The sequence below is a fragment of the Parapedobacter sp. GCM10030251 genome (assembly GCF_042666505.1).
Taxonomy (GTDB): domain Bacteria; phylum Bacteroidota; class Bacteroidia; order Sphingobacteriales; family Sphingobacteriaceae; genus Parapedobacter.
In genome coordinates this window covers 59,716-117,386 of the sequence record NZ_JBHTDN010000006.1, presented here as the reverse complement: position 1 = coordinate 117,386, position 57,671 = coordinate 59,716, and the positions used below count along the sequence as shown (strand labels likewise).

General features: G+C 45.0%; 48 protein-coding genes and 2 tRNA genes (2 of these 50 only partly in view). 28 read left to right on the top strand and 22 right to left on the bottom strand.

All coding sequences use genetic code 11. From position 1 onward, the window contains the following. The 4 genes from ACFQRK_RS16775 to ACFQRK_RS16760 all read left to right on the top strand — a co-directional run. Positions 1-1,317: the 3' portion of a capsule assembly Wzi family protein gene (locus ACFQRK_RS16775; protein ID WP_379008779.1), read on the top strand. It extends 417 nt beyond the left edge of the window; 1,317 of the gene's 1,734 nt are visible here — the last part of the coding sequence; its start codon lies off the left edge, out of view; its stop codon occupies positions 1,315-1,317. A 38-nt stretch (positions 1,318-1,355) separates the two neighbouring features. Then, the gene (locus tag ACFQRK_RS16770; RefSeq protein ID WP_379008778.1) at positions 1,356-3,035 is read left to right on the top strand and encodes a capsule assembly Wzi family protein; all 1,680 of its coding nucleotides are present in this window, start codon (positions 1,356-1,358) and stop codon (positions 3,033-3,035) included. Positions 3,036-3,168: 133 nt separating this feature from the next. Next, the gene (locus ACFQRK_RS16765) at positions 3,169-5,673 is read left to right on the top strand and encodes an SLBB domain-containing protein (RefSeq protein ID WP_379008777.1); all 2,505 of its coding nucleotides are present in this window, start codon (positions 3,169-3,171) and stop codon (positions 5,671-5,673) included. A gap of 55 nt (positions 5,674-5,728) precedes the next feature. Further along, positions 5,729-6,835, top strand: coding sequence for a lipopolysaccharide biosynthesis protein (locus ACFQRK_RS16760; protein ID WP_379008776.1), 1,107 nt, complete (start codon positions 5,729-5,731; stop codon positions 6,833-6,835). Here the strand turns inward: ACFQRK_RS16760 and ACFQRK_RS16755 are convergent. The 3 genes from ACFQRK_RS16755 to ACFQRK_RS16745 are packed head-to-tail and all read right to left on the bottom strand — an operon-like array spanning position 6,813 to position 10,007. Continuing rightward, complete coding sequence (locus ACFQRK_RS16755) at positions 6,813-8,033, bottom strand: bifunctional 3,4-dihydroxy-2-butanone-4-phosphate synthase/GTP cyclohydrolase II (RefSeq protein WP_379008775.1); 1,221 nt, start codon at positions 8,031-8,033, stop codon at positions 6,813-6,815. The genes ACFQRK_RS16760 and ACFQRK_RS16755 overlap by 23 nt on opposite strands. 34 nt (positions 8,034-8,067) lie before the next feature. Continuing rightward, positions 8,068-9,588 (bottom strand): LptF/LptG family permease, encoded by a 1,521-nt coding sequence (locus ACFQRK_RS16750; protein WP_379008773.1) that lies wholly within the window; start codon positions 9,586-9,588, stop codon positions 8,068-8,070. A 41-nt stretch (positions 9,589-9,629) separates the two neighbouring features. Next, positions 9,630-10,007: an START-like domain-containing protein gene (locus ACFQRK_RS16745; RefSeq protein ID WP_379008771.1), complete on the bottom strand. Its 378-nt coding sequence runs from the start codon at positions 10,005-10,007 to the stop codon at positions 9,630-9,632. Positions 10,008-10,107: 100 nt separating this feature from the next. Between ACFQRK_RS16745 and ACFQRK_RS16740 the strand changes: the two genes are divergently transcribed. The 5 genes from ACFQRK_RS16740 (at position 10,108) to ACFQRK_RS16720 (ending at position 16,787) form a co-directional block, all read left to right on the top strand. Further along, positions 10,108-10,181 (top strand) — tRNA-Met (locus tag ACFQRK_RS16740). Between the two features lie 328 nt (positions 10,182-10,509). Next, positions 10,510-12,834 (top strand): Rv1355c family protein, encoded by a 2,325-nt coding sequence (locus tag ACFQRK_RS16735; protein WP_379008769.1) that lies wholly within the window; start codon positions 10,510-10,512, stop codon positions 12,832-12,834. Between the two features lie 104 nt (positions 12,835-12,938). Further along, complete coding sequence (locus ACFQRK_RS16730) at positions 12,939-13,514, top strand: hypothetical protein (RefSeq protein ID WP_379008768.1); 576 nt, start codon at positions 12,939-12,941, stop codon at positions 13,512-13,514. Next, the gene (locus ACFQRK_RS16725) at positions 13,511-15,625 is read left to right on the top strand and encodes a 7TM diverse intracellular signaling domain-containing protein (RefSeq protein ID WP_379008766.1); all 2,115 of its coding nucleotides are present in this window, start codon (positions 13,511-13,513) and stop codon (positions 15,623-15,625) included. Before ACFQRK_RS16730 ends, ACFQRK_RS16725 begins: the two co-directional genes overlap by 4 nt. Positions 15,626-15,701: 76 nt before the next feature. Continuing rightward, positions 15,702-16,787, top strand: a complete 1,086-nt coding sequence (locus ACFQRK_RS16720; protein ID WP_379008764.1) for a hybrid sensor histidine kinase/response regulator — start codon at positions 15,702-15,704, stop codon at positions 16,785-16,787. A 22-nt stretch (positions 16,788-16,809) separates the two neighbouring features. On the opposite strand, the gene ACFQRK_RS16715 is transcribed toward ACFQRK_RS16720, so the two are convergent. From ACFQRK_RS16715 to rplM, 5 genes are all read right to left on the bottom strand, one after another. Then, positions 16,810-17,271: a response regulator gene (locus ACFQRK_RS16715; RefSeq protein WP_379008762.1), complete on the bottom strand. Its 462-nt coding sequence runs from the start codon at positions 17,269-17,271 to the stop codon at positions 16,810-16,812. 344 nt (positions 17,272-17,615) lie between these two features. Beyond that, on the bottom strand, positions 17,616-18,455 hold the full coding sequence (gene tsf / locus ACFQRK_RS16710; RefSeq protein WP_379008760.1) for a translation elongation factor Ts: 840 nt from the start codon (positions 18,453-18,455) through the stop codon (positions 17,616-17,618). A 138-nt stretch (positions 18,456-18,593) separates the two neighbouring features. Continuing rightward, a complete protein-coding gene (gene rpsB / locus ACFQRK_RS16705; protein ID WP_379008759.1) occupies positions 18,594-19,469 on the bottom strand; it encodes a 30S ribosomal protein S2 in 876 nt (291 codons plus the stop codon). A gap of 18 nt (positions 19,470-19,487) precedes the next feature. After that, positions 19,488-19,874: a 30S ribosomal protein S9 gene (gene rpsI, locus ACFQRK_RS16700; RefSeq protein ID WP_379008758.1), complete on the bottom strand. Its 387-nt coding sequence runs from the start codon at positions 19,872-19,874 to the stop codon at positions 19,488-19,490. Positions 19,875-19,885: 11 nt separating this feature from the next. Further along, the gene (gene rplM, locus ACFQRK_RS16695) at positions 19,886-20,329 is read right to left on the bottom strand and encodes a 50S ribosomal protein L13 (protein ID WP_379008756.1); all 444 of its coding nucleotides are present in this window, start codon (positions 20,327-20,329) and stop codon (positions 19,886-19,888) included. Positions 20,330-20,419: 90 nt separating this feature from the next. On the opposite strand from rplM, the gene ACFQRK_RS16690 reads away from it, so the two are divergent. From ACFQRK_RS16690 to ACFQRK_RS16670, 5 genes are all read left to right on the top strand, one after another. Then, on the top strand, positions 20,420-22,177 hold the full coding sequence (locus ACFQRK_RS16690) for a tetratricopeptide repeat protein (protein ID WP_379008754.1): 1,758 nt from the start codon (positions 20,420-20,422) through the stop codon (positions 22,175-22,177). Next, entirely contained in the window at positions 22,119-22,943 is an 825-nt protein-coding gene (locus ACFQRK_RS16685; protein WP_379008753.1) for a DUF4292 domain-containing protein, read from the top strand. Before ACFQRK_RS16690 ends, ACFQRK_RS16685 begins: the two co-directional genes overlap by 59 nt. A gap of 89 nt (positions 22,944-23,032) precedes the next feature. After that, positions 23,033-24,319, top strand: coding sequence for a murein hydrolase activator EnvC family protein (locus ACFQRK_RS16680; protein WP_379008751.1), 1,287 nt, complete (start codon positions 23,033-23,035; stop codon positions 24,317-24,319). Positions 24,320-24,403: 84 nt separating this feature from the next. Then, a complete protein-coding gene (gene tatA / locus ACFQRK_RS16675) occupies positions 24,404-24,589 on the top strand; it encodes a twin-arginine translocase TatA/TatE family subunit (protein ID WP_090627988.1) in 186 nt (61 codons plus the stop codon). 220 nt (positions 24,590-24,809) lie between these two features. Beyond that, complete coding sequence (locus ACFQRK_RS16670) at positions 24,810-26,258, top strand: LysM peptidoglycan-binding domain-containing protein (protein WP_379008749.1); 1,449 nt, start codon at positions 24,810-24,812, stop codon at positions 26,256-26,258. A gap of 35 nt (positions 26,259-26,293) precedes the next feature. Here ACFQRK_RS16670 and ACFQRK_RS16665 read toward each other — a convergent pair whose 3' ends face one another. Beyond that, positions 26,294-26,806: a phosphoribosyltransferase family protein gene (locus ACFQRK_RS16665; RefSeq protein ID WP_379008747.1), complete on the bottom strand. Its 513-nt coding sequence runs from the start codon at positions 26,804-26,806 to the stop codon at positions 26,294-26,296. Positions 26,807-26,940: 134 nt separating this feature from the next. Continuing rightward, a complete protein-coding gene (locus tag ACFQRK_RS16660) occupies positions 26,941-27,516 on the bottom strand; it encodes a C40 family peptidase (protein ID WP_379008745.1) in 576 nt (191 codons plus the stop codon). Positions 27,517-27,897: 381 nt separating this feature from the next. Here ACFQRK_RS16660 and thrA point away from each other — a divergent pair, with 381 nt between their 5' ends. From thrA to thrC, 3 genes are all read left to right on the top strand, one after another. After that, entirely contained in the window at positions 27,898-30,345 is a 2,448-nt protein-coding gene (thrA, locus tag ACFQRK_RS16655; protein WP_379008744.1) for a bifunctional aspartate kinase/homoserine dehydrogenase I, read from the top strand. Positions 30,346-30,454: 109 nt separating this feature from the next. After that, a complete protein-coding gene (locus ACFQRK_RS16650) occupies positions 30,455-31,414 on the top strand; it encodes a homoserine kinase (RefSeq protein ID WP_379008742.1) in 960 nt (319 codons plus the stop codon). Positions 31,415-31,422: 8 nt separating this feature from the next. Next, positions 31,423-32,730 (top strand): threonine synthase, encoded by a 1,308-nt coding sequence (gene thrC / locus ACFQRK_RS16645; protein WP_379008740.1) that lies wholly within the window; start codon positions 31,423-31,425, stop codon positions 32,728-32,730. A gap of 2 nt (positions 32,731-32,732) precedes the next feature. Here thrC and ACFQRK_RS16640 read toward each other — a convergent pair whose 3' ends face one another. Next, complete coding sequence (locus ACFQRK_RS16640) at positions 32,733-33,368, bottom strand: ABC transporter substrate-binding protein (RefSeq protein ID WP_379008739.1); 636 nt, start codon at positions 33,366-33,368, stop codon at positions 32,733-32,735. 27 nt (positions 33,369-33,395) lie between these two features. Beyond that, positions 33,396-33,575 (bottom strand): hypothetical protein, encoded by a 180-nt coding sequence (locus ACFQRK_RS16635; protein WP_379008737.1) that lies wholly within the window; start codon positions 33,573-33,575, stop codon positions 33,396-33,398. Between the two features lie 224 nt (positions 33,576-33,799). On the opposite strand from ACFQRK_RS16635, the gene ACFQRK_RS16630 reads away from it, so the two are divergent. The 3 genes from ACFQRK_RS16630 to ACFQRK_RS16620 all read left to right on the top strand — a co-directional run bounded on the left by ACFQRK_RS16630 (position 33,800) and on the right by ACFQRK_RS16620 (position 35,706). Further along, positions 33,800-34,816 carry a sensor histidine kinase gene (locus tag ACFQRK_RS16630; protein WP_379008735.1) on the top strand — a complete coding sequence of 339 codons (1,017 nt, stop codon included), beginning with the start codon at positions 33,800-33,802 and terminating at the stop codon, positions 34,814-34,816. 18 nt (positions 34,817-34,834) lie between these two features. Next, complete coding sequence (locus ACFQRK_RS16625) at positions 34,835-35,548, top strand: LytR/AlgR family response regulator transcription factor (RefSeq protein WP_379008733.1); 714 nt, start codon at positions 34,835-34,837, stop codon at positions 35,546-35,548. Between the two features lie 84 nt (positions 35,549-35,632). Next, positions 35,633-35,706 (top strand) — tRNA-Pro (locus ACFQRK_RS16620). A gap of 134 nt (positions 35,707-35,840) precedes the next feature. Here the strand turns inward: ACFQRK_RS16620 and ACFQRK_RS16615 are convergent. Both ACFQRK_RS16615 and ACFQRK_RS16610 read right to left on the bottom strand, forming a co-directional pair. Next, positions 35,841-36,416, bottom strand: coding sequence for a pentapeptide repeat-containing protein (locus ACFQRK_RS16615; RefSeq protein ID WP_379008731.1), 576 nt, complete (start codon positions 36,414-36,416; stop codon positions 35,841-35,843). A 406-nt stretch (positions 36,417-36,822) separates the two neighbouring features. Further along, positions 36,823-37,563, bottom strand: a complete 741-nt coding sequence (locus ACFQRK_RS16610; protein WP_379008729.1) for a GNAT family N-acetyltransferase — start codon at positions 37,561-37,563, stop codon at positions 36,823-36,825. Positions 37,564-37,700: 137 nt separating this feature from the next. On the opposite strand from ACFQRK_RS16610, the gene ACFQRK_RS16605 reads away from it, so the two are divergent. The 3 genes from ACFQRK_RS16605 (at position 37,701) to ACFQRK_RS16595 (ending at position 40,749) form a co-directional block, all read left to right on the top strand. Next, positions 37,701-38,138 (top strand): hypothetical protein, encoded by a 438-nt coding sequence (locus ACFQRK_RS16605; RefSeq protein WP_379008728.1) that lies wholly within the window; start codon positions 37,701-37,703, stop codon positions 38,136-38,138. Between the two features lie 123 nt (positions 38,139-38,261). Continuing rightward, positions 38,262-38,936 (top strand): GDSL-type esterase/lipase family protein, encoded by a 675-nt coding sequence (locus ACFQRK_RS16600; protein ID WP_379008726.1) that lies wholly within the window; start codon positions 38,262-38,264, stop codon positions 38,934-38,936. A 277-nt stretch (positions 38,937-39,213) separates the two neighbouring features. Next, complete coding sequence (locus ACFQRK_RS16595; protein ID WP_379008724.1) at positions 39,214-40,749, top strand: SulP family inorganic anion transporter; 1,536 nt, start codon at positions 39,214-39,216, stop codon at positions 40,747-40,749. Between the two features lies 1 nt (position 40,750). Here ACFQRK_RS16595 and ACFQRK_RS16590 read toward each other — a convergent pair whose 3' ends face one another. The 5 genes from ACFQRK_RS16590 to ACFQRK_RS16570 form a co-directional block, all read right to left on the bottom strand. Continuing rightward, positions 40,751-41,161, bottom strand: coding sequence for a YciI family protein (locus ACFQRK_RS16590; RefSeq protein WP_379008723.1), 411 nt, complete (start codon positions 41,159-41,161; stop codon positions 40,751-40,753). A gap of 30 nt (positions 41,162-41,191) precedes the next feature. Next, positions 41,192-41,917 carry a dihydrofolate reductase family protein gene (locus tag ACFQRK_RS16585; RefSeq protein ID WP_379008721.1) on the bottom strand — a complete coding sequence of 242 codons (726 nt, stop codon included), beginning with the start codon at positions 41,915-41,917 and terminating at the stop codon, positions 41,192-41,194. 86 nt (positions 41,918-42,003) lie between these two features. After that, positions 42,004-43,263, bottom strand: a complete 1,260-nt coding sequence (locus ACFQRK_RS16580) for an RNA polymerase sigma factor (protein WP_379008720.1) — start codon at positions 43,261-43,263, stop codon at positions 42,004-42,006. A 126-nt stretch (positions 43,264-43,389) separates the two neighbouring features. Then, positions 43,390-43,656: a SemiSWEET transporter gene (locus ACFQRK_RS16575; RefSeq protein WP_379008718.1), complete on the bottom strand. Its 267-nt coding sequence runs from the start codon at positions 43,654-43,656 to the stop codon at positions 43,390-43,392. Between the two features lie 37 nt (positions 43,657-43,693). After that, a complete protein-coding gene (locus ACFQRK_RS16570; RefSeq protein ID WP_379008716.1) occupies positions 43,694-44,242 on the bottom strand; it encodes an ankyrin repeat domain-containing protein in 549 nt (182 codons plus the stop codon). A gap of 186 nt (positions 44,243-44,428) precedes the next feature. On the opposite strand from ACFQRK_RS16570, the gene ACFQRK_RS16565 reads away from it, so the two are divergent. From ACFQRK_RS16565 to ACFQRK_RS16555, 3 genes are all read left to right on the top strand, one after another. Beyond that, entirely contained in the window at positions 44,429-44,974 is a 546-nt protein-coding gene (locus ACFQRK_RS16565) for a ferritin-like domain-containing protein (protein WP_379008715.1), read from the top strand. Positions 44,975-45,006: 32 nt separating this feature from the next. Beyond that, positions 45,007-47,226, top strand: coding sequence for a catalase (locus ACFQRK_RS16560; RefSeq protein WP_379008713.1), 2,220 nt, complete (start codon positions 45,007-45,009; stop codon positions 47,224-47,226). A 66-nt stretch (positions 47,227-47,292) separates the two neighbouring features. After that, positions 47,293-48,315: an LLM class flavin-dependent oxidoreductase gene (locus ACFQRK_RS16555; RefSeq protein ID WP_379008711.1), complete on the top strand. Its 1,023-nt coding sequence runs from the start codon at positions 47,293-47,295 to the stop codon at positions 48,313-48,315. A gap of 35 nt (positions 48,316-48,350) precedes the next feature. Here ACFQRK_RS16555 and ACFQRK_RS16550 read toward each other — a convergent pair whose 3' ends face one another. From ACFQRK_RS16550 to ACFQRK_RS16540, 3 genes are all read right to left on the bottom strand, one after another. Then, positions 48,351-48,965: a GrpB family protein gene (locus ACFQRK_RS16550; protein WP_379008710.1), complete on the bottom strand. Its 615-nt coding sequence runs from the start codon at positions 48,963-48,965 to the stop codon at positions 48,351-48,353. 457 nt (positions 48,966-49,422) lie between these two features. Beyond that, positions 49,423-50,703 (bottom strand): sugar MFS transporter, encoded by a 1,281-nt coding sequence (locus ACFQRK_RS16545; RefSeq protein WP_379008708.1) that lies wholly within the window; start codon positions 50,701-50,703, stop codon positions 49,423-49,425. A gap of 125 nt (positions 50,704-50,828) precedes the next feature. Beyond that, positions 50,829-53,939 carry a PVC-type heme-binding CxxCH protein gene (locus ACFQRK_RS16540; RefSeq protein ID WP_379008706.1) on the bottom strand — a complete coding sequence of 1,037 codons (3,111 nt, stop codon included), beginning with the start codon at positions 53,937-53,939 and terminating at the stop codon, positions 50,829-50,831. Between the two features lie 555 nt (positions 53,940-54,494). On the opposite strand from ACFQRK_RS16540, the gene ACFQRK_RS16535 reads away from it, so the two are divergent. Together ACFQRK_RS16535 and ACFQRK_RS16530 are read left to right on the top strand one after the other, a co-directional pair. Further along, positions 54,495-57,623: a SusC/RagA family TonB-linked outer membrane protein gene (locus ACFQRK_RS16535; RefSeq protein WP_379008704.1), complete on the top strand. Its 3,129-nt coding sequence runs from the start codon at positions 54,495-54,497 to the stop codon at positions 57,621-57,623. A gap of 2 nt (positions 57,624-57,625) precedes the next feature. Beyond that, positions 57,626-57,671, top strand: partial view of a RagB/SusD family nutrient uptake outer membrane protein gene (locus ACFQRK_RS16530; protein ID WP_379008702.1) — the 5' portion only. It continues 1,928 nt past the right edge of the window; only the first 46 of its 1,974 coding nucleotides appear in the window; the start codon lies at positions 57,626-57,628; the stop codon falls past the right edge of the window.

Genomic DNA, 57,671 nt, shown 5'->3' with positions numbered 1-57,671 from the left:
TACAAATTTTTGACCGTGCAATTTCAACCGGAAGTTGTAATGGCGGGTAATGGTAGATACGATGGGCCAGCAAATTTGCCGGGATATGGCCATCATTGGTACATTGCTGTAGGTAATCGTATAGACATGCCCGAATATTTTGGGCGAAGTACTTATAATAAGGCATTTTTAGGGCAAAGCAGCATCCGGTTGAATTTTGACCCGATTTCTTTTGGGATATCCACGGAAAATCTTTGGTGGGGTCCTGGAATCAGGAATTCGTTGTTAATGAGCAACACGGCTCCAGGCTTTTTTCATTTTACACTTAACACCACGAGACCCATCCAGACACCGATTGGCTCTTTTGAAGGTCAATTGGTGGGAGGGCGCCTGACCAACTCAGGTTATCCGCCATCGATCACAGACGAGAGCCTCCACAATGAGCTGTACTTCGTTCATAAACCGACAACGGACCGCTATTTCTCAGGCTTTGTTGCAACTTATCAGCCGAAATGGGTGCGTGGTTTGTCCTTAGGCATTATCCGATCTTTTGTGGTTAATGGTATCCACTTAGGAAATAGTGTGCAAGACTATTTACCTTTCTTTAACTCTACTGTCAAGGAAGCAGTTTATTTGGATAGCCGAACCGGCGTGCCAATGTCATCGAATGAGGTGCGGGACGCGTACCGGTCTGCTTTTTTTCGCTGGGTCATGCCTGCGGGAAAACTGGAGGTCTACGGTGAATACGGTCGGAAAATCAAACCGGAGAATGGGAGGGATTGGATGGTGAGGAGTAACTACTCAAGGGCCTTCGTGTTGGGTTTCCGTAAGCTTACACCATTTCCTTATTTTGGGGGCGCCGATGATTTGATTCAAGTTGATGCGGAAGTAACAGAATTGGCTTATAATCCCACTAATTTTGTGCGAGAAAGCCCCACATGGTATACGCATCACGTCGTTAGAGATGGATATACGTACCAGGGGCAGGTGTTGGGAGCAGGAATTGGTCCTGGAAGCAATGTACAATCGATTGATGTGAGTTGGGTACGAAATATGAGGCAAATCGGCATCGGCTTTGAACGCTTCGTACATAATGAAGATTTCATGTACCGCGAAGGTTTTATCAATGACTTGAGAAGGGGGTGGGTTGATTTGGGGATGAAAGCCTATGCCGTATGGGATTTTAAGAATATATTGACATTTGCACGACTCCAATACATGCATTCGTATAATTACCGATTCGATATTTATTATCCGCCAGAACATACTTTTTGGGAAGTCGGCCATCGCGATAAAAGCAACTTACACTTGCAACTGGGGCTTTCATATCTTTTCTAATGAGCAGCAGCAAATTAAGTGGACCTGGAACGATAACTATGAAATCGATAAAATATAACGTACACTGCGTAGCATTTGGCCTGCTCGTGGGGGCTATTGCGACACAAGTGAATGCACAAACGATACCGGTAGGCACTCCCTTTTTAGAGGATTACTATCGAAGGGGGCAATTGCTCGGCAGACTGGATTCATCTATTTCCTTTAATGTTAGGCCGATCAACGCCGCTGCGCTAAATGTCGAAGATATTTATCGGCTGGATGATCAAGGGAGTTCAACATCGATACTATGGCAAGAGTACAGAAATAGGGTTCAGTTAATGCCCGCTTCGCTTAGATATCAGTATAACTCGACGTATCCCTATGGTTGGAATGATGGCGCGATGATTCCCGGACGTGGGCATCAGGTTATGGTAAGTGCGGGCATTTTTGCTAGTTTTCGATTTTTAAGTGTACAATTCAATCCTGAATTGGTATGGGCTGAGAATCGAAGGTATGAGGGGTATCGAGGAACAGAGGGGCCTGATCGCACTTGGTATTCACAATTGGGTAACCGTATCGATATGCCGGAGTTATTTGGCAATGGGGGATATAGCCGTGTTCTTCCGGGACAAAGCAGCGTCAGGCTTACCCTCGATCCTGTGTCGTTGGGTGTGTCAACTGAAAATCTTTGGTGGGGACCAGGCAGACTGAATTCAATTTTAATGAGTAATACCGCCGCGGGGTTTCCCCACATCACGTTAAATACAACCCGCCCTATACGGACGTATATAGGTTCATTTGAGGGGCAGGTTGTGAGTGGAAGGGTGGAGCATTCGGGTTACCCGCCCTCACTTTTGGGTGATACGAGCGTTCATATGGGATATCTGCGGAATAAACCCGATACATGGCGGTATTTTTCTGGCATCGTGCTCAGTTACCAACCTAGGTGGGTACAAGGATTCAGCGTAGGGCTGGCCCGATCCTTTCTTACCGCCGGAAAGCCGACGTTTAATTCACTACGAGATTATTTGCCCATTTTGCTGCCGGCATCCAAAAAAGGAATATCGGATGATTCTGAGTCATCCGATGCCTATGATCAACAAATTTCGGTGTTCTTCCGTTGGGTCGTTCCAAGTGTCCATGCCGAAATCTATGGCGAATATGCACGCAATGACCACGCTTGGGATTACCGTGATCTTACCGTACAGTTGGATCACACCCGCGCGTATACCGTGGGGTTACGGAAATTGGTGCCACTCACTTCTACTGATGGCAGTCTCTTACAATTGAGCGGTGAAGTTACGCAGCTAGCTGTCACCAATACTCGACGGATACGGCAAGCCGGCTCTTGGTATCTCCACGGCGATTACGGGTATACGCATCGGGGTCAGTTACTAGGCGCCGGGATAGGTCCGGGGAGCAACCTGCAGACAGTAGACGTCAGCTGGCTGCGGGGAATCAATCAAGTGGGGCTTCGATTTGAGCGATTGGTTCATAACGAAGATTTTGCGAACGGCACGTACAACGAATATCGTAACAATTGGGTCGATGCCGGTTTTGACGCTTATGTAAAATGGCGTTTCAACCGGATTCTCGCTTCCGCAAACCTGCAGTATATCCATGCGTATAATTATCAGTATAATTTTGACGCTCCCCCAAACGAAGCGGATTACTGGGATTTCGATGCGCAGGATAAAGATAACCTTCGGATACGGTTAGGCTTCATGTATATGTTCTGAAAATTTGGGCGACTGACTCCCGATTGTTTTTTTACTAGGTATTCGTGAATACAGTGCATTTTAGCTAAGTTTGGTGTCGTTAAATGAAAATTAAGCAACGAACTTGTTGAATAGCTAAAACAAAAGACATTGGATGCGGAGATTGTATTATTTTATAGGCCTATTAATACTTGTTACTTGGATTGGCAACGTCGCTAATGCACAGGAAATCGATCCAAATAATCTGTCCAACGTCCGTGTTGACGAGTTGACGGATCAACAGATCCGTGCGTATATGAAACAAGCTGAAGCATCGGGTATAACCGAGGAGCAATTTGTACAACTGGCTTTGCAGCGGGGTATGCCGGCAACCGAAATTGAAAAATTGCGCGAGCGCATTAAAAAGCTTGAAGGAGACGATGTTGATTCAGTTGTGACGCTTGAACGACCTGTTTTGCCCCGCACAGTAAATGACTCTTTGGCGAAAGGCCGCAGACAGGACGAGACGGCAGGTGTACCGAAAGACATGGCTCATAAAAGACGGGAATTGCCGATTTTCGGGAGTACGTTATTTCAGAATGAAACTTCAACTTTTGAACCCAATTTACGTTTGGCTACGCCGAAAGATTATATAATCGGCCCGGACGACCAACTGCTGATTGATATATATGGTCAATCGGAAGTATTCTATAATCCCACGGTAACACCTGAAGGAATAATCAATGTGCCCAGCGTCGGGGTAATTTCGGTGGGTGGACTGCGTTTTGATGAAGCAGAAGAGCGAATAAAAAACGCCTTATCTAATGTTTATACCGCTATTCGATCGGGCGCTACTAAAGTCAGTATTTCGCTCGGGAATATCCGAAGTATCAAAGTGACCATAACAGGCGAAGTCAATAAACCTGGGACTTATACGTTGCCTTCGCTCGCCTCTGTGCTTAATGCACTTTACTATTCGGGCGGCCCCAACAGGAATGGGTCGTTTAGAAATATCAGTTTAGTAAGGGAGGGGAAAACGGTGGCAGTGCTGGATATTTACGAAGTGCTGATGGAGGGGGCGTTCCGCAATAATGTTAGCTTACGGGATCAAGACGTACTGATGGTTCCTCCCTATTTGAGGGTTGTCGAATTGGAGGGTGAGGTGAAACGCCCGGCTCGATTTGAGTTAAAGGAAGGCGAGACGTTTACTGACCTGTTGCGTTATGCAGGTGGATTTACTGAAAATGCTTACCAGCAGCGAATTCAGGTTATCAAAAAAACACCAACTGAACAACGGATAGAAGACTTGCTGGCGACTCAATTTAGTCAGTATTTGCCAAATTCAGGCGATCGATTTACAGTTGATCGGCTTCTTGAACGGTTTGAGAACCGCGTTACCATATCCGGCGCGGTTTTTCGGCCCGGTGAATACGAGCTAAGTCCGGGATTGACGCTATCCATGTTGTTAAAAAAAGCTGAAGGTGTAAAGGAAGATGCGTTTTTGAAGCGTGGTTCCATCAGCCGTTTAACGGACGATTTGCAACTAGAACAAGTGTCTTTTAACGTGGCAGATGTCATAGCGGGCTTAGGGGGAGACATTGAATTGAAACGGGAAGACGTCGTGCATATCGCCTCCATTTTTGAACTGAAGGAAGAACTCACCGTTTCGATTGCAGGCGAAGTTCGAAACCCCGGCGAATTTGAGTACGCTGAATCGATGACATTGGAAGATTTGATTATGAAAGCCGGAGGCTATCGGGAAAGCGCGATGCCTGCGCGTATTGAGGTCTCGCGACGTGTGCGTGACGCCAATGCTCTATCTGCGTCGGCGTCAATCGCTGAGGTGTTCCAGGTGAGTTCGGAATGGGGGCTTGACCTATCGGACGCAAATTTTAAGCTCCAGCCATTCGATTTGGTGGTCGTTCGAACGGAGTCGGGATATGAAACCCAGAAGACGGTAAGAATCGAAGGCGAAGTTTTATATCCCGGTATCTATACCATCCTTCGCAAGGATGAAAGAATATCCAATATTATCAAACGTGCCGGCGGATTTACTCCCTATGCATATGTTGACGGCGCCTCATTAAAACGTGGACGAGCGTTAGAGGGGCAGACCGCGGAAACAATGGCGGAAAAAATGACCAAGCAGTCTAAACAGGATGACGAATACGAGCGTTTGCTGGCCTTGCAACACTTGCAACAGGACGTCGGTGGTCGGGTAAACCAAGCTTATGTGGACCGAAATTTAAATAACAGCCTGGTCGGCATAAACCTAGCCCGTATCGTCGAAAATCCGGGAGGCATAGGAGATCTGATTCTGGAGGATGGCGACGTCATCCGAGTACCTAAAGAACTTCAAACCGTAAAGATTTCGGGGGAAGTGCTAGCTCCTTCAACAGCCATTTACTCACGGAATAAGGGTTTTAAGCAATACATTTCACAAGCAGGTGGATTTTCCCAGCGAGCGTTACGTAAAGGTACCTATATTATTTATGCTAACGGTTCGGTAAAGAGTACAAATAAGTTCTTGTTCTTCAATAATTATCCGCCGATTGAGCCAGGAGCGGAGATTTTTGTGCCGCGGGCACCTGAGCGAATTAAGCTTGGACCTCAACAATGGATGGGGGTCACAACGGGTCTTGCATCGCTACTAGCCGTTATCGTGACGCTCGTGAGGTGATGATACCTGATATGAGGAACAATTACGAGAAATATGAATCAGTTCCCTGAGGAAGATGACAGACAATAATAAAAATAAGGTACGGTTAAGGGAAAATAATGAGGGAATTAGCCTAAAGGAACTTATTTTACAGTCGATATCACTATTCGCTTACCTTTTTCGCAACTGGGTTATTATATTAAGTTTTGCCATAGTTGGTGGCGGATTGATGGTGGTTTATTCATTTGTTAAGCAGATCCAATATAAAGGCACGGTAAGTTTTATCGTTGATGAATCCGTGGGACAACCGGGAGGCACCCTCGGTGCTGCGGCTGGAATTGCCTCTCAGTTTGGGATTAATTTAGGAGGCTTGGGACAGTCGGGTGGATTTTTTGAGGGTGATAATATCGTCAAATTCCTGCTATCGCGTTCGATGATTGAAAAGACGTTGCTTTCCGATGCGCAGTTAGATGGGCAATCGGTATTGCTCGTGGATCGGTACGTCGAATTTACGGGGTTGAGACAACGTTGGGCCAAAGAAAACGAACGGCTACACAATTTCAAGTTTCAAGATACCACGGGTATGTATTTGCAGGATAGTCTGATCGGATCGTTTTATAAGACTATCCTGAAGAACTATCTCGTTGTAAAAAAACCGGATCGAAAGTTAAACATCATTGAAGTAACCTTTGAGTGCCCTGACGAATGGTTCTCAAAAACATTTGTTACTACGTTGATTGATAATGCATCCGACTTTTATATCCAGACCAGGACACAGCGCGCGCAGGAAAATCTCGATGTGTTGACCCGTCAGGTGGATTCGGTATATCGGGAGCTACATGCCGCTATTCGTGGAGTGGCGAGTGCGAATGATGCCAACCCCAATCCGAATCGGGCGTTTCAAAGCCTTCGCGTGCCATCACAGCTTCGCACGGTGGATGTACAGGCAAATACAGAAATTTTGAAGGAATTGGTGGCCAATCAAGAAATGGCAAAAATTTCGCTTAGAAATGCGAAACCAATTATTCAGATTCTGGACCACCCGATAATTCCTCTAGAGAATAATCGGCTAGGATGGAAGCTTGCCTTTGTACTCGGCTGTTTGCTCGGTGGCTTTTTGATTAGTCTGGTTTTGCTGGGTAAAAAATTCTACCGCCACATCATGGAAGCGGATCCTTCATGATGGTATGCCCCATCCGATCTCGTTTGGTCCGTAAATATTGTTCATTGTAGGGATTGGATACAATTTCTATAGGCACATTTTCGACAATTTCCAGTCCATATCCGATAAGACCGGCGCGTTTCGTCGGATTGTTACTCATTAAGCGCATTTTTGTAACACCCAGATCACGCAATATCTGTGCGCCGATGCCGTAGTCGCGATGGTCAGGTTTAAAGCCCAGTTTTAGATTTGCGTCGACGGTATCCAATCCATTCTCTTGAAGATTGTATGCATGCAGTTTATTAATTAGCCCGATTCCACGGCCTTCCTGGTTCATATACACTACCACCCCTTTGCCTTCTTCTTCAATCATTTGCATAGCACGATGTAGCTGAGGTCCGCAGTCGCAGCGGCAGGATCCGAATATATCTCCCGTAACGCAGGAGCTGTGTACGCGCACCAGGATAGGTTCATCAGGCGCCCATTCCCCTTTATAAAGCGCAATATGCTGCTCACCGGTATTTTTTTGGGTGTAAGCCATCAAATTAAATTGCCCCCATTGAGTAGGCAAGTTAACCGACACCTCGCGTGTAATAAGCGTATCTTTCGTAAGCCGGTATTCGATCAAGTCTTTAATGGAGATGATTTTTAGTCCAAAATGACTAGCTACTTGAATCAAATCCGGTACACGGGCCATTTCACCATCTTCCTTAAGAATTTCGACCAACACGCCCGCTGGCTCAAATCCTGCGAGCCGGGCAAGATCAACAGCCGCCTCGGTATGTCCAGCACGCCGAAGTACACCACCATCTTTAGCGATCAAAGGGAAAACATGCCCAGGGCGTCCAAATTCCTCGGGCTTAATATCGGGATTAATTAGTGCTTTGATGGTTTTGGACCGGTCTGATGCAGAAATACCCGTAGTGCATCCATATCCTTGCAAATCTACGGAAACGGTGAAATTAGTTTCGTATACCGCTGTGTTGTTTCCAACCATCAAATTTAGATCGAGTGCTTTACAACGTTCTTCCGTAAGCGGTACACATACGAGTCCTCGGCCGTAAGTAGCCATGAAGTTAATAATTTCAGGCGTAGCGTTCCGCGCAGCTGTAATGAAATCGCCCTCATTTTCGCGATCTTCGTCGTCAACAACAATGACTACTTTTCCTAGTTTTATATCTTCGATCGCTTCTTCAATCGTATTTAAGGTAATGTCCATTTGCTATGCTTTACACCCTGCAAAATTACGGTTCTTAGGGAGATAATGTATAATCGTCTTGTAAAGATTTGCGGCTTTTCGACCTCATAATCTGACGACTGCGGATGCCTAATTTTCCTTTCACCCAAGACCAGAGTTTCTCAGCTTTCAATCGATATTGCTCAATATCAAATAAGGCGGAGTCCGTTGCCGCTTTATAGGCGAGGAAAATGGCCAGTGGTGATAGCACAAAAATAGCCATCCACATGCCCCAAAACGTGTCAATATTGCCTTCTTTTGCCGATTTCTCGCTTACGGTGGAAATAATATGATAAATGAGGAAAAATATGATTGCCATAACCACTGGAAGACCCAGCCCGCCTTTTCGGATAATCGCTCCCAAAGGCGCACCGATACAGAATAGCAAAAGACAAGATACGGCTAAAGTGAATTTACGTTGAAATTCGATGTTATAGCGGATGTCTTTATCGCGGTAAAACGTGTCTTCACTTGCTTTGATATTAAGCACATCCTTAATATATCGCATTTGGTTCATGGCATTGCTAATAGCCATGGTCCGCTTATCAGTTGGGATGATTTCCGTGAAATTATCCTTGTATCCCACGGTAGTGGAAGTTGGAAGCTGCGTACTGTCTTTAGCTTTATAATAGTCGTTAAAATAATAGTAATACGATTTTATCTCACGAAGTACGGTATTGCGGAGACTGTCCATCTGTAGGGCATTCGAATCGGTATAATGTCTAAGCTGTTTCAGATTGAGCATCATGTGATGGCTCTTAAAAAGATTTTCGTCAGTACGCTTCCATTCGAATGCGGACATATCAAATTTCTGCTCCGTTTCATCGAAGTAGAACCGCGTGAATTGCTGGCGTGGATTGTATACCTTAGCATTTTTCGCTCTGCTGTCCTCATATCGTACACCATCCTTAAGCTTAAGGATCATCGTATTGTTATCGGGGGAATTGTAGATGTATCCTTCTTTTGCCAGTAGCACGTTGCTGGCGGTACTGCTCGACTTATGATCATAAATCATCAAATCATACAAAATTTTTCCATCTTTGCTTTTCCCCTTTGCACGAATGGAATATCCTGGGATCGTGTTGTTGAAAACACCAGGCTTAACGAGGAAGTCCGTCTGTTTGATCCGTACATCATACAACAAAGCGCCCATTTTGAGGTTGACGACGGGAAGAATATAATCACTAAATAAAAAGGCACCCCCACTAAACAAACCGACTAAGATAAACAGTGGAGTCATGGCTTTCCTTAAGGAAATTCCTGCGGCTTTTATCGCTACCAATTCATAACTTTCACCCAGATTGCCAAACGTCATAATAGACGAAAGCAGCATGGAAAGCGGCATTGCCATGGATATTTGCACGGCAGATTGATAGCCCAATAATTGTAAGATAACATACCATTCGAATCCCTTTCCAATCAAATCATCAATGTATTTGAAAAGGAATAACATAAGCAAGACAAACATCACGATTAGAAACGTGACGATGAACGGCCTGATGAATGACTTAAGGATAAGAAGATGGATTTTTTTCATCAGTAATCACCACAAAAACCAATATACAAAGATAAGGTTTTTTAGGCACCGATTACACTTTGCAGGTATTCTATTTGGTTATTCCAGATCAATTTGCGATCATCGAGATTGTCTTCCCAGGCAAAATCGGTGATAGCCAAAGCCACATCGTTGGTCAGCTCGTCTTGCACAATTTCCATTTCGAAATAATACGGTTCATCATCCAACCATTTGTATTTTACCAATTTATTCTCCTTAACGCTAATCAGCTTGGCATGATGCTGTTCATCGTCCCAGCTAAATTCATACATACCGTCCTTATAAACCACATCATCGGCAAACCATTGTGCCAATGCATTGGGTTCATGCAGGAAGGAAAATAGGATTTTCGGTGACGACTTGATTTCGTATTCCAAATGGAATTTGATTTTTTCTGCCATGCTAATCGTGATAATATGCGTGTAATCCGTCTTTTATGTACTTTGTTAACTTTTTTTCTAAAGAAAAGTAAAATAAACTATATTTGCAAACTAAATTTTTGGCGGGGTAGCTCAGATGGTTAGAGCGTAGGATTCATAACCCTAAGGTCGGCAGTTCGATCCTGCTCCCCGCTACGAGTAAAAAGAAGGCGTATCCGGTATTAATTCTGGTACGCCTCTTTTTTTATGAGAAGTTCTTAAATAACCGATTTATAAATCATATAATTGAAGGCGAAATAGGCATTAGTCAGAAAATAAAGCAAACGGTTGGTTGAAGTGGTAAATGTATTGTGGAAGCATAGGCGTCCGTTGGTTTTAGTTATGCTTGAATTTGCTGTGAAAGATTTGAACTAAAAGGTTATTTATTTAACTTTATGCACTCAATGGGTTAGAATCCCATTGTTTTTATGGAGATTATGGAAAGAAAATTTTGCAAACCTATTATCATCCTAATTGAACATGTATGACAGCAAATGATTCAACGCTTGACCTTGTGAATCGGTTGTCGGCTGGGCAGCCGTCTGATAGCGATGTTGTGACGCCCCTATTCTTCAGGCTGGGTAATATCGATGACAGTCAAGGGCTTATCAGGCTGTTAGACCGAAAACCTTACATCCGAATATTTGATTCCATCGATCAACAATTAACGGAATTAATAAAGTCTTATCATCCTAAATTTACGCTAAGTGACGATGAAATTCGTTCATTAACGGCTAAGCACCTAGCTGGAATCCCGAAGAAAGAATACGGCGTTTGGGTTTACTATCCCTGGAGCGAGACCTTGGTCCATCTATTGGATGAAGATGAATTTATTCATATGAGGACGAGCCGTAATCGCTATAAGATTACGCAGGATGAGCAAGCGTTGTTAATGACAAAGCGGATTGGGGTTATAGGGTTGTCCGTGGGGCAATCAGTTTCACTGACACTCTGTATGGAAAGGGGATTTGGAGAGCTCAGAATCGCGGATTTTGATGAGCTGGAGATCACGAATTTAAATAGACTAAGAAGCGGGCTGCATAATATGGGATTAAAGAAAACGGTAATTGTGGCGAGAGAGATTGCCGAAATTGACCCATTTTTGAAAGTTACCTGTTATCACGAAGGCATTACTGACCGGAATTTAGAGGATTTTCTTTTACAAGACGGCAAATTAGATTTATTAATAGACGAATGCGACGGTGTCGACGTCAAAATTAACTGTCGATTGGCTGCGAAAAAATATGGCATCCCAGTATTGATGGAAGCCAGTGATCGCGGGACGGTCGATATCGAACGTTTCGATTTGGAACCGGAACGCCCTATCTTGCATGGGTTTGTGGAACATTTGGATTTGTCAAATGTACAGCGGGCAAAAACCATGGAAGAAAAGCTTCCCTACATATTGCCTATCGTGGGAATCGAAACCATGTCTCCCCGATTAAAAGCATCTGCTATTGAGATTGGTCAAACCATTTCTACCTGGCCGCAGCTTGCCAGTGCTGTTGCTTTTGGCGGCGGAATGGCGGCTGATGTATGTAGGCGTGTGTTATTAGGTCAGTTCAACCAGTCAGGAAGGTATTTTATCGATTTGGATGAATTAATTGGTGATCAGGTAAAACCAAATTTAACATTTAAATACACGGAAAGGTCTCTTTCTTTGGACGAGATGGCAGCAGCGGCCTCACGTGTTCCTCCCATAGTTGAACATGCTGACATCATTACGGATGACGAAATAAGGGAGCTTGTTTCAGCGGTAGGGGCGGCGCCATCACCGGGGAATAATCAACCGTGGAAATGGTATCATGATGGAAAAAGGTTTTACCTTTTTCATGATATTGAGCGGTCGGAGTCGTTTGGTGACTTTCAAAATATGGCCTCTTACATAACATTTGGGACCGCAATAGAGAATTTACAATTAAAGGCCAATGAACTGGGAATCCGTGTGGTGGAAAGTTTGTTTCCGTTAGATGATTGCTCTAGGTTAATCGCTGTATTTTCCTTCATATATTCACCGGTCGAAAAAGATGAACTTTCTCATTTTCTTAACATTCGCTGTACAAGCCGACGAAAAGGAAATGGGGATAAATTATCCGGCGATATAATAGGAAATCTCCAACATGCGGTTAGACATTTCGATAATATAAGATTGAAAATTGTTACCGGAAATGAACAGATACAACATCTTGCTGCAATTGCGGGTGAAGCCGAAAAATTGCGTCTTTTTATTCCTCAGGGGCACTATGAGTTATTCGAAAAAGAACTTAGATGGACGCAGCGCGAAGCTTTAGAAACGAAGGACGGGCTTGATATCCAGACCCTGGAGTTAAGCCCCAAAGACGCGATAGGTTTTCGAGTGGCGAGGGACCCTATTGCGGTAAAGTTAGTTGCGGAATGGGGATTGGGCCGCGCTTTGGAAAATATGACGGGAGATTTAATGAAAACTGCATCGGCGATTGGACTTGTTGTAATTCCAAAATTTGATCGGGCCATTCTGATTGAAGCGGGGAAAGCGGTGGAACGGATTTGGCTAAGTGCGACAAAAAATAGGTTATCGATGCAACCGGTATTGGCGTCTGTATTGCATTTCGCAAGAGTGATACATGGAAAGGACGCGGTGGATATGCCAGATTGGATTCAAAAGCGATTTGGGGAATTGAAAAGTGAATTTGATGGCATTTTTCAAAATACGAATTCTGACGAATCGGTTTTTCTTTTTCGGCTGTTTTACGGAGATCCTCCCGAAATTAAGTCACTTAGATTGGATACTGATCAATTTTTTTATTCTTCTAAATCGCACGGTAGTTGATGAATTCTTTGTCTTTTAGGTCACTGCAAGCTGTTGAAGAACCAGAAACATGCAGAAAGTTCATCGAGGGGCATCGCAAGGTGTTAGAGGTATACGGTATAACGATGATAACATCCAATAACGCGATATGGACGGAACATAAGAACACGTATGTGATTGTTGCCGAATCTCCTTACGATAGGACTGTTTTGGGTGGTGTGCGGTTGCAAATAGCGGACACTGATTTCAATTTGCCGATCGTCGACGCGGTGGGAAAGGTGGACGCCCGGATAGTAGATATTGTAAATAATCAACACGGCCGGATAGCGGAAGCTTGCGGTTTATGGAATTCTCGTGAAATTGCCGGAATGGGCGTGAGTTTTTTTTTACTGAGAGCTGCTATAGCTTTAGCCCATCGTTTACAGGTTAACGTATTATATGCTTTAGCCGCACCCGTAACGGTGGAAATGTGCGAAAACGCCGGATTTGAGATTGAACGGAATCTCGGGAAAAACGGTTTTTTCAATTACCCAAAATTAGGACTGGTGGCTACGGCTATGAAAATCGATGATTTAACGAATTTGCCCAATGCTACCGAGGTGGATCGAAATCACATTTTTAATGTTCGTGAAACTCCACAACAAACGACTGAAATCATGGGGCCAAAAGGCCGGCTATCCGTTAAATATTTTTTGAAATGAAGGCTTTTTTGCTCTTGGCTATCGTGCTTATTTTGTCTGGTTTGCGAGCCGAGGGCCAAGGCTTATCTAATGAACCGAAATTTAGATTATCGTATTTAGTTGACTCAAGCGGACGGCTTACGATCGATGAAATTACGAACCAAAAGTTTGAATCCGTTTCTGGTAGAAGATTGAACCTGGGTTTAAGTAGCGCGGTTTACTGGATTAAAATCGAGTTGTCCAAGTCTGTTCATCCGTCTGATATATTGAAGATATTCAACGGAACGCTCACGAAGGTAATTCTATATAGTAAAGAGGGCGATAGTTACGGCTCACAGCGGTTTAGCATAGAAAAAGTGGGTGAGTTTTCGTCTTACAAAACCCAATATCCGATATTTGATTTACCGGTTTTGACCCAAAGCAGCGTGGTTTATTTACAGGTTTGGAGCCACAATGTACTGGATTTGCCATTTTACGTGAATGACCGAAGTCATATAATGAAATCGGTCAGTTTCGATTTCTTATATTTCGGCATTTACGCAGGTATTATCTTGGTAATGTTCTTTTATAATTCTTTTCTGTATTTTTCCGTTAAGGACAAGAATTACCTATATTATGTGATTTATATTTTAATGGTGGGGCTCGCCCAAGCGTGCTTGAAAGGATATTCCACCCTTTTCCTATGGCCTAACAATGAATGGTTAATACGGCAATCGGTAAATTTATCAATTGCGATGTCGGGTATATTCGCTATACCTTTTGTCGTAAACTTTCTGAACATACGTCAGAATGCACCCAAGTTTTTATATGTGCTATTGGCCCTTGTAGTTATATATCTAATTGGGATCTTCATAAGCGTCAGTGGAAATTACATTCTCGCGCAGCAGGTATTACAAATCAATGCCTCATTAGTATCCATTACTATTTTAGTATGCGGCGGCTATATTTTCAGCCAAGGATACCGGCCGGCCTTATTTTTGATTGTTTCCTGGTTCTTTTTTTTAAGTGGTGTGATGATTTATATATTGAAGGATGTGGGTGTTCTATCTTTTAATATTTTCACCAATAATTCAATCTTAATCGGTTCAGGATTAGAAGCCGCATTACTTTCATTTGCCCTTGCAGATAAGATCAATACCTATAAAAAAGAAAAGGAAGAGTCTCAAACACAGGCGCTGTTGATCTCTAAGGAGAATGAGAAGCTGATTCGGGAGCAGAACATGGTACTTGAGCAACGCGTGGAAGAGCGAACCCATGCATTAAAAGAATCCAATGAGTCACTCCAAATGACATTGGACCATTTGAAAGAGACACAAGCTCAATTGATCGAAGCGGAAAAAATGGCATCGTTAGGACAACTTACTGCGGGTGTTGCTCACGAAATCAATAACCCGATTAATTTTGTCACTTCTAACGTTGGGCCTTTGAAGCGGGATATCCGCATTGTTTGGGATGCCATGGACGCTATTCAACGCGTAGCCCTATCGGATCTGCCAGTCGAGGAAAAGGAACACCAAATAAACAGGTATAGGGAAGAGCAAGATATTGAATATCTGAAAACAGAAATTGACTTTTTGCTCAGAGGGATGCATGAGGGGGCTAACAGAACTGCGGAAATTGTAAAGAGTTTACGTATTTTTTCAAGAGTTGACGAGGATTCGCTGAAATTTGCCGACATCAATGAAGGATTGGACTCCACGTTGGTGATTCTCAATAGTGTCATACGTGACGGAATACACGTGAATAAGCAATATGCCGAGGTGCCATTGGTAGAATGTTATCCCGGTAAATTAAATCAGGTATTTCTGAATATCATTACCAACGCGATCTACGCAATCAATAAAAAGTTTGATGGAAGTACCGGAGGAATTTTGGAGATTCGTACGGCTGTAACGGGAGACACCGTTTCTATATCCATCCAAGACAATGGTATGGGAATACCCGATGATATAAAAGACAAGATATTTGAACCATTTTTTACAACCAAAGAAGTCGGGGAGGGGACAGGCTTGGGTATGTCTATCGTGTATAATACAATAAAAAAGCATAAAGGTGAAATTAAAGTTGAATCGCAAACGGGCCAGGGAACGAAGTTCGTTTTAATGATACCTCTTATGCAACAAATTGGGTAAGCGCTGTTCAGATGAATTATTTTATGTTTAATTTTGTTTTGGATTTACATTGGCCGTATAAGTTTCCTTTATTTTTATGCATAAGTCGCCGGAAATACTATATATTGATGATGAGGCCAACAACCTGATTAGCTTTAAGGCTACGTTCAGGTATCGGTATCCCATATACACCGCTATCAATACAGATGAGGCACGTAAGATATTACAATCGAATCCCAATATCCAGGTTATCTTCTGCGACCAAAGGATGCCTGGAGAAACGGGAATTGATTTTTTGAACGACATAAAGCGCCAATTTCCGAGACCGGTACGCATACTATTGACCGCATATGCTGATATGGAAACAATAGTAGATGCGGTCAACAAAGGACATATATTTCGATTTGTACGCAAACCCTGGGTGGAGGAAGAGATCATTTCGTCTATCGAAGAGGCTAACAAATTCTATATTGCCAATTCCATGTTGGATATCCGGAACGAGGAACTCCAAAAGGCGTACGATGAACTCGATAAATTTGCTTATAGCGTTAGCCACGACCTGCGTGATCCTTTGACAGGTGTATTGTCTGCCATTAAATTGGCATTGGAGTACGATTCAGCCGAACGTATTCATGAAATTTTAGCGCTTATGGAGAGTTCGGTATTGAAACTTAATTCCTATATCAATAGCCTTCACGATTACTATTTATTGAAGCGGGGTGAACTCACTTTCTCTGAAATCGACTTCGAGGGATTATTTGCGTATTTCCAGGACTTTTATAGTATTTATACCCAAAGTAACAATGTAGAGTTCCGGATCAGGAGTCATCAAAAGGAAGAGTTTAAGAGTGACGAAACAGCATTGAAACTGATTTTACACAATTTGTTATCCAATGCGTTTAAATATCAAAAGAAGGATCATGTTAGGAAATTGGTAGAATTGTCTGTTGTTGTGGAAAGAGGCAAGGCACTTATACAGGTTAGTGATACGGGGATTGGAATCGCTGCGAAGGATATTGAGGACATATTTAAGTTATTCTTTCGCGGAAGTGACCAAGCAGAGGGTACCGGTTTCGGCCTCTACAATGTCAAAAGCGCGTTGATTAAACTTAGGGGTGAAATAAAGGTGGATTCTGTTGAAGGAGAAGGAACCACATTTACAGTAGTAATACCCAATAAATAGGTGATAAGTTGATGTAACGTGTTTAGGAAAGCAGTTTCTGCCGAAGTAAAAATTCCAATTGTTCATTGGTAACCTCAAGCTGAGAAAAGGATTCCGCTATTTTTTTACGATCCGCATAGATTTCGTAAGCTCGTTGGATTGTGCTGCTTAATTCTTCTTCGCTCCAAGGTTTGCTTAAATAGTGGAATATTTTCCCTTTGTTTACTGCATCCACAACTGCACCCATATCTGCATAGCCGGTGAGTAAAATCCGCATTGGATCTGGATTGATTTTGATGACTTCCTCCAGTAATTCGACCCCCGTCATCTGGGGCATCCGTTGGTCGGTGATGATGACGTCGATCGGTTTTTCTTTAATAAGTTGCAACGCTTGATTGCCACTTAATGCAGTATAAACTGTGTATTTCAGACGGAAAGTGGCTTTAAAAGAAATTAAATTGTTTTCCTCATCGTCCACATATAAAACTGAAATCTTCGTTTCCATATCAAGCGAATTTAATCTTGGGAAATACTTTTTTTGTAAATGGCAGTAAATGTGTCATGTAAACATTTGCTATTAAGGCTGTTGAATTCCCCATTTCCAAGATTCCAAGTTACTAAACTTTATCGTTAAAAACGCAACAATAATTAATATTTAATTCAAGGGATGACTCTTGATAATCAATTGTCGTGCGATAAGACTAACTTAGAACAAACGCAGTAGCCAAGGGAAGAGAAATGGAAGTGGGGAGGGGATACCCCAAACCTTCTCAAATCTCATTTGAGAAGGTTTGGGGTTGTTTTTAGAGCTAACAGAACTTCGGAGAAAAGTAAACGAGCCGATGGTAACTAAGCCCCCAGTTGCACTCTTTTGAATACGGTAACAGTCAGTCCTTTAGAAACGCTATCTAAGAACTGAGCAATGTTTTTGGATGAATCTTTTACAAACTCTTGATTCAACAACGTAGATTCTTTGTAGAATTTATTGAGTTTGCCTTGTGCAATTTTTTCTACCATTTCTTCCGGTTTACCCTCTGCCCGAATTTGCTCCTTCGCTATTTCCAGCTCGCGTTCAATGGTGCGAGCATCCACATCGGCCTTATCAATCGCTACCGGATTCATCGCAGCAATCTGCATGGCTACGTCTTTACCTGCATCGTCGGCACCATCAACTGCTTGAGTGAGTCCTACTAGTACGCCAAGCCGATAATTGCCGTGTATGTAGGCGACGACTTTCTCTGCTTCAACGGTTTCATATTTAGATACGTCTATTTTTTCTCCAATTTTGCCGGTTTGATCAAGCAATAAATCGGCGATTTTCACCCCGTTTATCTCCAACAGCTTTAGCGCTTCAAGCGATGTAGGCGCTTGGGAAACGGCAACATCCGCTACGCTTTCGCCAAATGCGATAAAATCTGCATTTTTTGCCACAAAGTCTGTTTCGCAATTTAGCTCGATAATCACGCCTTTTTTACCATCTGAAGTTGTCTTTGCGATAACGACGCCTTCATTTGAATCTCTGTCTTGGCGGCTCGCAGCCACTTTAGCACCTTTTTTCCGTAAATAGTCGATCGCAGCTTCGAAATCGCCGTTAGCTTCAATCAACGCTTTTTTGCAATCCATCATGCCCGCACCCGTTTGTTGGCGGAGCTTGTTCACATCTGATGCTGAAATTTGTACTGTGGACATTTTATTTCCTTGTTTTGTAGTTTACCATTAAGTTTTTGAAGTATGCAATCTAGCGATAAAAAAGCCGGATGGCTATCGGTTCACGGAAAGATAATCATTCCGAAACCTCTTGTTTACCATCCGGCTTCTAAAACGTAATTATTCTCCGTCTTGATTATCGTCTGCTTCAGCCGTTACTTCGGCCTCCGTCTTGGTTTTGCGCGGGCGTTTTCCGGAAGCATCTGCATCGGCCTTTGTTTCTTCTGCCGCAGCTTCTGGCTCTTCACCGCTATCTATTCGTGCCTTTGCAGCGGCCGCTTCTCGTTCAGCTTCTTCTTCTTTGTCACGTTTGCGCTCTTCTAGCCCTTCCTGGATGGCTTTCCCGATAATCTCCGTAATAAGGCTGATGGACTTGGTCGCATCATCGTTAGATGGAATGGGAAAATCAATGTTGGTGGGATCAGAGTTAGTATCCACCATCGCGAAGGTCGGAATATTCAATTTCAGCGCTTCGCTCACCGCAATGTGCTCTTTTTTTACGTCGATGATGAATAAAGCAGCAGGTAACCGATTCAGGTCGGCAATACCGCCCAAAAGGTTTTCCAATTTAACGCGCTCACGTTGAATCATCAATTTCTCTTTTTTCGATAGAACTGAGTAGGTACCATCTTTCGTCATCTTGTCGATGTTGGCCATCTTCTTGATTGACTTACGCACCGTAGCAAAGTTCGTAAGCATGCCGCCCAGCCAACGCTCAGTTACAAAAGGCATATTTACCGCTTTGGCCTGCGCTGCCACGATGTCCTTTGCTTGTTTTTTGGTGGCTACAAATAATACTTTTCTTCCCGACTTAACCACTTGTTTGATAGCCGACGCGGCTTCTTCGAGTTTAGTAAGGGTTTTATTTAAATCGATGATGTGGATGCCGTTGCGTTCCATGAAAATGTACTTGGCCATTTTCGGATCCCACTTGCGGGTAAGGTGGCCGAAGTGTACACCTGCATCCAGCAATTCTTGATATGTTGTTCTTGCCATTTTTGTTCTCCTTAAAAATTAACGTTTACTGAATTGGAATCTTCTGCGCGCTTTACGGCGTCCGGGTTTCTTACGCTCCACCATGCGGTCGTCGCGTGTTACCAATCCTTTAGCCCTAAGTGCAGATTTTACTTCCGGATCGAGCTCTATCAGTGCTTTCGCTATCGCCAGACGAACCGCTTCAGCTTGTCCTTTGATACCTCCTCCGGCCACGTTAACTTTTACGTCGTAGTTACCTACAGCGCCAGCTACTTCTGTGCTCTGGGTTACGATGTACTGCAATGGCAATGTTGGGAAATACTCTTTATAATCTTTACCGTTTACGGTGATGTTGCCGCTACCCGCAGATAAATAGATACGGGCAACCGCGGTTTTTCTTCTTCCTGAAGTGTTAGTTGTTGACATTTCTTTGCTCCTTAGAATTTAACAGTTTTTGGATTCTGTGCTGCATGTGGATGTTCGTTGCCTGCATAGACATATAGGTTCTTGAACAATGCGCGCCCCAAACGATTCTTTGGCAACATTCCACGTACCGCTTTTTCCACGATGCGCGTCGGGTGTTTGGCCAACAACTGTTTTGGAGACTCGAAACGCTGGCCACCCGGATAGCCGGTATACCGTTGGTACACCTTTTCTTCCAGTTTATTACCAGTGAGCCTAACTTTGTCTGCATTGATCACGATCACGTTATCGCCGCAGTCTACGTGTGGGGTATACGAAGGCTTGTGTTTTCCCCGGATTACCTTGGCAATCTGAGATGACAAGCGCCCCAGGATCTCGCCCTCAGCGTCAACAACAATCCACTCCTTGCTGACGGTGCTTTTGTTGGCAGAGACAGTTTTGTAACTTAACGTATTCACTTGCTTTGTTTTGAAATAATTAATAAATATATTTATCCCCTCGTTTAAGGGACTGCAAAGGTACAATAATAAAATTGATTTTTCAAAGCTATGGGGCAAGTAATAGGAGATGTGTTTTTTTTTCGGCAGCTTATGGCGTTCATCTGGCTATTAATTATGGGACATGTTGCTGTTGCCCAACAGGTTGTAACCGCACCTAGAATTTTGACAGCTGGAGATAGTTTGTTGATTAAAGAACTGTATTTCAGTGGCATACAGCAAAAGTCTGCCGGGCAGCTTGCCGCTGCGGAAAAGACCTTTGACAAGCTAGTGTTGTTGCAACCTGATAACGACGCTGCGCACTTTGAATTAGCGCGAATCTATTTAGAAAGGGAGGATTATACCGAAGCCGAACAGGCGGCAAAGCGAGCCGTCGGTATTGATCCCGATAATGAGTGGTATTGGTCCATCCTGTTGGATATTTATAAGAAGACCGGGAATATTAAGGCGATGCCAAGCGTTTTTGATGGGTTGATACGGGTTGATCCGAAGAAGAGATCTAATTACCAGGAAAAAGCTTATGTGCTATATTTGGATAAGCAATACCAAGCTTCATTGGCTACTTATGATACGATCTCTCGGAGATTCGGAGAGACCGACGAGCAATATTTTACGAAGTCCCAGATTTATCTGGCGCAAAACGACATAAAGTCTGCGATCGGGGAGTTGGAAACGCTTGTATCGCGGAGGCCCGCGGACGCTAAAGGGTATATTCTGCTGGCTGAGCTGTACACAAAAGTTAACGAAAGTAAACGAGCCATCACGTTGTTGGATGAAGCCTCTGCATTGTATCCGGACGAGCCCCTTATTTTATTGAGTAAATCGGATACCTACTTAGCCATGAACAGGCAAAAGCAGGCGTACGATTTTCTTCGACAGGCGTTTATTCGAACCGATCTTGATATTGATGCTAAAGCCGGGATACTGTATACAGCCGTTGCCAATCGAAATCGCCCCATGGCGCCGGAGTCGTTGACCAGATTGGCGGACTTGCTTGCGGAGACTTATCCCAAAGAAGCAAAGGCACATGCAGTAAAAGGTGATGTTTACATGCAATTGCAACAGCTGGAATCGGCGAGGCAAGCCTATTTGGAAGCACTGGATATTAACCAATATATCGAGAACATTTGGCAGCAACTTTTGCAGGTAGAGCTTCAAATGGCCAAATACAACGATGTTGAGTTGCACGGAAAGGAGTCTTTGAAATTGTTCCCTAATCATCCATTGCTCCTGTTCTTTACGGGCCATGGTTTTTTAGGAAACAGGAAATATTCGGAGGCACGCGTTTATTTAGAAGGAGCCTTAAATGTTGCGAATGAAGAACATACTCCTTTACTCACGCAATTGTATAGTAATCTTGGTGACCTATACAATGCCTTGGATATGCACGCAGAATCGGACGTGGCTTATGAAGAGGCGATTGCCTTAGACAGCACGAACGCATATGCACTGAATAATTACGCATATTATCTGGCAATACGAAAGGAAAAATTGGAGCTTGCGGCGGAAATGTCTAAAAAATCAAACGAACTTATGCCAAATTATCCTTCTTATCAAGATACCTATGCCTGGGTATTCTTTCAGCAGGGGAAATACGAGGAGGCCTTAAAATGGATTCAAAAAGCCATTAAAAACTCCGACAAGGTTTCGGATACCTTGCTTGAGCATCATGGTGATATTCTCGCTAAGCTAGGTGATACAAATAACGCCGTTGCGCAATGGAAAAAGGCAAGAGCCATCTCCGAATCGGTTGGCAAGGATATTGATAAGTTATCAAAAAAGATTGATGCGAGGCAATTTATTGATTAGGACGGTTATTGTCGGAATGCTGGTCGGGTTGGTGTTTTCCTGTTCGTCTAAAAAATCAATGGTGTCTGCGGGTGCAGGCGAAAAAAAAGTATCGCGTTCAGAGCGTGAGCAAGTCATCCAGCAAGTGAAAACGCATCAGCTCCATTTTACTACGTTTAGCGGGCGGGCGAAAAGTAAAATTACGATTAACCGCGAGAATTATGATGTGACAGCCAACGTACGCATCGAGCGGGACAAGGCAATCTGGATTTCGATGACGGCGCTCATGGGAATTGAGGTGGGTCGGGTGTTAATTACGCCGGATACTATCAAACTTATCAACCGCTTGCAAGCAACATATCTTGACAAACCCTTTGCTTATCTATATCATTTTACAAACGAGAAACTCAATTTTTTTAGCTTACAGCAGTTGTTGATTGGGAATGTGATTCACGAAGCGTTTAGGAGAGATTTGGAAATTTGGGATAATGGGCAAGGATATTCGTTGCGCGGTCACCACAATGATTTACAGTATTCGACACAATTGAATAGTAGCTACCGTCCGACGTTCACCGTATTGAACGATCTAATTCGCGACCAGCGGATGGAAGCGTCCTATGAAGATTATCAGTCTCTCGCAGGACGGGCCTTTCCGAGTCAAGTGAAAATTTCCATTATTTCGGAAGTGCTTAAGTTGCAATCTGAAATGCGCTATAGCCGTGTAGTCTATGATGACACATTGGATATGCCTTTTAATATACCGGCGAAGTACAAAGAAATCCAATAACGCCTACGTGCTATGAATATCGAGGTAGTTTTATTACTTTCGCAGACAACTAAGTGGCTCATTGAGAGAGATAGATAACACATTTATTAATGAAGTTTATTAAGGTAATTTTAAGCATACTTACATGTTGTCTGGCGCTAACGATATGTCATGCCCAAAGCAGTACTGAACTCAAAAAGCAACGTGAACGCTTAAATCGAGAAATTGAATTGCTTAATCAAAGCCTTAAAAGCACTTCCAGCGACCGTAGCCTATCTCTTAAGCAGGTGAATGCCCTCAACACGCAGCTGCGCCTGCGTGAGCAGAAAATCAGCACGATTAATAAGGAAATCAGCCTAATCAACAACCAGATTGCTTCTCACAACAAGACGATTCAAAATCTTCGTGATCAGTTAGCGAAATTACGTAAAGATTACGAAAGCATGATCATGTTTGCCTTTCGCAATCGAAATGCATATAACAAAATGATGTTTATTTTTGCTTCAAAGGATTTTAATCAGGCCTTTAAGCGCGTAAAATATCTTCAACAGTTCAACGAATCGCGGAAACATCGGGCAAAAGAAATAGAAGAAACGCAGAAAGCCATTGCGCTCAAAGTAGCTCAATTAGAAGCAAGCAAAAAGGAACAGGCGACTTTACTCGCGGATCAACAGGAGGAACGGAACGCCATTGCCAAAGAACAAGGCGCGGAATCAAAAGTGCTTCAAGCCCTTACCCAACAGGAAAAGCAATTTAAGCAGGAGTTGCAGAAAAAGCAGCAGGAAGATGAGCGTTTAGCGCGGGCTATCCGGACAGCCATCCAGCGTGAGATTGAAGAGCAGCGAAGATTGGAAGAAGAAGCTCGGCAAGCAGCATTAGCCCTAGAAGCGCAGCGCACGGGAAAAACCGTGAAGGAAATTGAGGCGGAAAAGCCTGCTGTCCGTAAAAGCGATTCTGAGGTTTTGGCGAATACGCCGGCGGCAGCCAAGCTTTCGGCTGATTTTGCAGGCAACCGAGGTCGGTTACCATGGCCTGTGCAGCAAGGATTTATCACACAGGGATTTGGGAGACATACAATCGGAAGAAACGTCACTGTGCAGAATGACGGGATTAATATTAGGACGAATAACAATGCACCCGTGCTGGCCATCTTTGACGGTACAGTACACACCGTCTTAAATATGCAGGGAAATATTTCCATAATCGTGCAGCACGGCAAGTATTTTTCGGTATATACCAACCTTAGCAATCCGGTTGTCAAGCGTGGACAAACGATACAAAGAGGACAAACCTTAGGCACTGCTTTGGTAGACCCCAATGATGGGACTTCTGAAGTGCATTTAGAAATTTGGGAAGGTTCCGCTCCTATAAACCCCGAGCCTTGGTTGGCTAAATAATTGGATAAATAAAAAATATTATCCGTACATTTGTGAAATTACCTGTGATGAACAGGTGAAGGTAGTAATTTTAAAACAACGATTATGTTAGATTCAGTGTTGTTATTTCTCGGTGCGCAGGAAATTATTTTGATTGTTTTAGCGCTTCTTTTGTTGTTTGGGGGCCGTAAAATCCCCGAATTAATGCGTGGGATGGGACGCGGTATCCGGGAATTCAAAGAAGGGCAAAAAGAAACTCCCAAAGAAGAATTGGAAGAGAATAAACAATAAAGCTCGTACCCAAATTATGAAAAGCTTTATACCGAATGGCTGTTCGGTGTAAAGTTTTTTATTTATTCGATGTACTTTTATCCGTCGCTGCACAATAAAAAACCAACGTGCGCGTTTTTCCATCATAAGGATATACTTAACCAATGGCAATTTAATTGTTAGTGATAAGGCCATATAATGCCTTCGGAAGGTTTATGGCATAATACCGACTAGACGTAACATGAAGTTAAAAGGAATTTCGGCAGTGGCCGTAAGTAGTGTTTTTTGTGTACACTTGGCATTTTCGAAAACCACTTTCCCGCTCGATTCGCTATCAGCCGATAGCTCTGCAAGAAGCAGCACCAATAGTGATATTAGCACGCAACTCGATTTAATTGCGGATCACATCGATTTCGTCGATCTCGATGAACAGGAGATTTCGCAAATTTTTGAGTTCGTGCCGGCCACAATAGAAGGGCGACTGGCCTATTTACAACGGACGGTGCCCTTGACCTACAATGCGCAGGTCCAGAGTTATATTGACGTATATAGTACGGACCGCTATAAGCGGTACCTTTCAAACATGATGGGGCTTGGGCGATATTATTTTCCGATTTACGAACGTATATTTGCGGAAGCCGGGGTGCCCGAAGAAATTAAATATTTGTCAATTGTAGAGTCTGCATTAAACCCCCACGCTATTTCCCGGGTCGGGGCAACGGGTTTGTGGCAATTCATGTTTACGACTGCTCGAATGTATAACCTGACGATAGATAGTTATATCGACGAAAGGAAGGATCCCGTAGCAGCTAGTTACGCCGCAGCGGCTTACTTACTGGACGCCTATAGTGAGTTTGGGGATTGGCTATTAGCCATTGCTTCTTATAATTGTGGCAAAGGTAACGTTCTCCGAGCGATTCAGCGATCTGGCCTCAGTGAACCGGATTATTGGGCGATCAGCTCATATCTACCCCGTGAAACACGAAACTATGTTCCCGCGTTTATTGCGATGACGTATATGCTTGGATATCACGAAGAGCACGGTATCATACCTGCTGTGTCTGAAAATGCCGTGGATACGACCGAAACGGTTTGGGTGCAAAAGTATGTGCCTTTCAGTGGCGTGGCCCAAGCTCTAGGTGTCAACGAGGACCTTGTCAAGTCGTTAAACCCAGCCTATAAGCGTGCAGTCGTAAATGGTAGCCCCGAATCTCCCAAGAGACTGGTATTGCCTCAGGTACCTCCAGAAGCCTATTCGGCTTTGTACGCAGCACTCAATCATACGAATACAGATTCACCTAATATACTCCTTGCTTCCAATACCGTGGTGGAGCAAGAACATCAGGTCATTACGCACCGTGTGCGAAAGGGTGAAACGTTGGGGACTATCGCTCAGCGATATCATGTGACGGTGCAAGACCTGCGCGCATGGAATGATATTAAGCGAAATGTAATTGTGCCGGGACAAAAGCTGAGCGTCCGCTCCAGAACATTGGAATCGTCGATAGGCAATTCGGGCAAACAAGGGTCTTCGCCTTCGTATGTCACTTACCGAGTAAGAAAGGGGGATACATTATCCGAGATAGCGAAGCAGCATCGCACGGCCAATGTATCGGAGATTAAGGCGGTAAACGGATTAAAAAGTAACCAAATCAAACCGGGGATGATTTTAAAAATCGAAGTCGATTGATCAGTTTATCAGTGTGAGTGTTCAGTGATCGCGTCTTACAAAAGCCAGGCCGCATCTTCTCCTCCATCACATTCATGAAGATTTACCGTCACATGCTCCTTAAGGATGGTGGAAAGCTTCAATCCCGAGAAATCGCTGAAAATAGGGAATTTGTGATGGCTCCGGTCTATTAATACAGCTGTTCGCATCTTTTTGAGAGGGACATTGAAGAAGACGCCCATGCCATATGCCAAGGTTCGACCGCTATTTAGTACGTCATCTATAAGAATAACGACCTTGTTTGCCGCTTGTTCTATTGGAGTGTCTGTTTGGGCTTCTAAGGTGCTGCTGGTTTTGTCTAATATCACTTTGATCAGTTGAACATCGAGGGATGAAATGTTTTCAAGCACTTCTTTCAGCCGCCTCGCGAATACATAACCTCGGTCTGCAATTCCCACTAGCACAACCGATTCTTCTTCGAAGTTGTCTTCAAGTAACTGATACGCTATACGCATTGTTTTTTTTTGTATCTGTTCTTGGTTGAGGATTAAAACTTTTTTCGCGGACATAGAGCTTTCAATAAAATGGCCGGGTAAAAATATGAATTATCCACCGTGCATTCAAATAGAACTCCAGGGATAAGTCGAAAAGAAACAGATCGGATTGACAGTCTGATTTATACAATTTAGCGAGCCTTGTCAGGTTAGTTTATCGGAGGCTCGGAACCGTTTTCTTCTTCCGATTGTGTAGCCGCAGTTAGCATTCGGCCACCGTTATAGTAATAACGCTTCCAATAGGCTTCATTTAAATCACTGATCATTACACCTCGACTTGAAGATGCATGAGCGAATTTATCGTCACCAATGTATACACCTACATGTGTAATATTTCGGCTCCTGATTTTGAAAAACACCAGGTCGCCGGGTCTCAACTGATCTTTTTTTATTGGATCAACTTGCGTGTAAATATTGCGGCTGTTGTGTCCCAGCGTCGTGTTGAAAACTTTATCATAAAGTTCGTAGGCAAACTTTGAACAATCAACCCCTTTTTTGGTTTTTCCCCCTAACCGATAAGGGGTTCCGATCCATTCATAAATAAACTGGTACAGTTTGGTGTTGGATGTGGCCGAAGCCGCTACTCCCATTATTTGAGAAAAGTAATCTTTGGCTAAATTGTCCGGATCAGAAGGATTAGTGGCTGACTCTGTGGCTGGTGTTTGTGCTTGCGATACAGTAAATACACAAGCAAATAGCATAGCTACTAATGTCTTTTTTTTCATTAAACTGCCATTTTGTTCAACATGTGGACGCTGATCGTTTACCAGAACATTTATGTAATGTATCTGTTGGTTCGCAAAGCTAGATTAAAAAACTTATTAGTGCAAGGAAAAAAATACGAAAATTCAAATTGTTTTAAGATTTGCAAGAAATGAAGGAATCATAAAAAAAAGCTTTTCCCTTGTTAAATTCAAAATAAACACTTTTCTTTGTCGCGGAAATCTCAAAGAAGTGAAAAAATATACAACAATTACAACAATAATTACCACCGGGGTTAATGCGCGGAGGAAGTAATTTATGTTGTAATCGTAAACGATAAAAATCATAAAGCGCCTTCCTCGAAAACAGGAAGGCGCTTTTAGTTTCAATCCAGTCACGTTAAAATGAGGATATTAAAATTTGGTGGTACGTCTGTAGGATCTGCCGAAAGCATTCGGTCGGTACTGGGAATCGTTAAAGAATCCCATGAGTGTGGGGAAAATCCGGTGGTAGTCTTATCTGCAATGGGTGGGGTCACTAATTTATTAACGCAGCTTGCGGTGGAGGCTGCCGATGGAAAGAACTTCACTGAAGGACTTAAAGAAATCGAAGCTCGTCACTTTTCTGTAGTGAAGCAGCTGTTAGCCGTAAAATACCAAAACCCGGTATTTACCCGATTGAAGATCTATTTCAATGAATTGGAGGATCTGTTGCAGGGTATATTCAATCTACGCGAACTAAGTCTACAAAGCAAAGATTTGATTTTGAGTTACGGTGAGCGCTGTTCGGCATTTCTGGTTAGTAAAATCGCTGAACAAGAATTTCCTCAAGCTCGCTTCGTAGATGCAACCCAATTGATTCGGACCGATAGTCACTTCGGAAGTGCACACGTTAACCAGCTTCTATCGGAACAGTTGATACAAGCATTTATGGTTTCAAACCGTGATAAGTTGTTGTTTGTAACTGGGTTCATTGCCGCAAATGAACGAGGTAGGGTTACCACTTTAGGCAGGGGAGGGAGTGATTATACCGCTGCCATTATCGGCGCGGCCGTGGGTGCGGATGCGATCGAAATTTGGACCGATGTAGATGGTATGCTCACGGCCGACCCCCGCATTGTTAAAAAGGCGTTTTCATTGCCCGTTCTTTCATATACGGAAGCGATGGAGCTGTCTTATTTCGGCGCGAAGGTTATCTATCCGCCTACGATGATACCTGCGTTTCTTAAGAAGATTCCCATTGTTATCCGCAACACCTTTAATCCGTCTTTTGCAGGCACGGTCATCCAGCATGAAAGTGGTAGGACGTCGTTACCGATCAAAGGAATTTCTTCTATTTCCGATATCAGCGTGATCAATCTGACTGGAAGCGGCATGGTCGGTAAGGCTGGTTTCAGCGGGCGGTTGTTTACCCTATTGGCGCGCGAACAGATCAATGTAGTGCTAATCACTCAATCCTCTTCAGAGCATAGTATTACGTTTGCCGTGCATCCCGCAGAAGCGGTGCGGGCAAAAACGTTGATTGAGAACGAATTCGAGCTGGAACTTCAAGCCAATAAATTGCTGGAACCCGAAATCGAAGATCATTTATCCATTGTAGCAATTGTGGGTGAGAACATGAAACAAACACCCGGTATGTCGGGTCGGTTATTCCATGCCTTGGGGAGGAATGGTATTAATGTGCGTGCAATAGCGCAGGGATCATCGGAATACAATATTTCTGTTATCATTGCAAAATCCGATTTATCCAAAGCGCTGAACGCTGTGCACGATGCTTTTTTTGCTCAATTGAATAAAACCTTGCACGTTTTCAACGTGGGAACCGGAAATATAGGGTCAACCTTGTTTCAACAGATACAGGACCAATACGGATTTCTTTTGGATCACAACGACATTGAGATAAAAGTAGTGGGAATCAGCAATTCACGCAAAATGCTGCTTGACGCCGGAGGTATTGCATTACAAGACTGGAAAGAACAGTTGCAGCAGCACGGTGAGCAAGCAGACCTGGAAACCTTCGTAGGCCGGATGAAAAGGATGAATCTTCCTAATTGTGTGTTTATCGACAATACAGCCAGTAGTCAGCCCATTATTTACTACGAAGATATATTCCGTGCCAATATTTCTATTGTTACGTGCAATAAGATCGCCAATTCAGGGCGCTATAGTCAATATAAGTCGCTCAAAGATACGGCTAGGCAGCATGGGGTCGACTTTTTTTACGAGACCAATGTCGGGGCGGGTTTACCTATTGTTCGTGTACTAAGGGATTTGATGCTAAGTGGCGACCGTATTGTGCGTATTGAGGCCATTTTGTCTGGCACAATTTCTTACATTTTCAACAATTTCAATGGAGAGGCTTCCTTTCACGACGTGGTAAAAACTGCCCAACAACTCGGCTATACAGAACCAGATCCTCGCGATGATCTAAAAGGTACTGATTTCATGCGTAAGATGCTGATATTAGCGAGAGATGCTGGGCACGTAATTGAGCCAGAGGATGTTAAGTTGGGAGGTATATTGCCGGATGCTTGCATTCACGCAGCTTCCGTCGACGATTTCTACCGCGAGCTGGAAGCCGCAAATGACTATTTCAATGAATTGAAGTCGGACGCGATCCAATGTAATAAGGTACTCCGTTACATCGGGAAGTTGGAAGACGGGCAAGTATCCATCGCGTTGGAGATGGTTGACCAAGCCCATCCATTTTTTGCACTTTCAGGTAGCGACAACATCATCTCTTTTACCACAGAACGTTATAAGGAACGCCCGTTGGTTGTAAAAGGGCCAGGAGCAGGAGCGGAGGTGACGGCCGCTGGTGTGTTCGCCGATTTAGTCAATGTAGGGGCCTAATGAAGTAACAGTTAGGGGAAACCGCATTCCCACGCCTAGCGCAACAGGCAATGAAATTTCCGAGGCTAAAAATGAAATATTAATGTCAATAGTTTACAAAACAACAAAGATGGCTGAATTTAGTTCCGCAGATCGAAACAGTGTACACGTGTTTGCCCCCGCTACGGTAGCCAACATGGTTTGCGGGTTCGATATCTTGGGTTTTGCCATAGAAGAACCGGGGGATGAAGTATACATGCGGCGGGTGGACCAACCGGGAGTCCGATTGGTAGGCATTACAGGAGACGACGGAAGACTCCCTCGAGAGACGGAAAAAAACACCGTGAGCGCCTGTGTGCTGACTTTCCTTCAGCATATTGGCAAAACAGACATCGGGTTGGAAATTGAATTACACAAACATATGCCTATTGGTAGTGGTTTGGGTTCGAGTGCTGCAAGTACCGTAGCAGGCTTGTTTGCGGTTAATACCTTGTTGGGTAATCCTCTTTCGAAAAGGGAATTGTTACCTTTTGCGGTGCAGGGTGAAGCGCTGGCATGTGGTCATGGCCACGCAGACAATGTTGCTCCAGCATTGCTTGGGGGAATTACCTTGATCCGTGGGTATGCCCCGTTGGATGTAATTGCACTTCCGGCACCGTCGGCATTGCACGCTTCGGTGGTATTCCCGCATGTGGATGTACCTACGCGCGACGCCCGACAGATGATCCGTACGAAAGTAGCGCTCAAGGACGCTGTCACACAATGGGGGAATATAGCAGGACTGGTAGCCGGGCTTTTTACAGCCGATTACGAACTCATAGGGCGCAGTATGCATGATGTGCTTATCGAACCGACACGCGCCATCCTTATTCCCGAATTCCACGAGATGCGCCGGTTAGCCATGGAGGCTGGAGCGCTGAGTTTCGGTATTTCAGGATCTGGCCCTTCGGTATTTGCTTTTACACAAAATCGCGATCAAGCCACTTCGATTACGAATGTAATACAAGCGCATTTGAGCGAACGAGGTATCGAGAGCAACGGATACGTTTCGGGAATTAATACCGAAGGACCAAAAGAAATCAAAAAATAAGACCTAAGATGCAATTTTACAGTACAAACAACAATAAGTTACGTGTCCCATTTAAGGAAGCTGTATTCAATAGCTTGCCAGCCGATAACGGATTGTATATGCCTGAAGCCGTACCCGTATTGGACACTTATTTTATCCAGAACCTCCATCGGTATTCCTTGCAGGAAATTGCATTTACGGTTGCCAAAGCGTTGATAGCCGACGACATTCCCGAAGCTGATCTGCGGCGGATCGTTGAGGATGCGATCGACTTTAACGCACCGGTGCGTCCATTGGACAGTGGATTGGCCGTGTTAGAGCTGTTCCATGGCCCATCGCTGGCATTCAAAGACTTTGGAGCACGGTTTATGAGTAGAATAATGGCACATTTGTCTACCGAAGACAGTCGTGTGCTGGATGTGTTGGTCGCCACGTCGGGCGATACGGGCGGGGCGGTAGCGCTTGGTTTTTTGGGCGTCCCGGGTACCCGTGTCACCATCTTGTATCCTAAGGGAAAGGTGAGTCCGATACAGGAACTGCAGTTAACGACCAATGGGCAAAATATACGGGCTATTGAGATAGACGGAACCTTTGATGACTGTCAGGCCTTGGTAAAAAAGGCCTTTAATGACCAAGAATTACAATCGGTGTTTCGCCTTACTTCTGCCAATTCCATCAATATCGCCCGGCTCATTCCACAAACATTCTACTATTTCCATGCATATGCACAGTTGTTGGCGCAGGGTATCAGAGACGTTGTGTTTTCGGTTCCAAGTGGCAACTTCGGTAATATCGGAGCCGGGCTGTTGGCTTTCAAAATGGGACTGCCGGTGAGGCGTTTTGTGGCAGCTACCAATGCTAATGATACCGTTCCGCGGTTCCTTGACAGCGGACGGTATGAACCCCGCCCTTCCGTACAGACATTGGCTAATGCGATGGATGTGGGGAACCCCAGCAATTGGGTGCGTATCATGGATCTATTCGGACATGATTTAGTTGCATTGCAGCGAGCCGTTTCTTCCTTCACGTTTACGGATGCAGATACCCGTGACGGCATACAAGCACTGTATGATCGGTATGGCTATATCGCCTGTCCACATACTGCGATCGCTTGGCTGGCGGCTGAAGCCTACCGTAAGCAACAGAATGGCAGCGTTGCAACGGTATTTTTATCCACTGCACATCCCTGTAAATTTCCGGAGGTATTTCCTAAAGAAATCGCTGCACAAATTGCTATTCCTTCGCAGGTAACGATGCTACAGGGACGTAAAAAGGAAGTGGTCGATTTGGGTAAGGAGTATGAAGGATTTAAAAACTATCTATTGAGCACGTTTTGATTTTACTGCCATTCAAAATTCATCCAGACATCTTCATTGCGACCGAAAACAAAATATTTCGGATAGAAAATTTCAGCGAGTATTTCGGTATCATCAGCAACCCGTGCACTTGGCTGTTGCAGGTAACCGGGATGATGAATGATATAGATACGGTTGTTAGCCACTGCGTCGGTCTGAGACCAACTAGAAAGCGCCCGGGGTAAGTCGGTCAACAATTGGGATATGGGTTTTTCGTTAAAGATGATTAGCAGATCCGGATTTGATTCTTCCGCTGAAACGCCGGTTTGATGAATGCCACCCGCTATCTGAACCAGGTTAGCCAGGTACCCATCCTCCGCCATGACTGTCGGTGAAACATCACGGAAAAAAGTAACTTTGGGTTTGTTCTCGTCAGCGATAAATTTCAGCTTATGGGAAATGATGTTGATACGCTCTTCAAGATTTTCTGCTAGTTGATCGGCCCGCTGCGGGGTGTCCAGAATGCTACCGATGGTCCGAATAGCTCTATAAATCGATTCGGGTGTGTCGGCATGTATGAAATCGTGATACTCAGACGTGTGTTCCAGTAGCGATAGACATGCTGCATCGATTTCCAATGCTTCCAATATGCTGTGCAGAGACAAAAGTGGGCGTTGCATGGAGGCAAAGGTAATCAAGTTGCGTGACTATCGCCATAACAATACCTTAAAAACCCCCGCATCAGGCAGTGAGATAAAGGAGGCATTTAACTGGATACGCTCTTCAATGACTTCTTTTCCCGTCTGGCCAGTCACCCATAACAGGATTACAAAAAACGGAATCACCAGTAACAAAAAGGGTGAGACGTTGCTGATAAACTTTTTCATTTTCTTGCTGCTTTGTAGTTCTTCGCTCGCTCTGGTTCCGAATGCACGTTACAAAGAAACCTATTCGTTGTCTACGATAAAAAACTTTTAGACCAATCGGCAGATTTTGTAGACCAACGGGATTTTCCAATTCGTCTGCCGTACGAAGGCATTGGCCGATGTGAGCAAGGAGTTCGTCTATCTACATGGGGTATATTCATTGCTACATGTATATTTGCAATATTATGTCTAAGAATAAGGCCGTTTCGGTTCATGTCCTTGTGTGGGTGGTTTTACTCGCCGTATTATATCTCGTCAATGTGCGGGAGCGCCCGGCTGACGCGTCCATTCTCATTTTGGTATATGGTGCATTGAATATCGTCATTTTTTATGTGCATTATTTTTTAGTTAATCCGCTTCTTATCGGCGAAAATAGATATTGGCGTGCGGTCATTTACATGTTGGTTGTTTTGGTAGTCTCGATTTCCATAAAGTACGGTATTGCATCTTATTATCAAGATATCATCTTGCAATACCGAGATGCAGAAAATAAAGAGAAAGTTCTTACTCCCTTGCAATATACGGTTGCGGCACTGATCACGGGGTTGTTTTTTATGTTGTTAAGTACCGCTGTGTATGTCATTTCTTCCAATTTTAAGAGCCGTGAGCATCGGAAAAGCCTGGAAAACGAGAAACTTAATGCAGAACTCGCTTTTCTCAAATCTCAGATCAATCCACATTTCTTATTCAATTCGTTGAATAATATCTACTCGTTAGCCTACCAGAAATCGGAAAAAACCCCGGAAGCCATCCTCAAGCTGTCCGAAATCATGCGGTACATGCTTTACGAAAGCAATGAAGACACCGTACTATTAGCCGACGAGATAAATTATCTGCATAATTACATAGACCTGCAAAAGTTGCGGTTTAAGGAAAAAATGTATGTGGATTTTCATGTTGATACCGACGAAACGGATCATCGTATCATGCCACTGTTGCTAATCTCCTTTCTTGAAAATGCATTTAAGCACGGCGTATCTACCGATGCCAATAGGCCAATTCGCATTGATATCAAGGTACATAACGGCCGATTGCACTTCAAAGCAGAAAACGCCAAGAATCAACTCAATAAGGATCAAACACGCGGCGTGGGACTCACCAATTTAAAGCGTAGACTTCAATTGGGATATCCCAATAGACATACAATCAATATCGTTGAATCGGAAAATTATTACAGTAGTGAACTTTTTTTATATTTATAGTCCTCAAAAGAGATACACATGGTACGATGTATAACCGTAGATGACGAACCACTGGCACTAGATATCTTGGCGGATTACGTGGCTAAAGTGCCTGAGTTATCGCTCATAGCGAGTACCACAAATGCCATTGAAGCTCTTACCATGGTTCAGAATGGTGAGGCGGATTTGGTGTTTTTGGATGTACAGATGCCCGAGTTGACGGGTATCCAATTTCTGAAAATTATCAATGGCAAATGTGATGTCATTCTCACCACAGCCTATCCTCAATATGCATTGGATGGGTATGAACTCAACGTTGTGGACTACCTATTAAAACCCATCGCCTTTGACCGTTTTTATCGGTCAATCCAAAAAGTACTAAATAGTAAGACGCCTAAGACACCACTGCTTACGGTCACGAAACAAAGTGATGCTGTCGACTTTATTTTCGTTAAAACTGAGCATAAAATCCAACGCGTGGATATTGATGATATTCTATATATCGAAGGATTGAAAGACTACATATCCATTTATACGGCTGGGGAACGAATTGTTACGCTCCAGAATATGAAAAAGATGGAGGATATCCTGCCCGGCAATCGCTTTGTGCGAGTCCATCGTTCCTACATCGTGGCGCTTGATAAGATAGCCAGTATCGAGCGGGGCCGCATTTTCATAGAAGATAAGGTCATCCCTGTGGGTGATACGTATCGCGATGCATTCTATAAATATATAGGTGATAAAAATGGGTGATGTAGGTGGATTAATAAATTGAAATTATATTCTGTTTTGCTATTTGCATATCATTACTATTTTATCTAAGTTTGCACCCCTAATCGGGATGTAGCGTAGCCAGGTATCGCGCCAGCATGGGGTGCTGGAGGTCGTGGGTTCGAATCCCGCCATCCCGACTAAGAAGCCCTTGATTTCGCAAGGGCTTCTTGGTTTAGTCCTCCCGCGACGGGATAACCGCCGATAGGGCAACTAAAAATCAACGTCATGAGTTCAAGATATGCGGATTTGTCATTCGCGCAATTCAACCTGCCTAGAATTCAATATCGATATCGTATCTGTCTAGCAGCCCGACTACACCTGCGATTGAGAATTTTGCCTTCTTGATCCGGTTTGCTGTCGGATCGATGGAGTAGTTAAACGATGTTCTCAAATCTGCCCTTTCAAGGATGGTATGGTCAAACAATGCCTTTGCCAGATCACAATTATCGAAAATGACGTTTGTAAGATCACTGTCCGTGAAATCAGTCTCCCGCAATTGGGAATTTCTAAAAACCGTATTCTTAATTTTAGTCCGATAAAACGAGCAATGGTTCAGTTGGCATCCGTCAAATGAAAAGGAAAGCCCAAAATCCTGGCAATGGTCAAAGCGCAAGCCAAGCATTTTGCAATCTTTGAAGCTTACTTCCCTCAAAGCCGTTTTATTCAGCGCGCACAGACTCAGATTGCAGCCGTCGAACGAGCACTCGATGAATTTGGAAGTCGAAAAGTCATCGTTCGCGAAGTTGCAGTTTCTGAAAATGCAGTTTTCGTATTCTCCGGTTGTTAACGAATTTTGCGTGAAATCGTTTTTTTCGAATGTCTTGTCTGTTACGTATATCTCTTGCATTTCAATTTCTAAATAATGCCAGCGGAGCCTATAATCTTCCGCTTTATTTGTTTAATCAATTGGTTTATCAGCCTATTTTAATCTATGGCTTTGGCTATTCTCCTTGCCGAGTCTCTTCGGTTTAGCAGTCAAAATGGATTCGGCAATCGCTTTCTTTTTCCTTTTTACATTTGCCTTCTTCCTGTTCTCGGCGCTCAGACTGACCAGAAATTTACCTCCGATTTTCCCTACAGCACTTCTGTTCCACCTCCAAGCTCTTCTGGTTGCTTTTCACTGATTTCTATTCCAGTATTGTTTCCGATTTGATAAAGGGTAGTTACGTATTTCATATCCGCGCAATTTAATAAATCTTGACATTTCCCTTGTGAAAAAGACCGCGTCCTAAACAGGCATACATGTATCAAGACTAGGCGCCGGATGAAGTCTGAATCTCGCCAAGTAATATATGGCCGCACACGCGCATGCCCGCTTTTAGAAGTGTGGCTTTTGAAGCGATGTTTTTTATGTTACAGCGCGCGGAAGGAATTCTCCCCATGCGGTAAGCTTCTTTTTTTAGTTCCTGCGTAATTAGGCTTCCCAAACCTTGTCGGCGGTATTTTTCTTTTACCTCATAATATATGTCTATATATGGGAAGTTATAGTTCCATACGTGGCCTCCGCTGGCCACTATCTGACCGTTTTGCTCCAACAAGTAGTCGGAATTGCTGTCGTGCTGATTTTTATTCTTTTTGAAAATAGTATTGGGAATTTCGAATGCTGTTTTAAAGCTGTCTTCAAATAAAATGGCTTCTGCATATATATTAGTCGCGTGCTCAAAGAGAATTCCCGTCAAAAAGGTATCATTGCTTTGGCAATTGATGTAGGTGGCTTCCGAGGCTCTAACAAATTCCAGAAAAACTGCATGGGCGAATTTCCGGAACGGTTGAAGAAGGTAAAATTCGAAAACCGTATCCCTATCCGCCCGATTATTTTTCCCCCATAAAGCCCCATAACCGATTGGCGATCTATTCATGAGGAAAAGATAATTGTCTGCCCACCCGGCCCCATGACATTTGTGATAGACAAATTTAAACGAGGTTTCTGCGAGAAACAAATTGCGCAGTTCCTGTATTTCTGTCAACGACGTTTTCTGGATGTCAAATAGCATAAAAAACTATTGAGGCGAACCTTTCATTCAAAATACCTTTAATCTCAAATTTACTTTTTTTGTGCAAGTTATTAAGCGCAAAAGATTAAACGTAATTTTGTTTTATTTAAAAGGAAAACCTGCATGAATTTAACCAGATGAAAAAGTTTAAGTGGTGGGGATTTAAAAAGCAGTGCAACGTGCTTCCGATCACCGGAGGGTTTCTCGAAGCTGGTATGGGAGGTACAACGTTTCATGGGAAAAATGGGATGAAGGTGTTTTTTCCGGGAATCCGATTCTCGACAAACATGGTTGCTCCTCATGCAGCATACCAACTGGGGGGAGTAATTTACATTTCGGTCTCCTGGGCCAGGAGAGGTTTTGATTTGAAAGCATTTGCACACGAGTACGGTCATTTTCTACAACAACAAGAATGGGGCATTTTATATTACCTTTTTAAGGTGGCCATACCTAGTGTGTATTCCGCTTGGTTTTTCCCTGCTACACACTATCTTAAATCGTACGAACAAGATGCAACTTTACGGGGGAACAGGTGGCTGGAAACGTATCGAGACCAACATACAGATATGGGTTGACGGAAAGTCGCTTTTTTTATCGGCCGGTTTCTTTTTTTAGTTATTTAGCGTTATTATTGCGGTTTTAGTGCGTGTTTGTTGGGGAGGGGTACTCGTAACTTGATTAAGCAACTTTGGTTCGCCATGAATTTGAAATTAATCGTATCGTCGCTTTTAGCCTTAGCTCTTATCCAGCTTTCACAAATTGCGCCCCTAAAGGCGCAGGAAAAGCTAAATCGGTACGATGACGCAATCGGCGCTTTCCTTCGGCAAGACAGCGTTTCCTTTCCGAAAAAAGGCAGCGTGCTTTTTATCGGCAGTTCGTCTATCGGTCGATGGCATGATTTGGAACAACGGTTAAGTGAATATACGGTAATACGTAGAGGATTTGGTGGAAGCACCTTCGCTGAAATCCTTCACTATTCAAAAGATATAGTATTGCCATATCGTCCATCTAAAATCTTTCTTTACGCTGGAGAAAATGATTTGGTGCAAGGGAAATCGGTGCCGGAAATTATGGAAACCATCGAAAAGATCCATCGGCAAATTAAACAAACACTGCCCTTTACGACGCTGTGTATTATATCAGTAAAGCCGAGCATTAAACTCGAAGCGTATTCTGCAGACATTGTTAAGCTAAATGAAAGTATAAAAGCGTATGTTGAAAAAGTAGGTTGTTCAATTCACTTTGTAGATATCTTTCATTCGATGCTGGATGAGCAAGGCGAACTGAAATCAGGGATATTTGTGTCCGATAATCTGCATTTAAGCCCAGGCGGTTATGATATTTGGGAAGATGTGATCAGAAAATATTTGTAGAGATCAACGGGTTATCAGTCGATATGTACATCGTCGTTAGTTACCGGCCGTGGATTGGTTGCTGCCGGTTGAGTGCTTTACCAGGATATCAACTAATCCTTCCGCTGTTTTCTTCTGGACGACTTGCTAAAGCTGTGGTGAAATGATACTTTTGCGCCTCCGGATGACCTACCTTCCTCGAAGGTTGAGCACTGTTCCCCACGTCATTGATATCGGCCGCTAGTTGTTTCCGATGTCCTATCGGATCCGTTAGATTGTATAGTTTAGTTTGATATAGATGCAGAAGATTTTCAACCTGTTTGATTTTAAACAAACCATAAATTATAAAAATGAAATTTTAGCCGGTTTGACCGTTGCCATGACAATGATACCAGAATCGCTTTCATTCGCGATATTGGCTGGGCTTTCTCCCCTGACCGGCCTCTACGCTGCTTTTTTAATGGGGTTGGTGACTTCCATTCTGGGCGGACGTCCCGGTATGGTTTCCGGTGGTGCCGGAGCAACGGTCGTTGTGCTTATAGCGTTGGCAGCTACCCACGGCGTGGAGTATCTCTTTGGAGCAGTTATTTTAGGAGGTATTCTCCAATTGTTAGTGGGGGTATTTAAACTCGCTAAATTTGTTCGGTTGATACCCCAGCCCGTTATGTATGGTTTTCTGAATGGGCTTGCTGTCATTATTTTCATGGCGCAGGTAGCACAATTTAAAATATCAGAAAATGGGGTTGACGGTTGGATGCAGGGTTCTGCGCTGTATGCGATGGCTGGACTGACTGCATTGACTATAGCCATAGTGGTTTTATTGCCGAAGATCACCAAAGCGGTTCCGGCTTCGCTGGTAGCCATATTGATTGTTTTCGGTGTCGTATATTTCTTCGATATAGAAACCAAAAAAGTAGTTGATATTGCGTCGGTAAGCGGTTCGCTACCTAAGTTTCGCATTCCTGAAATTCCGTTTACCTTGGAGACGCTGCAACTAATTTTTCCCTATGCATTGATCATGGCAGGGGTAGGGTTAATTGAGTCGCTGTTAACATTAAACATGGTCGATGAAATAACCAATACAAAGGGTCGGTCGAACCGTGAGGCAGCCGCCCAGGGTATTGCAAACATAACCAATGGCTTTTTCGGTGGGATGGGCGGTTGTGCCATGGTAGCTCAAACGCTGGTCAATATTGGTGCCGGAGCGCGAACCAGACTTTCCGCAATTATCGGCGCGCTCACTATACTGGCGATCATTTTGGTAGCCGGCCCGGTAATTGAGCAAATACCGATGGCTGCGCTAGTTGGTGTGATGATGATGGTGGCTATCGGAACGTTTGAATGGGTAAGTTTCAGGATCATCAATAAAATGCCACGCCATGATATTTTTGTCGGTATACTGGTTGCTGTAATAACGGTACTTCTACACAATTTGGCTTTGGCGGTTTTGATCGGTGTTGTCATATCGGCTTTGGTGTTCGCTTGGGAAAGTGCCAAACGTATCCGTGCCCGAAAATTTATAGACGACCAAGGCGTAAAACACTACGAGATCTATGGTCCGCTTTTTTTTGGCTCCGCAGCTGCATTTATTGAAAAATTTGATGTTTTCGATGACCCTAACGAAGTCATCATTGATTTCAAGGAAAGCAGAGTTGTGGATATGTCGGCTATTGAGGCGCTTAATAAAATAACTGAGAAATATCACCGACAAGGGAAAAAGCTTCACTTGCGTCACCTAAGTCAAGATTGTAGGCAGTTGTTGAAAAATGCCGAAAAGGTCATCGATGTCAATATCATCGATGACCCCACCTATCGGGTAATGACTAATAGATAAATTAAGTGCGTTCTTGTCCCTCACTTCGCCGCCTACTTTCATCGATGAGAGTCGTCATGTCGGCCGCAGGCCGGATTTCCCAGCTACTGCCACCACGTCCGAGCCGAAGCGATGGGTGTGCCGACAGTAAGCGGATGGCATGAGTAAGATCTGAAGCCTCAAGTATCATAATCCCGCCGATTTGCTCCTTGGTTTCGGCGAAAGGGCCATCGGTTACCGCAACCTCGTGGTTGCTCCACCGTAGCGTAATGGCATTCCGGATATCCTGTAAACCTTCTCCACCTGCGAAATGACCATTTTTCCGAAGTTCGTCGTCATAAGCAAAACACTCGTCCACAAACGTATTCCGCTCGCTTTCAGATAAGGTTTTCCAAACTTCTTCATTCATATAGCCTAGACAAATGTATTTCATAACAATTCTTTTTAATTGAGTTTAATGAATTTAAATTTTTTTGAGTCGAAGAATAACATGGGTTGCCTTCTCCGTTGCCTGGAATTGCACACATTCGTAACCGGTGTCGCGTAGGTCAATGCCGTCGAACAGCCGTTCGCCTCGACCTAATACGGTAGGTGTAATGGCAATATGCAATTCGTCGATCAGTCGTTCGCGAAGATACTGTCGGATGATGCTTACTCCACCCCCGATCCGGATATCTTTGCCATTAGCTGCTTCTTTGGCTTTGGCAAGCGCTTCATGAATGCCCTCGGTGACAAAATAAAAGGTCGTTCCACCTTCCATCTCTAAAGGAGGACGTGCGTGGTGGGTCAGCACATAAACTGGAACGTGATAAGGCGGATTCGATCCCCACCAGCCCTTCCAGTTCATATCCGGCCAAGCCCCACGGATCGGCCCGAACATGTTCCGACCGATAATCCAGGCGCCGATATTCCTGAAGCCCCGTTGCGCGAAGTCATCGTCGAGTCCAGTCGTACCATCCGCTTGTCCTTGCCCGGCACGGGGGTCGAAGGAACGATGCATTGTTTGGAATGTCTGTGTAGGAAGAAACCAGTTATGTAACTCTTCCCCTCCAATACCAAGCGGATTATCAACACTTTGATCTAGTCCCGCTCCGTAGCCGTCGAGCGAAATCGAAAAGCTTTCAACCCGAACCCGCGATATTTTCGCGCTTCCGTTTTCTTTCCGAGTGATTGTTTTGTTTTTTGCCATGTCAAATATTTTTTATTGTTTCACAAGTTAGTCGAATGGCAGACGGCAAAATCGACAACCATATAGAATTTTTACGAAAAGAAAGATCAGGTTTTTAGTTCATGAAGTTTTCGTTCGATAAAACGTCGCTCAGGGACCTGTTTCGCAAGAGCAAGAGCACGTTCCCAGGACGCTTTGGCTTCCGCCATGCGCCCTACCTTCTGGCATAATTCCGCCCGTGCTGAATGTGCTAAATGATAGTCGTTTAACTCTCCGCGTCCCAGAATCGAATCGATCTGTCGCAGCCCTGCCTCGGCTCCTTTGTGCATGGCGATGGCGACTGCACGGTTTAGTTCGATAATAGGAGACGGGTTTATGCGCAGTAATAGGCTATACAACGCGCCGATCTGTTCCCAGTCTGTAGAATCGGGATGTTTTGCTTCGGCATGTAGAGCTGCGATGGCTGCTTGCAGGGTATAAGGTCCTGGCCGTTTTGATGAAAATGCCCGTTTTACCAGCGACAATCCCTCGGCAATCAAGTCCCGATCCCAGAGCGAGCGATTTTGGTCCTGCAAAAGAATAATATCTCCTGACGACGTGGTACGAGCTGGACGGCGGGATTCATGTAGCAGCATGAGGCTAAGCAATCCGGTAACCTCCGGGTCAGGCAGCAAATCATGCAGCAGGCGCCCCAGCCGGATGGCTTCACTTGAAAGGTCTATACGGGTTGCCGATGTGCCTGACGAGGCATGATAGCCTTCGTTGAATACTAGATAAATCACCTGGAGTACAGCCCCAATCCGGTCGGGCAACTGATGTCCTAGAGGGACTTCAAACGGTATCTTCGCTTCTCGGATTTTTGCCTTCGCGCGCACAATTCGCTGGGACACGGCAGATGGTTTCACAAGAAATGCCCTTGCGATTTCCTCCGTGGTTAGATCACAAACTTCACGTAAAGTCAGGGCTGTCCGTGCGTCAAGCGGCAGCGCAGTATGGCAGCAGGTGAAAATCAGCCGGAGCACATCATCTTTAATTTTTTTATCAATCTGCAAGGTTGGATCGATGTCCTCAGCTTTTATTTCCTGAACGTGCCATATCAGTAACGGGTCGAATTTTGATTGGCGCCGCATGCGATCGATTGCTTTAAAACGACCGGTAGAAATCAGCCAGGCTCTTGGATTCATAGGAATGCTCTTTTCATTCCATTGTTCAAGAGCTGTTTTGAAGGCATCCTGCATAGCATCTTCGGCAAGGTCAAAATCTCCGAGCAAGCGGATTAGCGTAGCAAAGACGGTGCGCGACTCTTTGAGATATATATCGCCTACGAGTTGTGAAATGGTGTTCGAAGAATTTGCATGGCTGTTCATTACCTCTAAGCTAAACGTAGACCCTACACCCTGCCCATTGACGAGAGGGAGGCAGCGTTCTGCTAAATTAGCAATTAGCGCTGAAATACCGTAGTTGAGTTAGTTAATCGCTTGTTAAGATTTCGCTCATGATTCCTGCTTTCGGAAGAGAAACCAACATATAAGGAGTATTGAATTTACAAGTACCGAAAACGAGTTTGAAAGAATAATTGGCATTTCCTTTTGAAGGATCCCGTAGTAAACCCATAAACCGACGCCGGTTATCAATACAATGATTGTGACAACAGACAGATCTGCCGTTTCCCTTGTCTTTAGGACCTTTATTAGTTGCGGTAACATTGCTGCTGAAGTAAACGTCCCCGCGGCAATGCCAATTATATTTTCGTAAGTCATGATGACCAGTTAATAAGGGCTGCCAGTGGCGGATCGGTCAGTCAGGTTTCCTATGAACAATGTTTGGATAACGGATAGACTTATATGCATTTGTTTGTGAAGCCTGTTTTAAAAATGATCCAATAAGAACCTCTGCTTCGGCATTGCCCTGTTGGACGGAATGATCAAGGGCTGTCAACCCCCGTATGTCGCGAAGAGTCGGATCCGCACCATGTTCCAGAAGCAGTTTTGCTACTGAATTCCTGCCAAACATAACGGCAAACATCAGTGCAGAACCACCGTTGGCATGCTGTATATTGAGATCAGCGCCGTGCTGAATGAGCAATTCCGCCAAATCCGCGTAGCCTTTAAACGATACACCCATCAAAGCAGTGTTACCACCCAGGTCTCTGGCATTCGCGTCCGCACCTAATTCTAGCAGCAAATGGGCGGCTTCATAATGGCCGTGATAGCAAGCAAGAATCAAAGGTGTGTAGCCTTGTTCATTTCGGACGTTGATATCCGCACCCCGTTCTGCAAGTTCCTTGATTACCGCTGTATTTCCCTGTCTTGCTGCTGGAATGGTGTAGTTGTTTATATCTTCCATTTGCTGATACATTTGGCAATATTTTCGAATTACAATCCTGCTGTTGCTAGACTTAACCATTAAAGCGCCATAAAGTTTGGTGCTTCAACCGGTGTGACTCGAAAGCGAAAAGTACGAAACAAATAGGTTAGCGTATTGTTAATCTATTAGCCGTAGAGCAAAATACCCATTATAAAATAGTATAATATGAAAAATCAGAAAAAAGCTCAGACATCTACCGAATCGTTGCCTCCCGGCCTTCAAACCGACGCCCCGTTATATAGGTTGTTTCTGGACACCGTACGTGATTTATATTGGGCGGAAAACCACCTGCTAATGGTACTTCCCAAGATGGCTGCATCGGCTTCATCCAAGGCATTGAAAAATGCGATTGACAAACATAGGGCTGAGACCGTCTTGCAAGTCAGCAGACTGGAAAAAATATTTGAGTTGCTGGGCGAAAAAGCTATTGCCAAAAAGTGCGATGCGATGGAAGGGCTGGCCAAAGAAGGCGAGACAATTATTGAAACTACACCCTCCGGTACACAAACCCGAGATCTTGGTATAATCTTCGCTGCTCAGAAGGTCGAGCATTACGAGATAGCCAGTTATATAGGCGCGTACCAATTGGCAGACAAATTGGGCTTTAAAGCCGTGGCGTCGCTCTTTCAGGAGACATTGAAGGAAGAGCAGCATACAGATGTGCTGCTTTCTGAAATGGCGGGTAAAATCCTCAGTGCGGTAAAGGCATAAACCGTTTTTCCGGAGTTAACTACTAAACGATTATGGCTAAGAAAGCAAAACCGGTTGCGGGCACCGAAAAGCCCATGCAGCCCGCTGCAAAAAAAATGCAGCCAAGCAATGCAAAAACGGACGAGCTGCAATCTAACCGTGAATCATCGGATGGTCAGTTCATGACCACCAATCACGGCGTGCGGATAAACAATGATCAGGATTCACTGAAATCCGGCGTGCGGGGAGCATCCCTGCTAGAAGATTTCATCCTGCGTGAGAAGATTACGCATTTTGATCATGAGCGAATTCCGGAGCGGGTGGTGCATGCCCGTGGATCCGGGGCGCATGGTGTTTTCAAGGTCTATAAGTCGCTGGCACACCTCACCAAAGCAGATTTTCTCCAGGATCCTGAATTAGAGACGCCAGTGTTTGTCCGCTTTTCAACAGTAGCCGGCTCGCGCGGATCCACGGACCTCGCCAGAGACGTGCGAGGCTTCGCCGTAAAATTCTATACCCGCCAGGGTAATTTTGACTTGGTGGGTAATAATATGCCTGTTTTTTTTATCCAGGATGCCTTGAAATTTCCCGATTTGGTCCATGCAGTAAAGCCTGAGCCAGACAACGAGATACCACAAGCAGCATCGGCGCACGATACGTTTTGGGATTTTATATCTCTCATGCCCGAGTCGGCACACATGATCATGTGGTTGATGAGCGATCGTGCGATACCGCGTAGCTATCGGATGATGGAAGGGTTTGGTGTCCATACCTTTCGTTTTGTGAATGAACGTGGAGAATCAAATTTTGTGAAGTTCCATTGGAAGCCGCTTTTAGGCGTGCATTCGGTGGCGTGGGACGAGGCACAGAATATTTCAGGGAAAGATCCGGATTTCCATCGGCGAGATCTTTGGGATGCTATTGAAAGCGGTGCATTCCCCGAATGGGAGTTAGGAATACAGGTAGTTCCCGAAGCAGAAGAGCATCGGTTTGAGTTTGACCTACTTGATCCGACCAAAATTATCCCTGAGGAATTGGTACCCGTACAGCGTGTGGGAAGGCTAACGTTGAATCGTAATCCGGATAACTTTTTCGCCGAAACAGAACAGGTAGCATTCCATGTGGGGCATGTTGTACCCGGTATTGACTTTACCAACGACCCGCTTTTACAAGGCCGACTGTTTTCCTACACCGATACGCAATTGATTCGATTGGGCGGCCCCAATTTTCAGGAAATTCCCATCAATCGGCCTCTTACGAAAGTGCATAATAACCAACGAGATGGGTACATGCGGCAAATGATCAATAAAGGAAAGGGCAGTTATGACCCAAATAGCTTGGATGAGGGTTATCCGGCGCAGGCACCAGCTGCAGAGGGAGGTTTTACTTCCTATCCCGAACGCGTAGACGGCCATAAAATCAGGGCGAGAAGCAAAAGTTTCTTCGATCATTTTAGTCAAGCAAGGCTATTTTACCATAGTCAATCCGAGCCGGAAAAGAATCATTTGATTGACGCATTTAGCTTCGAATTGGGTAAGGTTAAAACCGTTGAGGTACGCGAAAGGATGATCGGTATTCTCTGGCATATAGATCGAGCGTTGGCAGCTGCCGTTGCTTATGCACTCCGATTGTCTGTGCCTAAGGACGGAGGGCGTTCACTTAATCACAGCGTACCCGCGGACGCTGATCCCGCTGAATATCAGCCTATCGCCGCTGACTCCTCACTCGTAAAATCGGAAGCCTTAAGCATGGCGAATACCCGTAAAGACACGATTGCAACACGTAAGATTGCGATGTTGGTCGCGGACGGCGTAAATGACGTATCGTTGAATACAGTAAAGGCCGATATGGAGACTGATGGGGCTGTCGTGGAAGTTATTGCGCCACGGCAAGGTTTTGTGCTGTCCGAAAGTGGTGTTGCAATAGCCGTAAATCATAGCTTTCTTACAGCCGCTTCTGTACTATATGATGCGGTATATGTGCCCGGAGGAGTGAATAGTGCGGCTGCGATTGAAGGCGAACCAAATGCCATCCATTTTTTGAATGAGGCATTCAAACATTGCAAGGCCATTGCCGTGGACGCTGCTGCCCAACAAGTACTTGACGCCACCTATTTTGCCCATAAGCTTCCAGAGGATAATAACCCTGAGACGGTCATGCGAGAAGGAATTGTCATAGATAAGGATGTAGCGATGTTATCAAAACAATTTAAAGCAGCAATCGCACAGCACCGCTTTTGGGACCGCGAAAAGCCGAGGTTAGTGCCGGCATGAGCGCGAGACCAGGCAGGGTATGGGATGAATAACAAAGCGATAATAATCTTACCTTTGTAATGTTTTATGAAGAAAATAGGATTTTTATCGTTTGGACATTGGTCCAATCATCCAGCGTATAACACCCGTACGGCAAGCGATACGTTGTTGCAGTCCATCGATTTGGCCATTGCCGCCGAAGAAATAGGTTTGGACGGCGCTTATTTTCGGGTACATCATTTTGCTGCCCAGTTAGCTTCCCCATTTCCCTTGCTTTCCGCTATCGGTGCCAAAACAAACCATATTGAGATTGGCACAGGTGTTATTGATATGCGTTATGAAAATCCGTTGTACATGATTGAAGACGCCGGCGCTGCAGACCTAATTTCAGGGGGTAGATTGCAACTAGGCATCAGCAGAGGTTCGCCGGAGCAGGTAATCGATGGTTGGCGTTATTTTGGGTATGAGCTGGCTGAGGGCGAAACCGACGCCGATATGGGACGCCGCAAGGCCCTCGAGTTTTTGAATAAGTTAAATGGGGTCGGATTCGCTCGGCCAAATCCCTATCCGATGTTTCCGAATCCACCGGGATTATTGCGTTTGGAGCCACATTCGGAAGGACTCCGGGAACGTATTTGGTGGGGGGCTGCTTCCAATGCGACAGCTATTTGGGCAGCTGAAAACGGAATGAATCTGCAAAGTTCTACGTTGAAATATGACGAGAATGGCAAACCTTTCCATATACAGCAGGCAGAGCAAATCCGGTTGTACAAGGAAGCGTGGAAGAAAGCAGGCCACGCTCGCGAACCGAGAGTTTCGGTGAGTCGATCTGTCTTTGCTTTGGTAACCGATCAAGATCGTTATTACTTTGGTCAAGAAGCCAATCGCATTGATAAAATAGGCATGATTGAAAAAGATAAACGAGCCATTTTCGGACGTAGTTACGCTGCTGAACCGGACCAGCTTATCAAAGAGTTGGCCCAAGACGAGGCTATTCAGGAAGCGGATACCCTCTTATTGACCATACCGAATACATTAGGTGTTGATTACAACGTGCACGTGTTATCTTCCATTCTGGAACATGTTGCGCCCGGCTTAGGTTGGCGTTAAGTTATTTTGACGCAGATACCAAGTGTAAAGATATGTTAGGAAAGTAGTCCAATTGCTTTGAATATCCGATTGTATATAGCGGCCACAACGTCATTCTTATTGCGGTTATACGAAAGGACATTCGTTACGTTTCTTGCCGCTTCATATTTGGCTGCGGCGTAACGTCCACGATCGTCGGCGTGCTCCCGGAGCCAATCCCGAAAAAGAATGTGGCGTATCGTTTCTGGGCAATCCGGACTGAAAACATGTAGATTGACCCGCGGTTTGTCCATGCGAAAGCATCGATGTTGATACCACGAGGGCTCCCGTATCACCAAATGATAGCCGATGGATGTCAATGGTTGGATATATTGGCTTTCCAGGGACGAATCGGGAACAGTGAGGTCAATATCGATAACCGGTTTAGCTGGAAGCCCCGGTACAGCGGTAGAACCAATGTGTTCGATCTTCAAGGCAGCCGCATTCAGTACGCTCCTGATTGCTGATTTCTGCTGTTGAAAAAGGTGCGGCCATTCTGGGTCATAGTCCACTATATAAATCCTTTCTGTAACGGGTCCACCTTCCACCCAAGGTAATTCGTTCGGGTCGGATTGCACTTGATAAACGATATCTTCTGCGGAAAGCGAGTTGGGAATGCGAAAATTTTGCATACAGCTTTTTTTGTCTAAATTACAAAACTTAACGAACCGTAGTACGTTTTTAGGACAGATTTAAAATAGGTGGAAACCGGTTGTCCAGTTGGCTTTTTACTATAAAAACAAGACCATGAAAAATCTGATCGCAAGCGCACACGTCTCCATTAATGCGCCCGCAGAAAGTGTTTAGGATGCTCTTGTCGATTCACGGAAAAACAAGTTCTTTATGTTCGGAGCTACCGTAATATCCGATTGGAAAGTAGGAAGGGAGTACCACCACACGGTACTCATCGACTTAGCCGAGCATAACGGAAAGACGGTAGTTACCTTGTCCCAGGATAAAAATAGATCCGAAGCGGAACAAAAAGAACGTCAAAGAATTGGGGTACGGTGTTGATCAGTCTGAAAAATGTCGTAGAAGGTAATCATCCCGCCATACCTCCTATGGGTTTAGCGGAAAAATTACTCTTACCTAAGACTTAATCCTATACCCCTGGATGGCATAATAAGCAATGAACGCAAACAGTGGGATAGGAACAAAAAAACCTGCCGACATGCCATATAGGTCAGATACATAACCCATTATCGGCGGGAATACAGCGCCGCCGCCCACTGACATGACCAGGAAAGAGGCACCTTGTTTGGTGGAAGTCCCCAGACCCCGGATGGCCAATGCAAATATGGTTGGGAACATAATGGACATGAAAAAGAAAACCCCATAAAGCGCAATCAATGAAGTCCATCCCAATTTTAACGAAACGATCGGCAACAAAGCGCATACCAATAGCGCATAGCAAGCTAACATGCTTGAAGGCTTGAAATATCTCATCAGGGCGCTCCCCGAAAATCGGCCCAACATGAATAGAAAGAATCCCAGCGACAAAAAGTAAGGCCCATATTGCACATCAAAGCGAGGGTGCATGTCGTGATCCGTAACGAAATTGATCAGGTAGCTAAATACGCCGGTTTGGGCGGCCACATAGCAAGCCTGTGATGCGACTCCTAACTTAAAATGTTGATTTTTCCACAGGGGCTTTTTAGAAATATACGAGGGGTGCGACGGATCCGAAATTTCCATATCACCGCCCGGGGTAGGGGCAGCGCCGTGTGCATGCATTAAATCCTCTTCATCAATTTTAGGCAGCTTTAACCGAGAGAAAGCAAAGGCAATCGCTAGAACAGACAACCCTATGATAGCAAAGGGAAGGATAATCGAAATCATTTTCTCGCCTTCAACGTGGCTACGATTACCGTAGATGGACAGGGCAATCAATGGTCCAACGACCCAGGCGAAGCCATTGAAGGACTGAGCGATATTGATTCGTCTTTCGGCAGATTCCGGAGGGCCCAGTTTGGTGGTATAGGGGTTGGCTCCTGTCTCCAGCGTAGCCAAGCCGGCTCCAATAACCAATAAACAAAATAAAAAGAGAACAAATGATTGCAGGGGTGCCGTGCCAGCGGCGAGTAGAGCGCCAATTCCAAAAAGGCTTAGTCCGAAGATAATTCCCTTTTTATACCCGTATTTTTTGGTATATAGACCGGCCGGTATTGCGGTGCAAAAGTAGGCTCCGTAAAGGGATACTTGTATAAAGCTTGATTGCCACTTTTTCAAATGCAATAATTCCTGGAAGTTCTTGTCCAGCGTATCCAGTAAGCCATGTGCGATTCCCCAGGTAAGGAACAATATGCTAATCGCCATGAAGGGCGTGATGTAATTCACACCATCTTTAATGAAAATTGATTTTTTACTCATAAATATAGGTGCCTTGTTGGATCGGCCTAAAATAGAGAAATCCGGCGGATTATAACAAAAAAACGTTGGTTGGATGTCACGACTCTTAATACCGGTCCTGTGATCAATGTTCCGATCCAAAAACTCTAATCCATAGTTTTATACGTGTCAGGTAAAGACATTAGGTAGGCCATCAGGTCAGACAATTCTTCGTTGTTGAGGCTTTGTTCCAACCCCGGGGGCATCATGGATACGTTGTGTGGATCCAGTGAAACGATTTCAGCTTTCGGCACACGTACTTCCGCGCCCGGACCCACAGCTAGGATTACGGCATCCCTAAGCTGCTCCCGGATCACTCCTAAATAAGATTTCGTTTTTGTTCTTACTTGATAGGTGTCGTATTCCCTCGCAAAACTTGCACTCGGATATACAATGGCTTCAAGAATGTCATGGCGCGACCTGATCTCTCCAATGTTGCTGAGATCCGGGCCAAAGTGGGCACCCTCTCGACCCACAGCGTGGCAGGTATAGCAAGCACCCTTGCCAAAGAATACTATCTTACCACGATCGAGATCACCACGACCGAGGCTCGCTTCCAGGTTTTCCAGTTTGGATAGCCGCTGGGCATGACGTTCTCTCAATGCAGCCATCAGCGGTTTGCCAGTTTTTTGCACCGAAATAGGAAAGCCTGCCAGCAGCTTTTCCATATCCTGCTCTGAAAGGTTGTCCAAACGATCTTCCGTGCTGCCGAGTGCTTCAATCAATGCCTTTCCTACCGCCTCGCTTTTGCAGTCATCAAATGCCGTCATCAAACTCGGCAGTAAGAACAGATCAACTTTAGCTACATATTGTCTGGCAAGATCAAGCAGCTGGGTTTCACTGAGAGCGACCCGCCCCAATAACCGGGCGGCCGACTGGCGGACAGGTGATTCTACTACCGGTGCGAGAAAGCCTGTCAGCATCGTAAATTCGTCATTAGCGAGTTCTGGAAGAGTCATGGTCCTGGCACTCAAGGCTTGAATGCGGAAGGTTGCCGCGAAGGAAGTATCACCGATAATCTTTGCCAGTTCACCGTTCAACGTCGGAAGTCTGCGTGATTCGATCAGACTGAGTACACCGCTCTGCAGGACATTGTTGCCGGAACGCAATAAGTGGCCAAGCTGGGATGTCCATGCCGGCGGGAGTTGTTTAACAGGACTTTCGGCAATGACTTCCAATAACAATTGCTTCCAATTGGTGGAAGTGCGATTGTTTTTTAACTCGCCCGCAATGTAAGCATGTAGCTGGTCATCTTCACTGAATGTGATCAACAGTTTTCGAATCGAGGTTAGCTCTTCTTCATTTAGGCGATCCGTATCAAGTCCGGTTTTCAGAAATGATAAGACTACATCAGCCCATTCGGGGCGATGTGAGGCAATCCAGATGCCGGTCTGGTGCAACGCCCATTCCGTGCTTTGCAGAAAGGGCAATACGTGTTCCCGACGGAGAGGAGAATTATCCATCTGGTCAAGCGCAATAACGGCGGCTTTCCGACTCCCTTCCGAGGCGTCTTTCAGTGCAGCAACAAGCGGTTCAGGCCTCCCAAGGACAATTAGGCTGTGGATAATTGCGTGTTCCACGAAACGATCGTCGGGATTGGATGCAGCTCTCAATAGCGCGGGTATACAGCGGGGCGCACCGATTTGTCCCAAGGCAGTTGCCGCCTGGCGCCGTATCGGCGGCGTGTCCTTCTGAACCAAATCCATCAGCTTATCTACAGCCGCTTCGTCTCGGGCGAGGCCCAGACAGCGTGCAGCAGCCGTGCGAACCACTTCGCTTTGGTCATCCAACGCTTGGCGAACCGCGGTCATTGCTTCATAGTTACCAATCCGCGACAACGCGAACACCGCCGAGGTACGGACGATTTCCGCTTCTTCCCGTATTGCATTTTTCAGTGCTGGTACCGATGAAGCGCCCTTACCAACCAGTTGCTCTACTGCCTTGTCCCGCACCATCGGGCGGGGATCGTTCAGGAAATCCGTCAATTCCGCGGGGCTTTTCTTGGGTAGTTCCAGTGCGTTGCCCCATGGGTCTTCCATCGGAGCTGCATCTTTTCGCCGGATGCGGTAGATGCCGCCGCGCACTTCGGGTTTGGCCACACGGGACAGCGGACATCCTTCGATAAACCATCCGCCGGTAATCACAACCAACAAGCTTCCGTCAGCATCTTGTAAGACATCGGTAGGGTGTATGTCCGGGTTTTCGGACGTGAGGAAATCTGCTTCTTCGGTGCTGAACGTGGCGCCATCAGATTTAATCCTATGTCGCATTATTTTTCCCGTGTTAAACACGGCGCTGAAAAGGTTGCCGTTGTATTCCTCCCCAAGTTCATCGCCGCAATAACGCAGTAGGCCCGAATGCGCGATACGGGGCAACTTCGTCATAACAGGCATCAATTCGCCGGTAAGCTTGAGCCGATCTTCATCGATCACGCTATTGTATTTGGGGTATACACCTCCCTCGACCCAATGCATTAGCGCATCTCGCTGCCCATCTTGCGGATCGGTGAAATAGGTCATTGTTCCGATGGTTTCGCCACCGGGCATAAAGACCAATTCAATTGTGTTGTCAAAACCGCCGCCAGCCAAAGATTCCAGGCCGCTGCCATCGGGGCGGCAGCGCCAGATGCGAGCGCCTTTGCCTTGGAGCTTGCTTCCTTCCTTGGTAGTGATATCGAAGCTGCGGCGTGCATCGCACAGATACAGCCAGCCGTCCGGACCCATAAATGGGCCGTGCAAAGTAGCGGCATTAGCGTGGAGCACCCATCCGGTCAAGATTACTTCTTTCTTATCGGCCACGCCATCATTATCGGTATCTGTATAGCGCATTAGGTGAGGAGGCGCCGCCGCATATAAACTCCCCTGGTAGAACGTTCCGCCCATTGGCAGAGGAATGCTGTCTACGTAAATGGTGCTTTTGTCAAATTTCCCATCGCCGTTGTGGTCTTCCAACAATCGAATGTGGTAAGAGGGTTCCGCCAGCATCTTTTCGGTACCCATGGTATTAACACCGGTCGACTCAAACACAAACAAGCGTCCCCGGTCGTCAAAGCTGGCAAACATGGGAAATGAGAGGTGATCTTGGGGTACAGCCTCTTCAATTTCAAAGCCGTCCGGAACACGAAGGTGAGTGATGCCCGTGGGTTGATCGCTGACAGTCCGACCGCAGCCGGCATAAATAAACAGAAGACAGATCAGCCAAAGTAAATTTCTTTTCATTAAACTTGTCTATACATGGTATTCAAATATAAAAACTATTCTTTCAAAATACCTTGTATTCTTTTTCGTATTGCGATTTTCAACGCAACAATTGGATAAAAAACAAATGTTTTTCGAAAACATAATCTGTAAACAGGATTGAAACAAGCTGAGTGACTGCATTCGGTATTCAAAGGAAAATATCGTTGTTTTTGATTTCGAAATTTTGAATTACCAAAATTAATTATACATTTGTGTCAGCTGGCTAGGGTGTCTGACCAAGTAAATCAACCTAGCTGGTTTACTACCCATTAAAATTAACCGATATGAAAAGAAACAGACCTCCTTCGTGTGTTATGCGTGCATGTAATTATCGTTCACAAATTCCAAAACTAGCAACTTAGACGATTAATTGCCGGTATTGATGTTTTCGGTTTTTTTAACTATTCCGGAAAGCTGAGTCATTCCAGTTATGGAATGCGTATCGTCTGTTAATCTATTGCTTAAATGATTTAGTTTGCGCTCTTTGCACGCAAGCTACGACGTTTATTTTCTTTAACAAACCAATTTAATACCATGAGAATTATTGGAATTTTGTTTTTATTGCTACTGCATGGCATATGCGTAGCGCAAACCAAACGTGTTTCCGGCGTGGTAAAAAACGCTGCAGACGGGTCAACGTTGGCCGGAGTTAGTTTAACGATACAGGGGAAAGCCTATACGGCGCAGACAGATGCTAATGGGGAATTTTCCTTGGAGGCGGCCGTTGGCGATACGCTGGTGTTCTCCTTCGTAGGGAAACTTCCGGTGCATGAAGCGGTAGGAGAACGCAACGTGTTGGAAATTCTTCTGTATGACGACGAAAGCCAGTTGGATGAGGTTACGGTTGTGGCTTTCGGCACCCAGAAGAAAACCAGTGTAGTCGGGTCGATCACAACCGTTAAAGCGTCCGATCTACGAATACCATCTTCCAACCTGACCAGTTCGTTTGCCGGTCGTATTCCGGGTATGATCTCCTTTCAGACCACGGGAGAACCGGGGGCTGATAACGCCCAGTTCTTTATCCGGGGGGTTACCACGTTTGGCTATCAGACGTCACCGCTCATTTTGATCGACGGTTTTGAGGCGACAACCGATGCACTCGCGCGCCTGCGGCCAGACGACATCGAAAGCTTCTCCATTCTGAAGGATGCTTCGGCTACCGTACTTTATGGCGCCCGTGGTGCAAACGGCATTGTGATGGTGACTACCAAATCGGGGCGCGAAGGGCCGGTCCAGGTGAATGCGCGTGTAGATTTTAACATAACCACGCCCGTGCAGATGACCAAGTTGTTAGATGGCGTAGAATATATGCGGCTGTACAACGAGGCCCGGACTACCCGCGATCCGGTGTTGGGCCCTTACTACTCCGAACAGCAGATCCAATCGACTATCCAAGGGGTAGACCCCATGCTGTTTCCGAATGTAGACTGGCAGAAAACCTTATTCAGGAATTCCACAAATAACACCAAGGCAAATCTCAATCTCTCTGGCGGGGGTCAGGTTGCCAATTACTACGTCTCTGCAGGTTGGGAAAAAGAGACGGGTCTTCTGAAAGTGGACAACCGAAATAACTTCAATAATAATATTGATATTAACCGGGCATTCATCCGCTCCAATGTCGTTTTCAAACTAACGCCGACGACGACCCTCGACACCCGTATACAAGGGCAATTTGACCGCTATAACGGACCTTATGCCTCGGCCAACGATATTTTTTTCGATGTCATGTGGAGCAATCCGGTTGATTTTCCCGCCGTGTATGAACCAGATGCCGCTAATCAGTTTGCTAACCATACGCTGTTTGGCAATACGTGGGTGGAAGGCGGACTAAAGCGCAATCCGTATGCATCTATGGTTCGGGGGTATGAAGATCGCAACGAAAGCCGGCTGACAACTCAAGCTACCTTGATGCAGGATCTGAAATTTATCACCGAAGGGTTGAAGTTTCAGGGCCGTGTTTCGGCCAATATCTGGAGCCAATATCGAAGTAGACGTACTTACAACCCATTCTTTTACTCGTTACAGAATTACAACCAGGTAACCGGTGAATATACGCTTTACGCGCTGAATCCAAATACCGGCTCTGCCTTTTTGGGTAATGTGGAACCTGGGCGAAATGCCGATGGACACTATTACTTCGAAGGCCGGTTCAACTGGGACCGGGTGTTTGGTAAACACACCGTTGGATTGATGACCGTGGGAATGATGGAAGAGAAGCTGCTTACCGCCGGAAATAGCACATCGATCTATGAAACTTTGCCGGAACGCAATATGGGAAATTCCGGGCGGTTGGCTTACGATTACGACAACCGGTATTTCTTGGAATTCGCCTACGGGTATAACGGTTCGGAGAAGTTTGATGGATCTAAACGGTACGGGTTTTTCCCATCGATAGGTGGCGGGTGGATGGTCTCAAACGAATCTTTTTTTCAGCCACTTAGTGATTTATTTAGCACACTAAAACTCCGCGCAACCTGGGGTCTTGTGGGTAATGATGCGATTGCTGATCGTGACGGGCGCTTTTTTTACTTGTCTGACATCGGACTCCGTGGAGGTACCAATACGACAATAGACGGGTATCGGTGGGGCGCGAACTTCATGAATGCCTACAGCGGCTATTACATCAACCGGTATGCAAATTCCGATATCACGTGGGAAGTATCCGAAAAATACAACCTCGGAATCGAGATCGGTATGTTCAACGAAGCGCTTCAGATACAGGGTGATTTTTTTCGGGATATCCGGAGCAATATCTATATGGTTAGGCAGAACTTTCCTGCTACGGCCGGGTTGGAAGCCAACATCAGTGGGAATGTGGGCAAGGCGCTATCACAGGGTTTCGATGGCTCAATCAGTTATCAGCATTTCTTTAATAACGAGTTCTGGCTGAACGGACGGGCTAACTTTACCTATGCCGTTAACGAATACCTTGAACTGGACGAACGGGATTATGCCGATAGATACCTGAGTCAACTGGGCCATAACATCAACCAGCAATGGGGGTTGGTAGCCGAGCGGCTGTTTGTGGACGAAGCAGAGATCGCCAATTCTCCCGTTCAGGATTTCGGTGAATACATGGCCGGCGATATTAAATATAAGGATGTAAACGGAGACGGTGTAATTAATGCAAACGACCGCGTACCTTTAGGGTTTCCCACAGTTCCGGAAATTCAGTATGGTTTCGGATTGTCGACCGGTTTCAAACGGTTTGACCTTTCATTTTTTTTCCAGGGCAACAGTCGGGTTTCGTTCTTCATCAATCCGGGCGTGTTGGGTGGGAATGAGGGCGATGAAGGAATCGCTCCATTCGTTCTCCGTAGGAACGCATTGGAAGTTGTTGCGCGGGATTACTGGACAGAAACCAATCCGAATGTACACGCATTCTGGCCTCGGTTGTCTACATTTCCGATCGACAATAACCTTCAGCAGTCGTCGTGGTGGCTGCGTGATGGCTCGTTCATGCGGTTGAAAAGTATCGAAATCGGTTACAGTCCGAAAGGTCTTAAACGGATTGGTTTAGGTGAAGGCACCCGGATTTATTTAAGTTCCGAAAATCCACTGGTTTTCAGTCGATTTAAGTTGTGGGATCCGGAGATGGGCAGGCGCGGGTTGCGTTACCCGCCGAACCGGAGATTTAATGTAGGTATTCAGTTGTCATTATAATCATGAAAATACAGATGAAGACGTTTATGAAAGTTGGATCATTGCTGC

Bases quoted from the DNA above. Each gene is read 5' to 3' on its own strand.
- ACFQRK_RS16715 (WP_379008762.1), bottom strand. From the start codon at position 17,271: ATGGAAACGAAGATTTCAGTTTTATATGTGGACGATGAGGAAAACAAT.
- ACFQRK_RS16545 (WP_379008708.1), bottom strand. From the start codon at position 50,703: ATGAGTAAAAAATCAATTTTCATTAAAGATGGTGTGAATTACATCACG.
- ACFQRK_RS16625 (WP_379008733.1), top strand. From the start codon at position 34,835: ATGGTACGATGTATAACCGTAGATGACGAACCACTGGCACTAGATATC.
- ACFQRK_RS16580 (WP_379008720.1), bottom strand. From the start codon at position 43,263: ATGAACAGCCATGCAAATTCTTCGAACACCATTTCACAACTCGTAGGC.
- ACFQRK_RS16765 (WP_379008777.1), top strand. From the start codon at position 3,169: ATGCGGAGATTGTATTATTTTATAGGCCTATTAATACTTGTTACTTGG.
- ACFQRK_RS16610 (WP_379008729.1), bottom strand. From the start codon at position 37,563: ATGCTATTTGACATCCAGAAAACGTCGTTGACAGAAATACAGGAACTG.
- ACFQRK_RS16560 (WP_379008713.1), top strand. From the start codon at position 45,007: ATGGCTAAGAAAGCAAAACCGGTTGCGGGCACCGAAAAGCCCATGCAG.
- ACFQRK_RS16670 (WP_379008749.1), top strand. From the start codon at position 24,810: ATGAAGTTAAAAGGAATTTCGGCAGTGGCCGTAAGTAGTGTTTTTTGT.
- ACFQRK_RS16635 (WP_379008737.1), bottom strand. From the start codon at position 33,575: ATGAAAAAGTTTATCAGCAACGTCTCACCCTTTTTGTTACTGGTGATT.
- ACFQRK_RS16755 (WP_379008775.1), bottom strand. From the start codon at position 8,033: ATGGACATTACCTTAAATACGATTGAAGAAGCGATCGAAGATATAAAA.
- rpsI (WP_379008758.1), bottom strand. From the start codon at position 19,874: ATGTCAACAACTAACACTTCAGGAAGAAGAAAAACCGCGGTTGCCCGT.
- ACFQRK_RS16770 (WP_379008778.1), top strand. From the start codon at position 1,356: ATGAAATCGATAAAATATAACGTACACTGCGTAGCATTTGGCCTGCTC.
- ACFQRK_RS16575 (WP_379008718.1), bottom strand. From the start codon at position 43,656: ATGACTTACGAAAATATAATTGGCATTGCCGCGGGGACGTTTACTTCA.
- ACFQRK_RS16570 (WP_379008716.1), bottom strand. From the start codon at position 44,242: ATGGAAGATATAAACAACTACACCATTCCAGCAGCAAGACAGGGAAAT.
- ACFQRK_RS16745 (WP_379008771.1), bottom strand. From the start codon at position 10,007: ATGGCAGAAAAAATCAAATTCCATTTGGAATACGAAATCAAGTCGTCA.
- ACFQRK_RS16585 (WP_379008721.1), bottom strand. From the start codon at position 41,917: ATGGCAAAAAACAAAACAATCACTCGGAAAGAAAACGGAAGCGCGAAA.
- ACFQRK_RS16730 (WP_379008768.1), top strand. From the start codon at position 12,939: ATGATAACATCCAATAACGCGATATGGACGGAACATAAGAACACGTAT.
- ACFQRK_RS16750 (WP_379008773.1), bottom strand. From the start codon at position 9,588: ATGAAAAAAATCCATCTTCTTATCCTTAAGTCATTCATCAGGCCGTTC.
- ACFQRK_RS16680 (WP_379008751.1), top strand. From the start codon at position 23,033: ATGAAGTTTATTAAGGTAATTTTAAGCATACTTACATGTTGTCTGGCG.
- ACFQRK_RS16605 (WP_379008728.1), top strand. From the start codon at position 37,701: ATGAAAAAGTTTAAGTGGTGGGGATTTAAAAAGCAGTGCAACGTGCTT.
- ACFQRK_RS16760 (WP_379008776.1), top strand. From the start codon at position 5,729: ATGACAGACAATAATAAAAATAAGGTACGGTTAAGGGAAAATAATGAG.
- rpsB (WP_379008759.1), bottom strand. From the start codon at position 19,469: ATGGCAAGAACAACATATCAAGAATTGCTGGATGCAGGTGTACACTTC.
- ACFQRK_RS16600 (WP_379008726.1), top strand. From the start codon at position 38,262: ATGAATTTGAAATTAATCGTATCGTCGCTTTTAGCCTTAGCTCTTATC.
- ACFQRK_RS16640 (WP_379008739.1), bottom strand. From the start codon at position 33,368: ATGCAACGCCCACTTTTGTCTCTGCACAGCATATTGGAAGCATTGGAA.
- ACFQRK_RS16720 (WP_379008764.1), top strand. From the start codon at position 15,702: ATGCATAAGTCGCCGGAAATACTATATATTGATGATGAGGCCAACAAC.
- ACFQRK_RS16595 (WP_379008724.1), top strand. From the start codon at position 39,214: ATGCAGAAGATTTTCAACCTGTTTGATTTTAAACAAACCATAAATTAT.
- ACFQRK_RS16540 (WP_379008706.1), bottom strand. From the start codon at position 53,939: ATGAAAAGAAATTTACTTTGGCTGATCTGTCTTCTGTTTATTTATGCC.
- ACFQRK_RS16535 (WP_379008704.1), top strand. From the start codon at position 54,495: ATGAGAATTATTGGAATTTTGTTTTTATTGCTACTGCATGGCATATGC.
- ACFQRK_RS16690 (WP_379008754.1), top strand. From the start codon at position 20,420: ATGGGGCAAGTAATAGGAGATGTGTTTTTTTTTCGGCAGCTTATGGCG.
- ACFQRK_RS16660 (WP_379008745.1), bottom strand. From the start codon at position 27,516: ATGAAAAAAAAGACATTAGTAGCTATGCTATTTGCTTGTGTATTTACT.
- ACFQRK_RS16565 (WP_379008715.1), top strand. From the start codon at position 44,429: ATGAAAAATCAGAAAAAAGCTCAGACATCTACCGAATCGTTGCCTCCC.
- tatA (WP_090627988.1), top strand. From the start codon at position 24,404: ATGTTAGATTCAGTGTTGTTATTTCTCGGTGCGCAGGAAATTATTTTG.
- ACFQRK_RS16555 (WP_379008711.1), top strand. From the start codon at position 47,293: ATGAAGAAAATAGGATTTTTATCGTTTGGACATTGGTCCAATCATCCA.
- ACFQRK_RS16630 (WP_379008735.1), top strand. From the start codon at position 33,800: ATGTCTAAGAATAAGGCCGTTTCGGTTCATGTCCTTGTGTGGGTGGTT.
- ACFQRK_RS16665 (WP_379008747.1), bottom strand. From the start codon at position 26,806: ATGTCCGCGAAAAAAGTTTTAATCCTCAACCAAGAACAGATACAAAAA.
- ACFQRK_RS16735 (WP_379008769.1), top strand. From the start codon at position 10,510: ATGACAGCAAATGATTCAACGCTTGACCTTGTGAATCGGTTGTCGGCT.
- ACFQRK_RS16550 (WP_379008710.1), bottom strand. From the start codon at position 48,965: ATGCAAAATTTTCGCATTCCCAACTCGCTTTCCGCAGAAGATATCGTT.
- thrA (WP_379008744.1), top strand. From the start codon at position 27,898: ATGAGGATATTAAAATTTGGTGGTACGTCTGTAGGATCTGCCGAAAGC.
- ACFQRK_RS16590 (WP_379008723.1), bottom strand. From the start codon at position 41,161: ATGAAATACATTTGTCTAGGCTATATGAATGAAGAAGTTTGGAAAACC.
- ACFQRK_RS16615 (WP_379008731.1), bottom strand. From the start codon at position 36,416: ATGCAAGAGATATACGTAACAGACAAGACATTCGAAAAAAACGATTTC.
- tsf (WP_379008760.1), bottom strand. From the start codon at position 18,455: ATGTCCACAGTACAAATTTCAGCATCAGATGTGAACAAGCTCCGCCAA.
- ACFQRK_RS16650 (WP_379008742.1), top strand. From the start codon at position 30,455: ATGGCTGAATTTAGTTCCGCAGATCGAAACAGTGTACACGTGTTTGCC.
- ACFQRK_RS16725 (WP_379008766.1), top strand. From the start codon at position 13,511: ATGAAGGCTTTTTTGCTCTTGGCTATCGTGCTTATTTTGTCTGGTTTG.
- thrC (WP_379008740.1), top strand. From the start codon at position 31,423: ATGCAATTTTACAGTACAAACAACAATAAGTTACGTGTCCCATTTAAG.